Annotated in this window: 44 protein-coding genes (2 of these 44 running past the window's edge); 26 read left to right on the top strand and 18 right to left on the bottom strand. The window is 72.5% G+C overall.

What is annotated here, in order from left to right; genetic code table 11:
* From S1361_RS04610 to S1361_RS04595, 4 genes are all read left to right on the top strand, one after another.
* A protein-coding gene (locus S1361_RS04610; protein WP_208030562.1) for a PAS domain-containing protein crosses the window boundary here: on the top strand, nt 1-1,060 show its 3' portion. It extends 227 nt beyond the left edge of the window; the window shows 1,060 of its 1,287 coding nt (coding positions 228-1,287); its start codon lies beyond the left edge, outside the window; its stop codon occupies nt 1,058-1,060.
* 135 nt (nt 1,061-1,195) lie between these two features.
* Nucleotides 1,196-2,674: a hypothetical protein gene (locus tag S1361_RS04605; RefSeq protein WP_208030561.1), complete on the top strand. Its 1,479-nt coding sequence runs from the start codon at nt 1,196-1,198 to the stop codon at nt 2,672-2,674.
* 109 nt (nt 2,675-2,783) lie between these two features.
* Complete coding sequence (locus S1361_RS04600; protein WP_208030560.1) at nt 2,784-4,040, top strand: AAA family ATPase; 1,257 nt, start codon at nt 2,784-2,786, stop codon at nt 4,038-4,040.
* Between the two features lie 137 nt (nt 4,041-4,177).
* The gene (locus S1361_RS04595) at nt 4,178-5,422 is read left to right on the top strand and encodes a DUF2201 family putative metallopeptidase (RefSeq protein WP_208036454.1); all 1,245 of its coding nucleotides are present in this window, start codon (nt 4,178-4,180) and stop codon (nt 5,420-5,422) included.
* Nucleotides 5,423-5,455: 33 nt separating this feature from the next.
* Here the strand turns inward: S1361_RS04595 and S1361_RS04590 are convergent, their stop codons facing one another.
* Together S1361_RS04590 and S1361_RS04585 are read right to left on the bottom strand one after the other, a co-directional pair.
* On the bottom strand, nt 5,456-6,025 hold the full coding sequence (locus S1361_RS04590; protein ID WP_208030559.1) for a GNAT family N-acetyltransferase: 570 nt from the start codon (nt 6,023-6,025) through the stop codon (nt 5,456-5,458).
* Nucleotides 6,026-6,098: 73 nt separating this feature from the next.
* On the bottom strand, nt 6,099-6,374 hold the full coding sequence (locus S1361_RS04585; protein ID WP_208030558.1) for an alpha-amylase: 276 nt from the start codon (nt 6,372-6,374) through the stop codon (nt 6,099-6,101).
* A gap of 465 nt (nt 6,375-6,839) precedes the next feature.
* Between S1361_RS04585 and S1361_RS04580 the strand changes: the two genes are divergently transcribed.
* The 4 genes from S1361_RS04580 to S1361_RS04565 all read left to right on the top strand — a co-directional run bounded on the left by S1361_RS04580 (nt 6,840) and on the right by S1361_RS04565 (nt 12,602).
* The gene (locus tag S1361_RS04580; protein ID WP_208030557.1) at nt 6,840-7,001 is read left to right on the top strand and encodes a hypothetical protein; all 162 of its coding nucleotides are present in this window, start codon (nt 6,840-6,842) and stop codon (nt 6,999-7,001) included.
* A 73-nt stretch (nt 7,002-7,074) separates the two neighbouring features.
* Nucleotides 7,075-7,500 carry a DUF3592 domain-containing protein gene (locus S1361_RS04575; RefSeq protein WP_208030556.1) on the top strand — a complete coding sequence of 142 codons (426 nt, stop codon included), beginning with the start codon at nt 7,075-7,077 and terminating at the stop codon, nt 7,498-7,500.
* Nucleotides 7,501-7,805: 305 nt separating this feature from the next.
* Entirely contained in the window at nt 7,806-10,178 is a 2,373-nt protein-coding gene (locus S1361_RS04570; protein ID WP_279577601.1) for a tetratricopeptide repeat protein, read from the top strand.
* Between the two features lie 261 nt (nt 10,179-10,439).
* Nucleotides 10,440-12,602, top strand: a complete 2,163-nt coding sequence (locus S1361_RS04565) for an ATP-binding SpoIIE family protein phosphatase (RefSeq protein WP_208030555.1) — start codon at nt 10,440-10,442, stop codon at nt 12,600-12,602.
* A gap of 24 nt (nt 12,603-12,626) precedes the next feature.
* On the opposite strand, the gene S1361_RS04560 is transcribed toward S1361_RS04565, so the two are convergent.
* On the bottom strand, nt 12,627-13,814 hold the full coding sequence (locus S1361_RS04560) for a beta-ketoacyl-[acyl-carrier-protein] synthase family protein (protein ID WP_208030554.1): 1,188 nt from the start codon (nt 13,812-13,814) through the stop codon (nt 12,627-12,629).
* Between the two features lie 425 nt (nt 13,815-14,239).
* Between S1361_RS04560 and S1361_RS04555 the strand changes: the two genes are divergently transcribed.
* Nucleotides 14,240-15,307: a hypothetical protein gene (locus S1361_RS04555; protein WP_425086585.1), complete on the top strand. Its 1,068-nt coding sequence runs from the start codon at nt 14,240-14,242 to the stop codon at nt 15,305-15,307.
* A gap of 107 nt (nt 15,308-15,414) precedes the next feature.
* Here the strand turns inward: S1361_RS04555 and S1361_RS04550 are convergent, their stop codons facing one another.
* From S1361_RS04550 to S1361_RS04540, 3 genes are all read right to left on the bottom strand, one after another.
* Complete coding sequence (locus S1361_RS04550; protein WP_243769078.1) at nt 15,415-17,688, bottom strand: ATP-binding protein; 2,274 nt, start codon at nt 17,686-17,688, stop codon at nt 15,415-15,417.
* Between the two features lie 424 nt (nt 17,689-18,112).
* Entirely contained in the window at nt 18,113-18,922 is an 810-nt protein-coding gene (locus S1361_RS04545; protein ID WP_208030552.1) for an intradiol ring-cleavage dioxygenase, read from the bottom strand.
* Between the two features lie 104 nt (nt 18,923-19,026).
* On the bottom strand, nt 19,027-21,843 hold the full coding sequence (locus S1361_RS04540) for a SpoIIE family protein phosphatase (RefSeq protein WP_208030551.1): 2,817 nt from the start codon (nt 21,841-21,843) through the stop codon (nt 19,027-19,029).
* Between the two features lie 108 nt (nt 21,844-21,951).
* Here S1361_RS04540 and S1361_RS04535 point away from each other — a divergent pair, with 108 nt between their 5' ends.
* Both S1361_RS04535 and S1361_RS04530 read left to right on the top strand, forming a co-directional pair.
* Entirely contained in the window at nt 21,952-23,070 is a 1,119-nt protein-coding gene (locus tag S1361_RS04535) for a PP2C family protein-serine/threonine phosphatase (protein ID WP_208030550.1), read from the top strand.
* 77 nt (nt 23,071-23,147) lie between these two features.
* On the top strand, nt 23,148-23,807 hold the full coding sequence (locus S1361_RS04530) for a TetR/AcrR family transcriptional regulator (protein ID WP_208030549.1): 660 nt from the start codon (nt 23,148-23,150) through the stop codon (nt 23,805-23,807).
* 130 nt (nt 23,808-23,937) lie between these two features.
* Here S1361_RS04530 and S1361_RS04525 read toward each other — a convergent pair whose 3' ends face one another.
* Nucleotides 23,938-25,596 carry a carboxylesterase/lipase family protein gene (locus tag S1361_RS04525; RefSeq protein ID WP_208030548.1) on the bottom strand — a complete coding sequence of 553 codons (1,659 nt, stop codon included), beginning with the start codon at nt 25,594-25,596 and terminating at the stop codon, nt 23,938-23,940.
* Complete coding sequence (locus S1361_RS04520) at nt 25,596-26,891, bottom strand: choice-of-anchor Q domain-containing protein (protein ID WP_208030547.1); 1,296 nt, start codon at nt 26,889-26,891, stop codon at nt 25,596-25,598. The genes S1361_RS04525 and S1361_RS04520 overlap by 1 nt, the downstream gene beginning before the upstream one ends.
* 521 nt (nt 26,892-27,412) lie before the next feature.
* On the opposite strand from S1361_RS04520, the gene S1361_RS04515 reads away from it, so the two are divergent.
* A complete protein-coding gene (locus S1361_RS04515; protein WP_341829283.1) occupies nt 27,413-27,787 on the top strand; it encodes a CU044_2847 family protein in 375 nt (124 codons plus the stop codon).
* Nucleotides 27,784-32,178 carry a S1 family peptidase gene (locus S1361_RS04510; protein WP_208030546.1) on the top strand — a complete coding sequence of 1,465 codons (4,395 nt, stop codon included), beginning with the start codon at nt 27,784-27,786 and terminating at the stop codon, nt 32,176-32,178. Before S1361_RS04515 ends, S1361_RS04510 begins: the two co-directional genes overlap by 4 nt.
* Here S1361_RS04510 and S1361_RS04505 read toward each other — a convergent pair.
* Nucleotides 32,175-34,556 (bottom strand): SpoIIE family protein phosphatase, encoded by a 2,382-nt coding sequence (locus tag S1361_RS04505; protein WP_208030545.1) that lies wholly within the window; start codon nt 34,554-34,556, stop codon nt 32,175-32,177. The genes S1361_RS04510 and S1361_RS04505 overlap by 4 nt on opposite strands.
* A gap of 140 nt (nt 34,557-34,696) precedes the next feature.
* Between S1361_RS04505 and S1361_RS04500 the strand changes: the two genes are divergently transcribed.
* Both S1361_RS04500 and S1361_RS04495 read left to right on the top strand, forming a co-directional pair.
* The gene (locus tag S1361_RS04500) at nt 34,697-35,272 is read left to right on the top strand and encodes a PadR family transcriptional regulator (RefSeq protein WP_208030544.1); all 576 of its coding nucleotides are present in this window, start codon (nt 34,697-34,699) and stop codon (nt 35,270-35,272) included.
* Nucleotides 35,273-35,362: 90 nt separating this feature from the next.
* On the top strand, nt 35,363-37,087 hold the full coding sequence (locus S1361_RS04495; protein WP_208030543.1) for an acyl-CoA dehydrogenase family protein: 1,725 nt from the start codon (nt 35,363-35,365) through the stop codon (nt 37,085-37,087).
* Nucleotides 37,088-38,078: 991 nt separating this feature from the next.
* On the opposite strand, the gene S1361_RS04490 is transcribed toward S1361_RS04495, so the two are convergent.
* Both S1361_RS04490 and S1361_RS04485 read right to left on the bottom strand, forming a co-directional pair.
* A complete protein-coding gene (locus S1361_RS04490; protein ID WP_208030542.1) occupies nt 38,079-38,744 on the bottom strand; it encodes a TetR/AcrR family transcriptional regulator in 666 nt (221 codons plus the stop codon).
* A complete protein-coding gene (locus S1361_RS04485; RefSeq protein ID WP_208030541.1) occupies nt 38,741-40,036 on the bottom strand; it encodes a PucR family transcriptional regulator in 1,296 nt (431 codons plus the stop codon). Before S1361_RS04485 ends, S1361_RS04490 begins: the two co-directional genes overlap by 4 nt.
* Nucleotides 40,037-40,225: 189 nt before the next feature.
* Between S1361_RS04485 and S1361_RS04480 the strand changes: the two genes are divergently transcribed.
* Genes S1361_RS04480 through S1361_RS04460 form a run of 5 tightly spaced genes read left to right on the top strand, consistent with a single transcriptional unit; the run spans nt 40,226 to nt 45,423 of the window.
* On the top strand, nt 40,226-40,984 hold the full coding sequence (locus S1361_RS04480; protein ID WP_208030540.1) for an ABC transporter ATP-binding protein: 759 nt from the start codon (nt 40,226-40,228) through the stop codon (nt 40,982-40,984).
* Nucleotides 40,981-41,787 (top strand): ABC transporter ATP-binding protein, encoded by an 807-nt coding sequence (locus S1361_RS04475; RefSeq protein WP_243769075.1) that lies wholly within the window; start codon nt 40,981-40,983, stop codon nt 41,785-41,787. The genes S1361_RS04480 and S1361_RS04475 overlap by 4 nt, the downstream gene beginning before the upstream one ends.
* 5 nt (nt 41,788-41,792) lie before the next feature.
* Entirely contained in the window at nt 41,793-42,674 is an 882-nt protein-coding gene (locus S1361_RS04470; protein WP_243769074.1) for a branched-chain amino acid ABC transporter permease, read from the top strand.
* Nucleotides 42,671-44,140: a branched-chain amino acid ABC transporter permease gene (locus S1361_RS38955; RefSeq protein WP_243769073.1), complete on the top strand. Its 1,470-nt coding sequence runs from the start codon at nt 42,671-42,673 to the stop codon at nt 44,138-44,140. Before S1361_RS04470 ends, S1361_RS38955 begins: the two co-directional genes overlap by 4 nt.
* Before the next feature lie 5 nt (nt 44,141-44,145).
* On the top strand, nt 44,146-45,423 hold the full coding sequence (locus S1361_RS04460) for an ABC transporter substrate-binding protein (protein WP_208030539.1): 1,278 nt from the start codon (nt 44,146-44,148) through the stop codon (nt 45,421-45,423).
* An 83-nt stretch (nt 45,424-45,506) separates the two neighbouring features.
* On the opposite strand, the gene S1361_RS04455 is transcribed toward S1361_RS04460, so the two are convergent.
* Both S1361_RS04455 and S1361_RS04450 read right to left on the bottom strand, forming a co-directional pair.
* A complete protein-coding gene (locus S1361_RS04455; protein ID WP_243769072.1) occupies nt 45,507-46,322 on the bottom strand; it encodes an SDR family NAD(P)-dependent oxidoreductase in 816 nt (271 codons plus the stop codon).
* A complete protein-coding gene (locus S1361_RS04450; RefSeq protein ID WP_208030537.1) occupies nt 46,309-46,935 on the bottom strand; it encodes a carboxymuconolactone decarboxylase family protein in 627 nt (208 codons plus the stop codon). The genes S1361_RS04455 and S1361_RS04450 overlap by 14 nt, the downstream gene beginning before the upstream one ends.
* A gap of 222 nt (nt 46,936-47,157) precedes the next feature.
* Here S1361_RS04450 and S1361_RS04445 point away from each other — a divergent pair, with 222 nt between their 5' ends.
* Nucleotides 47,158-48,339: a PucR family transcriptional regulator gene (locus S1361_RS04445; protein WP_208030536.1), complete on the top strand. Its 1,182-nt coding sequence runs from the start codon at nt 47,158-47,160 to the stop codon at nt 48,337-48,339.
* A gap of 47 nt (nt 48,340-48,386) precedes the next feature.
* On the top strand, nt 48,387-50,804 hold the full coding sequence (locus S1361_RS04440) for a SpoIIE family protein phosphatase (RefSeq protein ID WP_208030535.1): 2,418 nt from the start codon (nt 48,387-48,389) through the stop codon (nt 50,802-50,804).
* An 88-nt stretch (nt 50,805-50,892) separates the two neighbouring features.
* Here S1361_RS04440 and S1361_RS04435 read toward each other — a convergent pair whose 3' ends face one another.
* Both S1361_RS04435 and S1361_RS04430 read right to left on the bottom strand, forming a co-directional pair.
* Complete coding sequence (locus S1361_RS04435) at nt 50,893-52,509, bottom strand: sodium/solute symporter (RefSeq protein ID WP_208030534.1); 1,617 nt, start codon at nt 52,507-52,509, stop codon at nt 50,893-50,895.
* The gene (locus tag S1361_RS04430) at nt 52,506-52,949 is read right to left on the bottom strand and encodes a DUF485 domain-containing protein (protein WP_208030533.1); all 444 of its coding nucleotides are present in this window, start codon (nt 52,947-52,949) and stop codon (nt 52,506-52,508) included. Before S1361_RS04430 ends, S1361_RS04435 begins: the two co-directional genes overlap by 4 nt.
* A gap of 197 nt (nt 52,950-53,146) precedes the next feature.
* On the opposite strand from S1361_RS04430, the gene S1361_RS04425 reads away from it, so the two are divergent.
* The 4 genes from S1361_RS04425 (at nt 53,147) to S1361_RS04410 (ending at nt 56,091) form a co-directional block, all read left to right on the top strand.
* A complete protein-coding gene (locus tag S1361_RS04425; RefSeq protein ID WP_208030532.1) occupies nt 53,147-54,154 on the top strand; it encodes an NADP-dependent oxidoreductase in 1,008 nt (335 codons plus the stop codon).
* A complete protein-coding gene (locus S1361_RS04420) occupies nt 54,151-54,960 on the top strand; it encodes an SDR family NAD(P)-dependent oxidoreductase (protein WP_208030531.1) in 810 nt (269 codons plus the stop codon). Before S1361_RS04425 ends, S1361_RS04420 begins: the two co-directional genes overlap by 4 nt.
* A gap of 100 nt (nt 54,961-55,060) precedes the next feature.
* On the top strand, nt 55,061-55,642 hold the full coding sequence (locus S1361_RS04415) for an ATP-binding protein (protein WP_208030530.1): 582 nt from the start codon (nt 55,061-55,063) through the stop codon (nt 55,640-55,642).
* The gene (locus tag S1361_RS04410) at nt 55,639-56,091 is read left to right on the top strand and encodes a Fur family transcriptional regulator (protein ID WP_279577600.1); all 453 of its coding nucleotides are present in this window, start codon (nt 55,639-55,641) and stop codon (nt 56,089-56,091) included. Before S1361_RS04415 ends, S1361_RS04410 begins: the two co-directional genes overlap by 4 nt.
* A gap of 93 nt (nt 56,092-56,184) precedes the next feature.
* On the opposite strand, the gene S1361_RS04405 is transcribed toward S1361_RS04410, so the two are convergent.
* The 3 genes from S1361_RS04405 to S1361_RS04395 all read right to left on the bottom strand — a co-directional run.
* Entirely contained in the window at nt 56,185-56,655 is a 471-nt protein-coding gene (locus tag S1361_RS04405; protein WP_208030529.1) for a DUF3291 domain-containing protein, read from the bottom strand.
* A gap of 32 nt (nt 56,656-56,687) precedes the next feature.
* Nucleotides 56,688-57,290, bottom strand: coding sequence for a helix-turn-helix transcriptional regulator (locus S1361_RS04400; protein WP_425087972.1), 603 nt, complete (start codon nt 57,288-57,290; stop codon nt 56,688-56,690).
* 141 nt (nt 57,291-57,431) lie between these two features.
* Nucleotides 57,432-57,671: the end of a sugar ABC transporter permease gene (locus tag S1361_RS04395; protein ID WP_208030527.1), read on the bottom strand. Its footprint extends 1,032 nt past the window's final position; 240 of the gene's 1,272 nt are visible here — the last part of the coding sequence; its start codon lies off the right edge, out of view — the gene reads right to left on this strand; it ends in the stop codon at nt 57,432-57,434.

Raw genomic sequence — 57,671 nt, 5'->3', positions numbered from 1 at the left:
GCCGGTCCGCCACGCCGGTGGCGGCCGGCACGGCAGCAGGGGAGTGGCCGTCGAGGTGAGCGGCCGGCCGCAGGAGAACCCGTACGCCGCGTTCGCCGAGCTCGCCCCGGCCGCGGCCTTCGTGCGCGACGCCACCGGCCACTACCTGTGGGCCAACCACGCGTACGCCCACCTGTACGGCACCACGCGCGACGCCGTCGTCGGCCGCCACCTCGCCGACGTCGACGCACCCGGCGACGTCACCCGTTTCCTCGCCCTGGACCAGGAGGTCCTCGCCGGCGGCAGGCCCGTACGGCACACCCTCGCCTACCGGCGCCCCGACGGCTCCTGCGGACAGGCCGCGGGGTACCGCTTCCCCGTCCGCTGGGCAGGACAGCGCTGTGCGGCCGGCATCTACGTCGACGTCACCGACTCCACCCGGGCCCTGGACCAACGGCGCCGGGCCGAGGAGGACTTGCGGACCCTGCGCGACCACAGCGGCCTTCTCTGCGTCCGCCTGTCGGTGGACGGACTGGTCGGGGAGGCCGGCACCGCCGTGGCGGAGCTCCTGCGCATCCGCCTCTCCGAGCTCGTCGGGCTGCCCGCCGACAGCCTCCTCGCGAGGACACCGGAACGCGGCGCCCTGCACCGGATCTGGGACGACCTCATAGGCGGCCGGCGCAGAAGCGCCCGTGCCGCCGCGGTACTCGTCGACGGGGACAGCGGACTGCGCCGCGTGTGTGTCCAGCTGAGCGCGGTGCCGGGTGTCTCGGAACGCGTGTCCGGGGTGTGGGCCGTCATGACACACGTCGGGTTGCGCCACGAGGCGCAGCCGCCGCTGACGGCCACCCAGGTGCGCATCCTCGCCCTGCTGGCCGCCGGGCACAGCAACGCCGACATCGCGGGAACGCTGCACCTGTCACGGCAGACGGTCGACTACCACCTGAGCCGCCTGCGCGACCTCCTCGGCGCCGCCAACCGCCCCGCCCTGGTCGCCCGCGCCTACGTGCTCGGCATCCTCTCCGCGCAGGCCTGGCCGCCCCGGTCCGCCACGGCGGCACATCCGCTCAGCCCGGTCTGAGCCGGCGGACGACCCCTGCCGCGAGGGTGAGGGAAAAGAGCGAGGACACTCCCGCGGAGGTGTGGTTATGATGCGCGGGATGAAGAACTTCTCCTCGTACGGATTGGGGGAATCGTTCGTGCAAGGTGAGTGCTGATGGCACATCACTTCGCGAACGACGTCCCGTCCCGTCTGCTGATGTGGCAGCGCGTGCGCGAGTACGCCGTGCCACCGTCCATGATCGAAACCGCGGCGGCACGGCGCGCGTCCGGTGACTGGTCGGGGGCCTGCGCCGCCGCCCGCGTCGACATCGATCTCGATCTGCGCGCCGTCCGCAACCGCCACGGCACCGAGGTCGCCGCCCGCCTGCGCGCAGACCTGCGCCGGCTGGCGCCCGATCTGCTCCGCTGGCACATGCCCCGCGGCGCTCCCGACGGGCGGCTCCGGCCCGGCCTCACCCTCTCCCTGGCCCGTTACGGCAGCTCGGGCGCCACCCCGGTGCAACTGGTGGTGCGCACACCGCCGACGTGGGCCGACGCCGGTCAGCGGATGTCCATGGCGCTGTGGGAGGGGTTCGCAACCGGCGCCCCGCGGCACCATCCGCATCCGCATCCCGACCGGCGTTTCCGGCTCGACCTGCACCGGCACCTCTGGGACGCCGGGCGCAGCGGCGACCTCGCGCGGCGATGCGGAGCGGACGCGACACCGCCGACGACACCGCCCGGCCGGCCCCACCCGACCGGTGGTACCCGCCCGCCGGAGGTTCCGGACCGGTCCGCCGGCTCCGGCGCTTCGTGGGCGGTGGCGCGGTGGGCCGCCGAGGCGGAGTTGCTGTTCCGGGCCGAGGCGCGCCCTCGCGGGGCCTTCACCGTGCGGCTCGGCGCGCGCAGCCGCGCCGTCCTCGAACTCGTCGCCCCCGACGACAGCCATGCCCCGACGTTCCGGCCACTGCGGGAAGCGCTGCCACCGCAGCAGGTCGCGGCGCTTCCGGTGCTCCCCGAGGCCGCGGCTCGGGTCCTTCCGGATCTGGAGCTGCTGCGGGCCGGGCTCGTCGCGGCCGACCGGCTGCATCCGCTCGTCGCCGCGGCACTGGCGGATTCGGGCCCGGCACCAGCGGCCGTACCCGTCCCCGGGCCCGGCGATCCGCACCGGGTCGAGTGCCGGGGCGAGGTCCACCGGATCGCGCTGCGGGACGGGGTGCTCACAGCGGTCGATCACGCGCCGTCCGAACTGCGGCGCGAGGAGCTGCTGGTGGCGCTCGGCGGGCCGGCGCTGCCCTGCCTGCGGGCGATCGACGCGGTCCACCGCGACCCGGAGGCACTGCCCGCCGTCCGGGAGCGGCTGCGCCACGGTGACACCGCCGGGGCGCTGGCCGTGGTGGAAGGGCTGCTCGGCCCCGGCGCCGCCCTGCCCGACGGGCCGCTCCGCGAGGAACTGGAGTCGGCCGCGGCCCGCCGTGTCGACCACGGCCTCTACCGCTCGGGGCTGGTCACCGTTCACCCCGCCGCCGAGGCCGCTCAGGGCGTGGCACACGCGGACGCGAGCCGTCGTCCCCGGCTCGATCGCCGTGTCCCTCACGACCTGCGCCGCAAGCTGATCAGCCGGGCCCGGCCGCGCACCGGCCTGATGCGCTGACCAGCCGGCCTCTTCCCAAGTCCCCTGAGCCACCGGTCCGTTCGGCGCCGCACACCCGCATGCCGTCCGGGCGGGCCGTCCCGTTCCCTCAACCCTCCAGGTGATACCCATGACCTCCAGCACCCTCCTGCACGCCCCCGCGACGGACAGCCAACTCGCCCTGTCGGACGACCTGTTGAAGCTGCTGCGGACGACCACCACCGAGCCCCGCCCCGACGAGCAGCTCGAAGCGCTCACCCTGGCCGTCGCGGCGGACCTGCCCGTGCTGCTCTGGGGGGAACCGGGCATCGGCAAGACCGCGGCCCTGACCCAGCTCGCCTCCTCCCTCGACCTGCCGCTGACGACCGTGATCGCCAGCGTCCACGAGCCGTCCGACTTCTCCGGGCTGCCCATCGTCGGCGACGACCCGGCGGTGCAAGGAGTGCCGATGGCACCGCCGCAGTGGGCCGTGGAACTGGTACGGGCCGGAAGGGGCCTGCTCTTCCTGGACGAACTCTCCACCGCCACCCCGGCCGTCCAGGCCGCGCTGCTCCGGGTCGTCCTGGAGCGGAAGGTCGGTGCGCTGCAACTGCCGCCCGGCGTGCGGATCGTGGCCGCCGCCAACCCGCGTGCCTCGGCGGCGGACGGCTGGGAGCTGAGCCCGCCGCTGGCGAACCGGTTCGTGCATCTGTACTGGGTGCACGACCGGGACGTGGTGGTGCGCGGACTGGGCGGGGTCTGGCCCCGGGCGGAACTGCCCCGCCTGGAGCCGGAACGGCTGCCGGAGGCGGTGGCGTACGCCCGGCGCGCCGTCTGCGGCTTCCTCCAGGCCCGGCCGACCCTGATCCACCGGCTGCCGAGCACCGAGACGCGGCGCGGCGGCGCCTGGCCGTCGCCCCGCAGCTGGGAGGCCGCGCTGACCCTGCTGGCCTTCGGCACGGCGGCCGCCGTCTCCCGGGAAGTGCTCGCGCTGCTGGTTCGGGGTGCGGTGGGGGACGGGCCGGGGCTCGAACTCCTCGCGCACCTGGACCGGATGGACCTGCCGGACCCCGAGTCACTGCTGGCCGATCCCCCCTCCGCCGAGCTGCCGGAGCGCGGCGATCTGCGGCAGGCCGCGCTGGAGGCGGTGGTGGCCGCCGTGGGCGCACGACCGGAGCGGCAGCGGTGGGAGGCGGCTTGGAAGGTGCTGGCCCGGGCACTGGAGAGCGGCGCCCCGGACCTGCTGGTCGCCCCGGCGAGCACGCTCGCCGCGCTGCGGCGCGACGACTGGGAGGTGCCGGAGACGGTGGAGCGGCTGGCCGGGGTGGTGGAACTCGCCCGCCGCGCGGACCGGTCGGTGGGCCGGGCCACGGCAGGTGCCGGGCGCGCGGCGGGGACGCGCCGATGACGGGGGCCGAGAGGCGCCCGGTCCCGCTGCCGCGCCCGATGGCCCGGCCCGCGCCGCCACGCCCGGTGCGCGCTGCCGTACCCGGGCCGCCGGCCGGCACCGGTGACCCGTACGACCGGCCCGGACTGCCCCTGGACATGGAGAAGTTGCTGGCCGCCCGGCTGCACGCGGTGAAGGTACGGCCCTACCTGGCCGCCGCCCTCTTCGCGCTGCACGTCGTGGAGGACCGCTCGGTGCCGACGATGGCGGTGGACGCACACTGGCGCTGCTACGTCTCGCCCGGTTTCGTGGCGCGCACCCCCGTGGAAGAGCTGGCGGGCGTCTGGGTGCACGAGGTCTCCCACCTGCTCCGGGACCACCACGCACGCGGCGAGCGGTACGCACGGGAGCACGAGGAGCACGGGCCGGGCCAACGGACCGGGGCGGGGAGCCCGGCGGCCGAGGGCCGGGAGAGGCTGCGACGCAACATCGCCGCCGACTTCGAGATCAACGACGACATCTACGGTGACGGCCTGCCCCGGCCCGCCGGAGCGGTGCTGCCGTCGCTGCTGCGGTTGCCCGACGGCCTGTTGATGGAGGAGTACCTGCGGAGGGCTTCGATGACCGGGCTGGCCGCCGACCTGGCCTGGCTGGACTGCGGCAGCGGCGCCGACGGGCAGGCCCGGCCCTGGGAGCTGGGTCCCGAGGGCGCCCACGGGCTGAGCAGGCAGCAGCGGGACGCGGTCCGCTTCCGGGTCGCCGAGGGCATCAAAGGACGGCCGGGCGACGCACCGGAGGGTTGGCGCCGATGGGCGGACGAGGCCTTCCATCCACCGCAGCCGTGGCGGCAGTTGCTGGGGGCGGCCGTCCGTGCGGCGGCGGCCGCGCCGGGAGTGGGCGAGAACCACAGCTACCGGCGCCCCTCCCGGCGCTCGGCCGGCATCCCCGGAGTCCTGCTGCCGAGCCTGCGCCGTACGCCGCCCCGCGTCTGCGTCGTGATCGACACCTCCGGGTCGGTGAGCGACGCCGAACTGGGCAGCGCGCTGCTGGAGGTGGCGGCGATCTCGCGGGCGGTGGGCGGGCGGCGCGACCTGGTCTCGGTGATCTCCTGCGACGCGGCGGCCGGGGTCGCCGTCCCCCTCTGCCGGGCCGAGAACATCGAACTGCTCGGCGGTGGGGGAACAGATCTGCGCTCCGGCTTCGCCCGCGCGCTCCGCTCCCGGCCCCGCCCGGACGTGATCGTCGCCCTCACCGACGGCCAGACGCCGTGGCCCTCGGCGCAGCCGCCCTGCCGCACCGTCGTCGGACTCTTCCCCCGCCCCGCGCACGCCGTGGACGAGGACGATCCCGACTACGTCCCCGACGCCCCACCCCCCTGGGCACGCGTCGTCACCATCGGCTGAACCTGTGGCGGCCGGGCGGCCGGCCGCCCGGGTTCAGCTCTTCCACTCGCGTGCGAGGATCGCGTAGCCGTACTCGCTGCCCCAGCGATCACCGTCGAGGTCGTTGTCGACCAGATGCGCTTCACGCCGCATGCCGAGGCGCTCGCACACGCGGACCGAGGCGGTGTTGAGGACATCGAGCCGGGCGAAGACCCGGTGGACGCCCAACTGACCGAAGGCCACCCCGACGAGGGCGCGCGCCGCTTCGGTGGCGTAACCGCGTCCGGCGTGACGCGGGTCGAAGACCCAGCCGATCTCCGCCTGCCGGGCGCGGGCACTCGTGAGGGTGAGGACCACCTCGCCGATGACGACGCGTGGTTCCTCCGCCCGGCACACCGCCAGCAGCAGCACGTCGCCGTCCGCCTGCCACGGCGTCCCGCCCGCCCGCGCGGCGATGGACTCGGCGCAGTCCTCGCGCGTGAGCGGCGGCCGGTACAGGAAACGCGCCACCTCCGGAAGGGACTGGTACGCATACCGGTCCTCGACGTCGTCAGGAGTGAAGAGCCGCAGGACCAACCGCTCGGTGGCGACTGGTGCCTGGAGGCTCTGCGAGACAGCGGTCATCGGACCTCCCCGTGTGCTGCCAGTGAGTCACGCGCCAGCGTAATCGGCCCCTGCCGCCCGTTGCCCGGGACTTTCAGGAGACCTCGCAGGCGGCGAGGTGGTCGGGGTGACCGTGCTGACCGAGGTACCCCTCGCCGACCGTGCGGGTGACACCCGGCGGCAGGCTGTAGCACAGGCCGGTGGCACCGTCCCGGTAGACGACCCTCACCCCCACCGTGGAGGCGCAGTCGTTGGCGGCGTCGGTGTACCGCCAGCTCTCGTGCATGGTGACGCAGGCGGGTGCCGGCTCAGGATCCTCGGACCCCGCGAAGGCCGGCTCCGCAAGGGCGACGGAAAGGATCGAAGACATGGCGAACCCCGTTGTCCGTACGAACCACTTCGTCCAACTCTGCACGATTCAACTCCCTGACTTGCCGACAGAAGACGTACACGAAAACGGAAGAGCCGGTCTTGACGGCCCCTCATTCGTTCAGGTATCGAAGGAATCAGAGGGCGTGATCGGACGCAACACGCCTGTGTCCGCTTCGGACACGGTGGTGGTTGCACGGTGCGGGCGGTTGCGCCCTGCGGCGAGGCGGCACGGGCCGTGTCCGCGGCCCGGGTGAGGCTTCAACCATTTCAGCGCCGCCCGGCCCGCCCGCCCCGTTTCCCCAGGCAGCGCGCCCCGGCGCCGGCCGGGGCTGCCGGAGGCCTGCAAGCGGTGTGGCGGCGCGACGGCCCGTCCTCGGCCGAAAGCGGCTGGACCGTCCGTCACCGGGTAGACGAACCTCCCGGGGCCCGGCACGAGCAGGGCACCCCTGGTGAAAGGAGTGTCATGTCAGGAGTTGTCGAACGACTCAAGCAGTTCGCGCGCAGTCCGCAGGGTCGGCGCACGATCGAACAAGTACGCCGCACCGCGGCCGATCCCCGCCGCCGGGCCCAGGCCCAGCGACTCCTCGGCAAGCTGCGCGCCCGCCGGTCGGGCTCGGGAATGTGACCACGCCGGCTCGACGGGACCGCCACCGCCGCCGGAGTGCAACCGACATCCCGGCGTGCGCGTCGCATGACACATGGAACGTGCCTGGCTCTTCTCCCTCATCCCCCTGACCATCGGCGTGGTCTCCCTCGCGTTCGGTGTGTACGGCCTCCGCCGTGCGGCGATCCTCCGCAGCACAGGCGTCGATGCCGAGGCCCGGATCGTCCGGCACGAGGTCAGGCGGGACGACGAGGGGGGCACGTTCTACCATCCGGTCGCGGCCTGGACGGCCCACGACGGAACCGCGCAGGAGCACTCGTCCAGGTTCGGCCGCGGGGCCGTGGGAAACACCTTGGCGGTCGGGGCGCGCGTCACGGTCCGATACGACCCGCGCGCCCCGCACCGGTTTGCGATCGAGGGCTGGGACATGAGGGTGGTCGACCTGCTGTTCACGGTGCTGGGGGCGGTGCTGGCGGCAGGCACGGTGACGGTCCTGCTCGTCCGGCTGCTCACCCTCTGAGGCGCCGTCGTACGGGGCCGGCGCGGTCGTGTGCGGCGGCCACACCCCCGGTGACCGCACGCCGGCAGCCGCCCTCCCGCGCTCCACCGCCACCCCCTGGACGCGAGGACGACCGGCCGGATGCGGCCGCGGGGACGGATACCGGGATCCGGACGGGGACACCGCCGCCTCCGAGGCCTGTGTCCACCGGATGAACGGGAGCATGCCCGCGCTCGCGCGGTGCGGGTGGTGCCGCGCACGGGACCGGCGCCGACAGCCCCCCGAGGCCGTACCGTTGACGCACGCGAGGTGCACGGTGGGGGGACATGAGAGCGGCGTTGCTTGCGGCCCTGGCCGACGGCGCGGGCGGGGAGGCCGGGCGCCGGGCCGTCGAGGAGCTGGCCCGGGCTCTGGGGCGGGACACCGGGGCGTCCGCCGCGGAGCTGGCGGAGGCGGCGGGGGATCCGGCGCGGCCGGATGCCGTACGGCGGTGGGGGGACCGGCTGGCCGAGCTGCTGGCCGCCGATCCTGAGGCCGCCGGTGCCGTCGCGCGGGCCATGGAACGGTACGCGCCGGGCAGCACGGCGGCCTGGTACCGCGGCGATCACACCGACTTCCGGGGCGGGGTCTTCCTGCGGGAGGTCGTCGGCGTACAGGTCGTGATCCGGCAGGGCGCCGCCGCGCCCGAGGCGCTGGCCGGGCTGCCGCCGCGGCCGGGCGGATTCACCGGGCGCACGGAGGAGACCAAGGCCCTGCTGGCGGCGCTGGATCCGGCGGCCGCCGGCCCGTCCGCGGTACTGGTGGCCGCCGTCTCCGGCCTCGGCGGCATCGGCAAGACCGCGCTGGCCGTGCAGACCGCGCATCTGGCGTGCGGGCGGGGCTGGTTCCCGGGCGGGGTCCTCTTCATCGACCTGCACGGGTACGACCCCGAGCCGGTCACCGCCGACCGCGCCCTTCAGGCCCTGCTGCGGGCCCTCGGCGTGCGGCCGGAGGACGTTCCGGCCACGGCGGACGAGCGGGCGGTGCTGTACCGGTCGGTGCTGGCCGAGCGGGCGCGGGAGCGCGGGCCGGTGCTGATCCTCGCGGACAACGCCTCGTCACCGGATCAGGTACGGCCCCTGATGCCGGGTGATGCCCGGCATCACGTCCTGGTCACCTCGCGCGACCGGCTGCCCCAACTCGGGGCCCGGCTCGTGTCGTTGGACGAGCTGTCGGCGCAGGAGGCGTACGGGCTCCTCGACCTGGCGGTGCGGATCGCCGACCCGGACGACCCCCGGATCGCCGACGACCCCGCCGCCGCCGAGCGGTTGGCAGTCCTCTGTGGCCATCTGCCGCTGGCCCTCCAGATCGCGGCGGCGCTGCTGGCGGAAGACCCCGGCATGCCGGTGACCGAACTCGTCGCCGAACTCGCGGAGTCCCACGACCGTCTCGACCACCTCGACGACGGCGAGCGCAGCGTGCGCGCCGCGTTCGCGATGTCGTACCGCCGGCTGCCGGCCGAGCAGGCGCGGTTGCTGCGGCTGCTCGCCCTTGCGCCGGGGCCGGAGGCGAGTGACGAGGTCGTCGCCGCGCTGGTGGGCGCGGAGGCGCCACCGGTGCGGGACCTGAAGGCGCTGGCGCGGGCGCACCTGGTCGAGCGGGGGAGTGGGCGTGGCCGGTGGCGGCTGCACGACCTGGTGCGCGCGTTCGGCGTGAGCGTGGTGGCCGAGGGCGCGGACCTCGGGGAGGAGGCGGTGTCCGCGCGCGTACGGGTGCTGGAGTACTACTTCCGGTGGGCGGACGAGGCCGACAACTGGTTGACGTCCGGTTCCGGCGGGCCGGAGGCGCAGTGCTTCGCGGACCGGTCGCAGGCGTTGGCATGGTTCGACAGGGAGCGGACCGGGCTCGTGTCGGCGGCCCACTGGGCACGCGAGGAGCCCTTCGCGGGCACGGCGCTGCGGCTCGCCACGTGCCTGGACGAGTACCTCTCCTTCCGCTGGCAGTTCGACGACCTGATCACTGTCGCCCGGCTCGCCCGAGAGGACGCCGACCGTTCGGGAAACGTGCTGGACCAGCTGCTGACGCTGGGCCTGTTCGGAAGCTCACTGCGGTCCGCGGGCCGCACCGAGGAGGCGATCGAGGTGCTCAGCCTCACCCGTGACTTGTTCCAGACCATCGAGGACCCGGAACACGAGGCCAACGCGTGGGACTCCCTCGGGCTCGCTCTTCGGAGCGCCGAGCGGTACGAGGAGGCGGTGGACGCCCACACCCGCGCCCGCGAACTCTACCGAGCCACCGACGACTCCTACGGCGAGGGCCTGGCGTGGAACAACCTGGGCAGTGCGCTGCAGGGGGTGGGCCGCCTCGACGAAGCGATCGCGGCGCACCGCCACGCCCTCGACCTGTTGCTGGGCACACCCGACCGCCAGGCAGTGGGCATGACCTGGCACAACCTGGGCATCGCCCTGGAGTACGACGGCCGTTGGGCGGAGGCCGTCGACGCCTACGGCCAGGCGCTGCACGTCTGCTGGGAATCGGAGGACTGGTACGGCGGGGGTGAGACCTTGAAGTGCCTGGCCCTCGCCCACGAGGACGCTCGACGACCTGCCGAGGCTTGCACGCACTGGCTCCGTGCCGCCGACGCCTTCACCCGCGCCGACGCCCCCACCGAAGCCGCCCAGGCCCTGGCTCGGGCGGACGCACTCGGCGCCGCCCGGTGACCCCCGTCGGCTCCGGCCGCGTGGCGGCGGCTGTCGCGGCGGGCGTCGGGAGCACCGGCCGCACCGACGGCCTCCGGCCCGGCGAGGTGGACCACGCCGGAAGCCCGCGACTCGGAGCCCGCCCTACAGGTCGTCACGTCCTCTCACCCTCCGTGTGCGCCGGATTCGGCTGATGTGGGCGAAGCGTCCCCCGCTGTTATTCAATGAGGTGTGGTCCGAGTACGGCCCCGGCGCTGCGCCGGGGATTGCTGAGAGAGCCGCATGGACACCACCCCCTCCTCCTCGTCCTCCTCGGCGTTCGACCTGGTCAGCAGCGCCCTGGGACGGTACATCCCGCGCGGCGGAGCGGCCGCGGACGCCGGATCCGCCGACGCGGAGGGCGACCGCGGCACGCGCCCGCGCGGATCCGGGGATCCCGCGGCCGGCCAGCAGGAGCAGATTCTCGGCGCACTCAACCTGGACCGGGACCTGATCATCACCCGCTGCAACGTGGACGCCCCCGTATTCGCGGGTCTGGGCGCCAGGACCGGGCGGCCGTTCGTCGATCTCCTGCCGCCCGGGGACGTACCGACGGTCACCCGGCGACTGCGGCAGGTCCTGGAGACCGGTGAGGCGCACGTCGCCCGGATCCAGCGCCTGCGGCGCGGCGACGGGTCGGAGCTGGTGGTGTCGATGAGCATCCTGCCCGCCGCGGAACCCGAGGAGGGCCTGACCGTCTCCGTGATCGCGATGGCCAGGAGGCTGCACCTCTACGCGGCCGAGACCGCCATCGGCACCTCGCTGGACATCGGCGAGACCGCGCAGTCGCTGGCCGAGTCCCTGCTGGCCTGGGGAGACGTGGCCGCCGTCGACCTCGACTTCGCCGTGTGGACGGGCGAGGGGGTCACCGGGCAGAAGAAGGGGCGCATCAGGCTGCGGCGGGCGGCCCTGGTGCCGGACCGGGCGTGGCCCGAGGGCTACGTGACCCCGGGCCACGACCTTCCCGGCGACGCGAGTCGCCTGCTGGCGCAGGCGGTCCTGCGGGACGACGCCCCGCAGACCATCGTCATACCCGACCGGGAGGCGGTCGAGCGGGTTCTGGGCAGTCCCCGGGTGGCGCGCGCCCTGGTGCCCGGCGACCGGTCGGCGGGTGTGGCGTGCATACCGCTGGTCCTGAACGGCACCCCGCCCGTCGTCCTGGGCGTGGCGGAGGTCTGGCGGCGGGCGGACTGCCCCTTCCGCGACAGCGAGCTGTTCGACCTGCAGGAACTGGTGGCCAGGACCGCCCACCACGTCGACCTGGCTCGTCAGCACCAGCGCGAGCACACCCAGGTACTGGCCCTGCAGCGCCGGCTCCTGCCCCGGACCGGCGGCGACACCATCGAGATCGCCAGCGTCTACCAGCCGGCCACCCCCGACAGCGCGGGCGTCGGCGGCGACTGGGTGAACAGCTTCCCGCTGCCGGACGGCCGTACCGCGCTGGTGGTCGGTGACGTCGTCGGGCACGGCCTGGGAGCCGCGGCAACCATGGGCCAGCTGAGCATGGAGGCCCGCGCGCTGCTGTCCGCGGGACTCGCGCCCGACGAGGTACTGGAGCACCTGGACGAGACCGTGTCGCTGCTGGACGACGCGGAGTCCGGGCTGACGGCCGGCTACAGCGCCCTCGGCTCGACCTGCTGCATCGCCCTCTACGACCCGGTCGGCCACCACGTGACACTGTCCAGCGCCGGCCACCTGCCCCCGGTCCTGGTCTCCCCTGACGGGCACGCGGGCCCGCTGGAGGTCCGCCCCCACCCGGGACTGGGCGCCGAGTTCGCACTGCGCGAACCGTTCGACGTGCACACCTTCGACGCGCCCCCGGGTTCCCTGCTGGCCCTCTACACCGACGGCCTGGTGGAGGATCCGGCCGTGTCGATCGACGAGGGCATCGGCAGGCTGGCGGACGCCGTGTCCACGGTGCATCCCTGGGACACCCTGCAGCAGGCCGCACGGCACGTCACCGCCGCGCTGTCACCCGCGCGCCAGCGCGACGACGTGACCCTGCTGCTCGCCCGGATGATCGGCTACCGCAAGGGGGACACCGCGACCTGGCGGCTGCCCGCCCGCGACGACGCCCCCGCCCGTGCCCGCACGCGGGTCCGCGCGCTGCTGCGGCGATGGCGCACCGGGGACGACACCCGGGACGCCGTGCTGCTGCTCGTCAGCGAGCTGGTCACGAACGCGGTGAGCTTCGCCACCGGCCCCATCACCGTGCGGCTGATCAGGTCCGGTCACGGCCTGCTGTGCGAGGTGGGCGACACCGGCAACGGCAGGCCGCGGCTGCGGCGGGTCGGCGTGTTCGACGACAGCGGTCGCGGCCTGCACGTCGTGCACCGGCTCACCCACCGGTGGGGGGTGCGGTGGACGGACGACGGCAAGGTGGTCTGGGCCGAGGTCGCGAGGTGACCCGGCCACGCGCCGGGAACGCGGCTACAGCCACTCCCCTTCCAGGGCGGTGGCGCTGAGGCCCGGCGCCGCGGCGTACAGAACGGCGCGATCGCCCGGCTTCCGCCGCCCGGAGTCGTGCGCCCGCCGCAGGATGTCGAACACGGCGGCGCCTCCGCGGTTGCCGCTGGTGTAACTGTCCCGGCTGTGGTCCAGCAGGCCCGACGGCCACGTGTCGGGCATGGTCTGCTCCATGTACTCCAGCACCCGGGTCCCCCCGGGGTGCGCGAGCAGCACGTCGGGGTGCCAGGCGTCGGGGGAGTCCTGGTGACGGGTGCGCAGCCACTCCCACATCGCGGTGACCGTCTGCTGTACGGCGCGCGGTCCGCGCCGGTCCATCACGAAGTGGGTGCCGTCCGCCCGCGTCTCCAGGCGGTGCAGGTCCTGGGTGCCGGGCAGGGTGTGGTGCCAGGCGGCGTCCAGCCGGAGTACCGACTCGCGCCTCGGGCGGCCCGTGACCACCGCGGCCACGGCGGTGTCCGCGAACAGCAACCGGACGATCAGGGACTCGAGGGTGTCGTCCGCGGGCTGGTAGGTGGTGCTCAGCGCCTCCGCGATGACGACCAGGACCACTCGGTCCGGGTCCGCGGCCACGAGGTCCGCCGCCAGCGCGAGGGAGCGGGTGCCCGCGACACAGGCCCACTGCGTGGCCGGCAGCAGCATCACGTCGCTGCGGAGCGGCAGCTTGTTGGCGAGGGCTATGTCCAGACCCGGCAGCGCCGGGGTGGTGGAGTGACTGGTGATCAGGCAGTCGACGTCCGCGGTGTCCAGCCCGGCGATCTGCAGGGCCCCGCGCGCCGCGTGTTCACCGTAGGACTGTACGGCCTCCCAGGCCGGCGCGGTGCGCTCCTGGACGGTCTGCGGCGTGGGTATGGTCTCCAGCGCGGCGATCACGCGGTCCACGTCCTGCGGGGTGAACCCCTCGCCGGCCAGCGCCTTTTGGGCCGGCTCGCGGCCGACGACCCGCAGGCCGCCGCCGTTGCCGGGCGCGACGGCGGTCTCCAGCGGCAGCATCCACCCGCGGGTCTCGATGCCCGTGCTGGCCGCGATGCTGTCGATCCGCGGCGCCCACGCGGCGTGCGGGTGGCTGTCGCGCACCTCCGCCACGATCTGGCTGGTCTTCACGGCGTGCTTGCCGTGTATCACGGCAGGAGGACACAGGTAAGCGGCCATAAGGCGGCACCTTCTCAGGGGAGAAACAGGGGAAATGTCTTGGGTGCTGTGTGATGGGTCACTTTGGGGTGTAGTGCCCAAGAGGATTCCGGCACGTACCACTTCGGGCGTCGGCATCCGTTTCGAGCATGGACGCTAAATGGACATTTCCGCTGTGATGCAGACAACTTAGGCAGGCTGGGAATGCGTGACACGGCACACACCGCTGCATCGAGAACCCGTGAAGCCGCTCCGCGGGCTCCGCCTGACTCACCGCCAGCCGGGAGGCCCCCCGGTCACTTGGGGGCCTTCGCTTCGGCCGGCCGATTCGTGTCCCGGCATTGTGGGACCAGAGGGCAACCTCGTGGGCGGGTCGTGAGTCTCATGATCGATCACACCGTGATCGGGATCCCCGAGGAGACATCATCAACGCCATACGCAAGACCGTGACCGCCACCGCCGTCGTCACCGCCGTCCTCGCGGGCTCCGCCGCCTGCGGAACGGTGGAGCAGCTCTCCGCCGGCAAGAAGCTCGACCGCGCCTTCGAGAAGCTGGGCGAGAAGAAGACGCTCTCCTTCCAGCTCGACCTGGACACCGACGTCGCGTCCCTGAAGGCGCTGGACGCCGAGTCCGACCCCGCGCCCGGCGAGGAGATACCGGATGAGGCGGCCGAGCTGATGAGCGGTGCGACGATCACTTTCACCGTGCAGTCGAAGAAGCCGATCGACGAGTCCGGGGAGAAGGACTTCGTGGGCATGGCGATGAAGATCGGCAGCCCGGACGGTGACCTTGCCGAGTACCGGGTGATCGGCGACTACGTCTACCTCCGTGCCGACGGCGACGCCCTGGGCAAGATGACGGGCAGCCCCGTACCCGCCGCCGAAGACCTGCCTCCCGAGGCCGGGGCGATCAAGGACGTACTCGAGGGCAAGTGGGTCCGGTTCAGCCTCAAGGAGATGGAGAAGTCGGCTGCCGAGGGCGAGGGTGCCCGGGGCGGTTCCGCGCGCGACCGGTCCCTCGACGCCAGGACGCAGAAGAAGCTCGTGCAGTCCCTCCGTGAGGTCGTCGCGCGTGAGGTGCGGTTCAAGACGGCTGGCGGCGGGGACGGCACCGAGCACGTCACCGCCACGGCACCCTTCCGTACGCTGGTCACCGAGCTGTTCCGGGAGATCCGTCCGCTGGCGAAGGACCTGCCGCCGGGCATGGGGCTGCCGACGGACAAGGACCTGAAGGACGCCCCCGACGCAAAGGTGACGGCGGACTTCACGCTCAAGAACGGTGAGCTGTCCGAGGTGGATGTGGACCTCGCCGCCCTCGCCGGGAAGGCCAAGGTCAGGAAACTGGGGCTGACACTGCGGATGCGCGAGGGCACCAGGCCCACCGCTCCGGCCGGTGCCACCGAGCTGAACATGAAGGACCTCATGGGGGGCTTCTTCGCCGGCCCGGCGATGAGTGACGCCGAGTTCGACGACATCGACCTCGCCGGGCAGGACTCCCCACAGGACGAGTTCTGACCGCACCGAGCGCGTCGGGGGCAGGGGGCGCATCCGCACGGTCGGCTACCGCGGATGCGCACCCCTGCAGACCCGAAAGGCGTCAAGTTCCGGGGCACGGGGCCGCGTCACCCGGAGGTGCGCTGCCCGGCCTCGGTCCGTGCGGCCACCCATAAGGCGATCTGTATGCGTGACCGCATGCCCAGCTTGTCGCGCACCTTATCCAGGTGCGTGGCGACCGTACGGGCCGAAAGACCGAGCCGCTCCCCGATCTGCCGGTTCGTCAGTCCGTCGGCGACCAGCTCGGCCACCATGAACTCCCTTCCGGTCAGCGTGCGCCGGTCGTCGCCGATCCCCACATCGTCCCTCGTCGTTCGGGGGTCGTCGCTCCGTGTCCGTAGCGCGTACGCGACGAGCCCGTCCCCGCGCAGCCGGCGACCACCGCTGACGGCCGCCTCCCGAGCGGCTGCCGGCAGCCCCGTCCTGGCCCGGGCCACCGCTTGCTCCACCCGGCTGCGCCAGGGAGCCTCGGACACGGTGTCGAGCCGGCGGCGGGCCTGCGCGCTCGCCTCGTACAGCAGCACGGCCCGCCGCATGTCACCGCTTTCGGCGGCCACGAGAGCCAGGCCCTCCACCGGGTAGAGCGCGTGAAAACCCGCTTCGGGGACGATCCGGAGCACCTCGGCGAACAGCGCTTCGGCACTGTCCAGACGGCCGAGAGCCAACCGTACGGCGCCCGCCGTGTGCAGAGCGGCCGCGAGACGGCTCCAGGGGGCGCGCTCCCTGAGCACGGGCAGGCAACGGGACATGAGGATGTCGGCTTCCCGTTCCCCGCCCGCCTGGAGCAGCGCCCACGCCAGGTGGTGGGTGCACCAGGCGGTGTCCTCGGGTTTGCCCAGCGCGGCGACGACATCCAGGCACTCGCGCAGGTCCTCGACGGCCGCGGCGCATTCCCCCTGGCACAGCCGCGCCGCGGCCCGCGCGTCCAAGGCGTTGGCGAGTCCGGCGGGGTGACGGCGCGTGCGTTCCATGGCCACCGCCCGCTCGCCGAGGCGCACCGCCTGTACCGGGTCGGCCCGCTGGCAGGCCACCCGCGCGGCGAGTGCCGGTAACGCCCCGCCGAGCGCGTGCCCGTCCGTTTCCCGCAGCAGGCCCGTCAGCAGCGCGTGCGCGGCTGACGGCTGCTCCTGCTCGTAGTGCACGCGCGCCAGTTCCAGCACCAGCCGTGGGTGCGAGGCGTCGTCGCGGGCGCTGGTGCCGGCCAGCGCCGCGGCGAGGTTGTCGCGTTCCACGGCCAGCGGGCTGCCGACCTGGTCGGGGAACACCTCGTCACCGGCCCGGTCCGCCAGCCCGGTCAGCCACCCGAGGACCCGGCGCCGGGTGAGGTGCAGTTCGCCGGATGCGAGCAGGCGCTCCAGGGCGTAGGCGCGAAGGGTGCTCAGCTGTCTGAACCGTGTCGTCTCCGCGTCCCCCGGGAGACGGACGATCAGGGACTTGGCCTCAAGGGCGCACAGGATGCCGAGGATCCGTTCCGGCGCGATCCCGTCACCGGCGCACACCGCGCGCGCCGCGGCCGTGTCGAACCCGCCGACGAGGACCGCGAGACGCCGGAAGACGGCCTGCTCGGCCGGTTCGAGCAGCCGGTGGCTCCAGTCGATGGCGGAGGCCAGCTCGCTGTGGCGTCCGGGCCCGGTCCTGTGCCCGCCGGTGAGGAGGGACAGCTGGGACATCTGGTCGTCCAGCCCCGCCAGGATGTCGGTCAGTGGAAGGGTCCCGGCGCGGCGGGCCGCCAGCTCTACGGCCAGCGTGAGGCCGTCCAGCCTGCGGCAGATCTCGGCGACCGTCCGGCTGTTTCCGCGATGGAGGGTGAATCCGGGTGAGCAGCTCGAAGCACGTTCGACGAACAGCCGGACGGCGTCCGCCCGCAGAAGGGCCACCGGGTCGTCCCCGGCGCCGGCCGGCGGCAACGACAGCTCGCCGACGCGGAGCACGGTCTCTCCGGGCACCCGCAGGGCCTCGCGGCTGGTGGCCAGGATCCGCAGCCGAGGGCAGTGCCTGAGCAGGGTGGCGATCAGCCGGGCGCACGGTTCGGCCAGGTGTTCGCAGTTGTCCAGGATCAGCAGCCGACGGGCGTCGCCGATCGCGTCGACCAGGACGTCGACGGCGGAGCGACCCGCCTGTTCCGCGACGGCCAGCGCGGCGGCGACGGACCGCGCGAGCGCGGCGCCGTCGTGCAGCGCGTCGAGTTCCACCAGGTCGACCCGGCGGTGGCGGCCGGGCAGACCCCTGGCGAACTCCAGCGCCAACCGCGTCTTGCCGACGCCGCCGGCGCCGGTCAGGGTGAGCAGCCGTGACGTCCTCAGCAGGGTGCGCAGCCGCGACAGCTCCGCGCGTCGGCCCACGAACGAGTCGAGGGCCCGGGGCAGCCCGCCGGACGGGGAGGCGGCGCTCTGCGCGGGCGGTGAGGTGGCCGTCTGCCCACGGGCGGAGTCCCGGCGGGCCGAGCGTTGCCTGAACGCCCTTTGCCGGCATGCGCCGGAGCAGTAGCGAGCCGGCCGACCGCGGCCGGGCCGACCGGTCAGAGGCGCACCGCACGACTCGCATGTCATGCTCCGGTCATCCCCGATTTCCATGCGCCCATTCCGGTTCTCCGCACGCCGCAACGCAGCAACGCCGCACGCAGCAACGCCCCACTCCGCACGCAGCAACGCCGCACTCCGCACGCCGGCACGCGACGCCGCGCGGCGGGTATGACGACCGTCCGGGCCGCGCGGCGGTGGTAGCCGGCATCGTTGCGGCGCGCCGGCTACCGATCGGGCGGCGGCGTCAGGGCACGGCGTCGGGGTCGATGCCGAGTACGACGGTGCCGGTCACTCCCTTGCCGAGGTCGCTGCCGGTCTGCGTGAGGGTCAGCAGGGTGGAGGATCCGCCGTTGCGGTAGATGCCGTCCCTGGCGTTGAGCGTGCGCGTGGCCGTGTTGTTCCGGTAGGGCGTCAGCGCGGCGACCCTGCTGTTGTACGTTTCCGGGAAGTAGAGCTGGCCGGTGTGGGAGACGTGGCCGCCCTGGTACCGGCCGTTGGCGACCGTGCCGCCGACGTGCGTCTTGACGTGGATGTGGAGGGCCCGGCCGACGTACCAGCCGGGGTAGATGGTGGTGAATTCGGCGACCCCGGTGGAGTCGGTCAGCTGCACGCCGCGCAGGAACGTCGTGTCCGGCGTGGAACCGCCGGCCACGTATCCGGAGTACACGCCGAGGGCGTCGCAGTGCCAGATGTCGACCGCCGTGCCGGGCAGCGCGGCGCAGGTGGCGGTGTCGATCACCTTGACGCGCAGGGTGAGGGGTACGCCGGCCTTGCCCTCGGTGATGTTCTTGCGGACCGTCTCCAGGTCCAGGTAGTAAGGTCCCTCGGTCTGCTCGGGGGTGAGAACGCAGTCGGCGGCCTCCCGGGCCGGGGCCTTGGCGGCGTGGTTCCGTTCCGGCGCCGCGGTCGCCTGCGCGGACGTGAGCCCGAGGGCGGCCGCTCCGAGCGCCGCACCGCCCAGGGCGGCCATGACGGTCCTGCGGCTCGCGCCGACCGGGCCGTCGGCCGGCTCCGGGTCGTGCCGGCGCTCTTGGGAATGGGGGGTGTCAGTCATACCGTCAGAATGGCGCTGCGGACGGTCCGTGGCATCGATCGGATGACCGGTGAATCCGGCGCGCGTTACGAAACTCGAAGACCGGATCGGGCGGGTGTTTCGGCTCACACGGCCGGACCCTCCAACTGGTCGAGGTCGAACTGGTCGAGCAGGAAGTCGACCGGTGCGAGGGGCGAGGCGGCCGCAGTGCCGTCGTGGAGGACCTGTTCCGCCCAGATGACCTTGCCGCGGGCGGTGTACCGCGTTCCCCACCGCTGGGCGAACTGTGCCACCAGGAACAGCCCCCGCCCGCCCTCGTCCGTGGTCGCCGCCCGCCGCAGCCGCGGCGAGGTGCCGCTGCCGTCCGACACCTCGCAGATCAGACAGCGTCCGTGCAACAGCCGCACAGTCACCGGCGGCGAGCCGTACCGGATCGCGTTCGTGACCAGTTCGCTGACGATCAGTTCCGTGGCGAACCCGGACTCCTCCAGCCCCCACTCCCGCAACGTCTGCCTGCACCGCGCCCGCACCGAGGGAACCAGCGCGGGGTCCGGCGGTACGTCCCACTCGGCCACGCGCGAGCGCGGGAACGCTCGGGTGCGTGCCGTCAGCAGCGCGATGTCGTCGGAGGAGTGTGACGGCTTCAGCGCGTCGATCACCGCCTGACACGTCTCGTCCGGGGTGCGGCTGCCGGACCCGGCCAAGGCACGGCGGAGCCTCCCCAACCCGACGTCGATGTCCTGGGTGCGGTCCTCCACCAGGCCGTCGGTGTACAGCACCAGTTGCGAACCCTCCGGGAGGGGCAGCTCGGTCGTCTCGAACGGGTAGCCGCCCAGACCGAGGGGCGCCGAGGCGGGCACCCCGGCACAGGCGACCGTCCCGTCCGGGTGCACCACCACCGGTTCCGGGTGCCCCGCCCGGGCCATGGTGCAGGCCGCCGCCACCGGGTCGTAGACCGCGTAGAGGCAGGTCGCTCCGGTCACGCCCTCGCCCTCGTGGTCCTCGGGGGCATCACCCGTGCGCTCCTCGTTGTCCATACGGACGACCAGGTCGTCCAGGTTCCCGAGCACCTCGTCCACGGGCAGGTCCAGGACGGCGAAGTTGTGCACAGCGGTACGCAGCCGGCCCATCGTCGCCGCCGCGTGCAGGCCCCGCCCGACCACGTCGCCCATCACCAGGGCCACGCGAGCCCCCGGCAGCGGGATGACGTCGAACCAGTCCCCGCCCACCCCCGCCTCCGCGGGCAGGTACCGCCAGGCCACTTCCAGCGCGTCCTGCTCCGGCTGCCCCCGCGGCAGCAGACTGCGCTGCAGCGTCACCGCCATCGCGTGCTCCCGGGCGAACCTGCGAGCGTTGTCGATGGTCACCGCCGCCCGTGCGGCGAGTTCCTCCGCGAAGGCGAGATCCTCCGGTACGAACGGCGGGGAGTCCGCCGTCCGGTAGAAGTTCACCACGCCCAGCGCCACGTTCCGTGCCCGCAGCGGCACGGTCACCAGCGACCGCAGCCCGCCCTCCAGGGCCTTCCGGGCGCGCTCCGGATCCTGCTCCCGCCAGCCCCGGGCATGCCGCAGGTCCGTCTCCAGCACGCCCCGCCCCTCCTGCAGCGTCCGCATCTGCGGGCTCCGGACAGAGAACGTGATCAACTCGCCCAGCGGATACACCGGCATCATCCGCTGGGCGCCGGCGATCGCCGCCCGGCGCAGATGCCGCCAGCCCTCCGCCGTCGGCTCCCACCCGCGCAGCACCGCGTCGAGCAGGTCCACCGTCACGAGGTCGGCGAACTGCGGTGCCGCCACCTCGGCCAGCTCCTGGGCCGTCTGCCCCACGTCCAGCGTCGTACCGATTCCCACCCCGGCCTCGTACAGCAGCTCCAGCCGCTCCCGTGCGACCTCGGCCCGTCCCGAGACCGCCGCCAGTTCCGTGGTGTCCCGCAGGGTCACCACGCTGCCTCCCCGGCCGGCCTGCGGGTACGTCGGCCGCTTGTTCACCGCCAGCAACCGGTTCCCCGCGCGGTACACCTCATCGGTGATCGCCTCCGGCGACGCAAGCAGGCCCATGACCGGCTCCGGCAGGCCCAGCTCCCGAACCGGGCGCCCCTGCGCGTCCTCCGGCAGCCCGAGCAGCCGCGCCGCCTCGTCGTTCGCGAGCAGCAGTCGTCCGTCGGCACCGGTGATCAGCACCCCTTCCCGCACCGCGTGCAGGACCGCGTCGTGGTGCTCGTACAGCTGCGCCAGCTCCACCGGGGACATGCCGTGCGTGTGCTGCCGCAGCCGCCGGGACACCAGTGTCGTTCCCGTCATGGCCAGCACCAGGGCGGCCCCGCCGCTGCCCAGGATGATCGGCAGCTGAGGCAGCCACAGTGCCGCCACGTTCTTGACCGTGAGCCCGGCGGAGACCAGGCCGACCACCTTGCCGCGCGAGTCGGTCACCGGGACGACGGCCTGCACGTCCGTCCCCCTGCCCGCGGGCAGGGGAGGTCCGCCGGCCTGCTCGATGACGGTACGGCCTTTCAGTGCCGGTTCGAAGGTGCCGACGAACTTCTTCCCGATCTCCCCCGGGTAGGGGTACGTGTAACGGATCCCCTTCGTGCTCAGGACGACGACGAAATCCAGGCCCGCGCGCTTGCGCGCCGCCTCGGCCCGTGGCTGGAGCACCGCCGAGGGGTCCCGGCCCTGCAGAGCCTCGGCCGTGCCAGGGGCGCTCGCGAAGGACTGGGCCGCGATGACCGACGCCCGTCGCCCTTGCTGCAGCGCGTCACGGGCCCCCTGGAGCATCATGCCCACCACCGCGGCCACGACCAGCAGGACCACGATGACGACCTGGAGAAGGAACACCTGACCGGCCGCACTGCGTACGTCCAGCAGGGAAGCGCGACGTGCACGCGGGCGACCCACCGGCGGATGACGTTCCGGGCTGCGAGGGCGCCCGGAAAATACCTCCATACACCCTTGATAACACCACTGTCACACACCTGATAACAGCACTGCGGGGAACCCGAGCGGGCGGCTCGTACATGAACGAAGACCGTTTTATCTCGATAAGATACTTTTGTGATCAGGACAGGACGGCCTCGGCGTCACCGCCCGCCCCCAGGTGGCCGACGCGAGACAGTGGTGCTGTCCCCCGTGATCCTCACCGTCGTCATCTCCGCCCTGGCCTTCGCCACCCCCAGGGAGATCGCCTTCAGCAGACTCCTGCCCGCGGCACCCGCCCTCGCCGCCGCGATGTGGCCCGTGGTCCCGACGATCCTGCTGGGGGCGTTCTGTCTGCTGGTCATGATCGGGCTCAGCCTCGTCTACACCGATCTGGGAACGCCCTACACGGCGGCTGCGATCGTCGCGGTCACCCTGGCGGCCGCCTACACCAGCCGTCTCCGGCTCCAGCGGGAGGAGACGCTCTTCCAGATCCGGCTCGTCGCCGACGCCGCCCAGCAGGTGCTGCTGCGCCCGCTGCCGCGCCGGGTCCAGGACGTCGAGATCGAGTCGCTGTATCTGGCGGCCCAGGAGCAGGCCCGGATCGGAGGCGACTTCTACGAGGTGGCCGACACGCCGTACGGGGTCCGGCTGCTCATCGGTGACGTGCGCGGCAAGGGGCTGTCGGCGGTGGGGGCGGCCGCGGCGGTGATCAACTGCTTCAGGGAGAACGCGTACGACCAGCCCGACCTGAAGGGCATCATCCATCGCCTGGAGACAAGCATGGGCCGCTACAGCGTCGCGATACTCGACCCGGACCAGCCCGAGCACTTCGCCACCGCTCTGATCGCCGAGATCCCGAACGGTGGTGGCCAGGTGAGGATCCTCAACTGCGGGCACCCCCCGCCCCTGCTGATGCGGAGCGGGGAGATCCGCGTCCTGGAGCCCACCGCCCCCTCGCCGCCTCTCAACCTCTCCTCGCTGCTCGGCGACGAGTACAACGTCGACACCGTCGCCCTCGCCTCGGGCGACCAGATGCTGCTGTACACCGACGGTGTGACGGAGACCCGGGACCGCTCCGGAACGTTCTTCCCGCTTCCGGAGTGGATGCGGCAACTCGGCCGGCCGGCACCCCGTGAGCTGCTGGACCGGCTCCACCGGGACCTGCTCCACTACAGCGGCGGACGGCTCGACGACGACATCGCGGCCGTCGCCGTACGCTGCGGGCACCCGGGGGCTCCCCGGGGCTCCGCGTAGGCGGCCGGTAGCCGTGTCGCGGCCGAGAAGCGAGGTGAGGCTGAGCGCAGACCGGCTTCTCGCCTAGAGTCGGCTGTATGGCGGAGGCACCGGCCCAGGACCGCGGCGCGCGGTCCCGTGACGCGATTCTCGACAGCGCCGGCGAACTGATGTCGCGGTACGGCTACGCCGCCACGTCCATTTCCATGATCTCTGCCGAGTGCGGTCTGCCGGCCAGCTCCATCTACTGGCACTTCGGCAGCAAGGACGGGATCTACGTCGCGGTGCTGGAGCGCGCCAGGACCGCGCTGCTGACGGCCCTGCCCCCGGCCGAGGTGCCCGGCGCCGACGTCGCGGAGCGCCTGGACGCCTTCCTCGCGGAGGTACAGCGTGCCTTCCACCGCCAGCCGCACGGTCTGAAACTGCTGCTGGGGCTCGGCATGGTGCAGCAGGACGCCAGCGCGGCGGCCGTGGCCGAGGTGCACCACTACCGCGACGCGCTGGTGGCCTGGACCCGGGATGCGCTGAGCGCCGTCTTCCGGCTGCACGACCGGCCACAGGTCGCCGACGAACTGGCCCGCTTCACCCTCAGGATGGCGAGCGGCACCGTCGTCGCGCGCTGGTTCGACCCGAGCGCCGTCATGGACACCGGGGCGTTGCACGTGGCCTTGCTGGCGCTCGCGGCTCACCACGACGTTCTGGTGCACGGAACCTCGGGTGAGGGCTCCCGGTCGCGTGACGTCACGGACAGGGAATGACGACTTGGTGTGCGCCGCCCCGGGAACGGTCCGGACCGGGGGTGGTACGGGACCCCCCCGGCCCCCAGGTCCGTTCGGGCAGACCCGTGTCCCAGGGCGAGCGCTCGCTGCGGCCGCGGATGCGCCGGTGTCACGGCACGGTGGTGCGGGAGGCGGGGGAAGGGGACCAGAACGCGCAGTGGTGGTCGGCCGCGAAGCCGGTGGTGGGTGCGACCCGGTCGGGCGCCAGCACCTGGACGCGGTCCCCCGGGGCCGTGTGGCGAGGCCAGGCGGGTGTACGCGAGCCGTTGGGGTCGCCGGTGGCCGCGAACCGTGCCCAGTAGGCGGTCATCGTGGCGGACAGCCGCCGCTGGGCGGGCGTCAGGCGCAGGGAGTCCATGGGAAAGAGGTAGGCCAGTTCGGAGGCGTGGAACGCACCCTGCGGTGTGTGCGGCGCCGGGATGAACGGTGGCGCCTGGGGGTCGTGGAACTCGTAGGCGTAGACAGGTGCCCGGGTGGCGTACAGCCGGCTGTCGGCCCGTGCCGGGCACGCGAACCGCTGGTCGGTGTTGACGGCCGAATAGGCCAGGTTCGGGGACGGATACGCCGAGGCCGGATAGGTGTGCAGGACCGCCGCCGCGCGGTCGCCGTGTTGGAGCCCGATCAGGGCGGCGTACGAGGCGGGGGTCAGGGGGCCGCCGCCGAGCAGATCCACGTACAGCGCGGTGAAGTACCGGTATTCGTCGTGGGTGTTGCCGTTCAGCGTGGGCACGGCGTTCACCCGCCCCTCGGCCCATGCCCGGCGGGGAGCACGTGGGAGGATGTGGGGCCCGGTGTTGGGGCCCCACAAGGAGGCTGCCCCGCTGCCGGTGGCGCGAAGGAGTTCGGCGGTGGGCAGGGCGCGCAGGCAGGTCGCCGCGGTCCTCGGGTCCGCGCAGCCGACCGAGGCCGCGAAGTCGCTGCCCCTCTGCTCGGCCGCGCCGAGCGTGAGCGGTGTCAGACCGCCGCCGGAGGCGCAGCTCCCGCTCTGCTGGATCGCCCGCTGGAACAGTCCCTCGGCGGTCGGGGAGGCGATGTGGGCACAGGTGTCCACCGATCCGGCGGACTGGCCGCCGAGGGTGACTCGGCCGTGGTCGCCGCCGAAGGCACCGATGTTCGCCCGGACCCAGCGCAGCGCGGCCTGCTGATCCATCAGGCCGTAGTCGCCGGAGGCGTGGTCCTCGCTCTCCGACGACAGGGCGGGGTGGGCGAGGAACCCCAGTGACCCCAGGCGGTAGTTGACGGTCACCACGACCACGCCACGCGCGGTCAGCGCCGAGCCGTCGTAGTCGCTGCCGGCGCCGTAGGCGTTGCCACCGCCGTGCAGCCACACCAGTACGGGCAGGGACCGGCCGCCGGTGCGGGCGGGTGTCCACACGTTGAGGTACAGGCAGTCCTCCGTCGTGCTGCCGGTGCGGTTCGACTCGCCGGGCAGGACGGGACCGCCGTCGGGCAGCAGCCTCAGCGGCAGTTGGGGGCAGGGGCGGGCCGGTGCGGTGGCGTCCCGCACGCCGGGCCATCGGTCGGCGGGCCGTGGGGGACGCCAGCGCAGCTTGCCGGTCGGCGGGGCGGCGAAGGGGATTCCCTGGAAGACCCTGACGCCGTCGCCGTGCGCCGCACCGCGTACCCAGCCGCGGTCGGTGCGCACGACCAGGGGGTCGTGAGCGGCATCGGCCCGGGCCATGCGCGGGGCGGCGAGGGACGGCAGCAGCAGGGCCAGAACCGCGATCAGGGCGCGGAGCAGGGTGGTGCGCAGGTTCGGTGAACTCATCACCACTCCTGATCCCGGTGCGAGTGGAGCGGTCGTGTCGTGTGCTCGTAGGCGCCGATGTCGCAGGCGGCGCCCTGGGGGCGGGCGACACCGCGCTGATCGGTGGCCGGGCAGCCGGCAGCCGCGTCCAGGGCGGGGCTTCCCGGCAGCAGGGCGGCGGTGTCCGTGGGGCCGCCGTTGTCGGCGAGCGGGCCGATCAGCGGCGTACGGCTGGGCAGGTCGCCCGCGGCGGTGAGCCGGCAGCTTCCGTCGCCGTCGATGTTGTGACCCTCCGACGCGATGGTGGCGAAGGCCTTCTTGCAGTCGGCGGCCTTGCCGTCGACGGTGTTGCCGGCGACGAGGGAGTTGCGCAGCGTCAGTCGTCCCAGGGGCAGGTCGACGACATCGGGGATCGGGAAGGGCAAGCTGTCGAGGTAGGCGGGGGCGATGTTGATTCCGCCTCCGCCGTCACTTGAACTGTTGCCGGATATAGTGGAGTTGAGGATCTCCACGGGTCCACGGCCGCGGATGTCGATCCCGCCGCCGTAGCCGGCGAGGCTGCCGGGGCGGTCGCCCGGGTTCGTCACGCGGTTGTCGGCGACCGTCGAGTTGGTCACGGTGCCGCTGTCGTCGAACCTGATGCCCCCGGCTTCTCCCGCGACGTTCCCGCTGACGGTGCTGTCGATCAGATCCAGGTGCGAGCCGGGGATGTTGAAGATGCCACCGCCGTAGCCCGCGGAGTTCCCGGTCACGGCCACCCGTCGCAGCGTCATGTGATGTCCGTTGGCGATACCGCCGCCCCCGGTGTCGGTGATGGGCAGTTCGCGCTCCACGGCCGTTCCTCCGGTGATCGTCAGATCGGACAGCCGGGAGTCCGCCTGCATGCGGAAGGCGCGGTCCAGGTGGTTGGCGTCGATGACGGTGGTCCGCGCGCCGGCGCCACGGATCGTGGTGGGTGCGTCGACGTTCAGGTCACCCGTGGCCGGGTCGGGGTGATCTCCGATGATCTTGCGGGGATCGGGCGGGATGGTCAGCCGGTAGTGGCCCGCAGGCAGGGTGATGGTGCTGCCTTGGCGGGCGTTGGCGGCCATCACCGCGGCGCGCAGGCTGCAAGCGCCCGACGCGGTGCGGCACAGGCCGTCCGACGGGTCGGCGTCGACCGCGTCGGAGGTGGTGTCCACGATGAACTCCGTGGGTCCGGCAGCTGCGGGCACGGCGGCACCGGCGGCACTGGCGGTGAGGGCCATGGGCGTGGCGAGGGCGACGGGCGTGGCGAGGGCGACGGCGAGTGCCGCCGGGCTGGTTCGCAGGTTCATCAGGGAACTCCTCGGCGAGGAAGAGGTACTCGGCTGATGCGACGACCTTGCTGCTGGGGCAGATGCGGATCGCGTGACGAACGCGGCCGGGTGGGCCGGAGCAGGGGAGCCGGCGGTACGGGGAGGGTGTGTGTCCCGTCCGCTCTGTAAGGAGCGTTCCATTCGGGGAGTTCGGTGTCTACTGACGGGTAGTGGAATGACCGGATAGAGGCGATCCATCGCGCCGCCGCGGCGAACCAGCCCCCGACCCGCTGCCGCAGGCCACCGGGCCGGGCGGTGTCCCCGTGACCGGACACCGCCCGACGCGGCCTTCCAGCCAGACCGTCCCGTCGGGCAATTCCGCCTTCAGGAGGGGCTCGACGTGGAGCAGTGGGCGTTGATGCGGATCTCGTCGCTCGGGACGCCGGTCCCGCGTTCGACGGTGCCGCTACGCCGTAACTGCTGTGCCGTGACGCGGTGTTGGGGAAGGATGTCAGGGGCTCCCCGGAGCTGGAGGAGCCGGTACGGGTGAGGGGGAATCGGTGATCTATCTCGTGGAGTTGCCGGTCGGCACGGCGGGTGGACGTCCGGAGGTGGTGAAGGTCCAGGTGGAGCAGAAGGGCGACGGCCTGGTCCAGGTCGCCAGGCCGGGGCAGGTCGTCGCGCGGGCCACTCGCTCGCTGGGCGACATGCTGGCCGCGGTGAGACCGGTCGCCCAGAACTTCGTCGACGGCTTCCAGGACATGGTGAGCCGACCGGACGAGATCGGCATCGAGTTCGGCCTGTCCCTGTCGGCGGAGGCCGATGTGGTGATCTCCAGTACGACCGCGCAGGCCAACTTCAAGGTCTCACTCGTCTGGCACCCGCCCCCCGCCGATGCGGCCGCTGCCCCGGGCGAAGCCGGGACCGCGCCGTGACGGCAGACGCGCCGGGGCGGCCGTCACCCGACGGGCCGGACCCGGTGGCCGGCCCCTCCGACCCCGGTGCCCCGCCGCCCGGTTCGCCGGCACCTGCACCTCCGGTATCCGCTTCCTCCCCGGACGCGGGCCCGACCGCCCTGGAGGCGGCGGTGCTCCAGATCCGGGACCGGCGGGGCGATCCGGTGGGCCTGGGTTTCCTGGTCGCCGAAGACCTCGCGCTGACCTGCGCCCATGTGGTGGATGCCGCGCTCGACCCGTCCCCGGCCGCCGAGCCCGCGGCCGGCGCCCGCATCGAGGTGGCGTTCCCCCTGCTGCGGGCGCCGGCAGCAAGCACCGTGGACGGCGCGGACAGCGGAGAGAACCACACCACCGCGCGTGTGGAGCACCGGGTTCCCCCAGGGCCCTCCGGCGCCGGGGACGTGGCGGTGCTGCGCCTGAGCGCTGCGGTGCCCGACAGCCGGCCCCTCCGGCTGATCGAGGAGCCGGACGTGTGGGAGCATCCCGCCAGGGTGTTCGGTTTCCCCGCAGGCCGCCCCGGGGGCGTCTGGCACTCGGCCGTACTGCGGGCGCGGCAGGCGAATGGATGGGTGCAGGCCGATCTGGCGGCGGGCGGCTACCGCGTGTCGCGCGGGTTCAGCGGCAGCCCGGTGTGGGACGAGGAACTCGAGGGTGTCGTCGGCATGATGGCCCTGGCCGAGGAGGGCGAACCGCCGGCGAGCTACCTGATCCCCACGGCCGGCCTGCTGGACGCCTGGCCCGGCCTGCGGGAGCTGGCCCTGACGCCGTCGCCGTTCCGCCGGCTGTCACCGTTCGCGGAGGCCGACGCGGCGGTCTTCCACGGCCGCCGGGCGGAGTCGGAGGCGGTGGCCCGGATGGTCGCCGGCGAGCGCTGGACCGCGATCGTGGGTCCTTCCGGCTCCGGCAAGTCCTCTCTGGCCCAGGCCGGCGTCGTACCGAGGATGCGGCCGGACGGTACCGCGGTGGCCGTGCTGCGGCCGTCCTCGGGCAGCAGCCCGTCGGCCGGTCTCGCCGCGGAGCTGCTGGCGCTGCTGGAACCGGGGCTGCCCGAGACGGACCGGATCGACCGCCTGCCGAAGATCACCCGAGCACTGGCCAGGCGGCGCGGCCTGGCCGACATCCTGCCCCCGCTGCTGAAGCGGCAGGACAGCCGACGGCTCCTCGTGGTGATCGACCAGTTCGAAGAGCTGCTCGCGCACGAGGCGGACGCCGTCGACGAGCTGGCCGGCATCCTGTTCGACGAGGAGCTGCCGGACACGGTCCGGGTGCTGACCACCCTGCGGGCCGACTTCCTGGGCGCCGCCCTCGCGCACCCGCGCCTCGGCCACTGCTTCGACGGACGACGGGTGTACGGGCTCGGCCCCATGCACATCGACCAGCTCCGCGAGGTCGTCACGCTGCCGGTGGACGCCGTCCCCGGGGTGCGTTACGAGCCGCACCTGGTCGACCGGATCCTCGCCGACACCGGCACAGCTCCCGGTGCACTGCCCCTGCTCGGTTTCGCCCTCGACCAGCTGTGGCGGGAGCAGCAGCGGCATACGCCCGGCCGGCTCACCCACGCGGCGTACGAGAAGATCGGCGGTGTCACCGGCGCGCTGCACGATCACCTCGTCGGGGTCTGGAACGACTGCATCCCGCAGTCCGACGAGGCCGCGGCGCGGCGGCTGTTCACCCGGCTCGTCCGCGTGCCGCTGGAATCGGCCGCCGTCACCCGCCGGGTGGCCACGCGGGCGGAACTGGGTGAGGACGAATGGCGGGTGGCGCAGCGGCTCGCCTCCGCGCGGGCCCGCCTCCTGGTCATCGGGCGGGATTCCGAAGGCGACGAGACCGTCGAACTGATCCACGAAGCGCTCATCACCAGCTGGAGCAAGCTGGAGGGCTGGGCGGCCGAGGACCGCTCCTTTCTTGTCTGGCGGGAGACCCTGCACCACGACCGGCGCCGCTGGGAGGCGGGCGGACGCGCTGTCGACCTGCTGCCGACCGTCGCTGCCCTGGCAGGTTCCCGGGAGTGGTTGGAGAGGCGCGGGAGCGAACTCTCCGCGGCCGAGCGTGAGTACCTGGAACTCGGCCGCGCTCACCACCGTTCGCGGGCACGCAGGCGCCGGGCGCTTCGGTCGGGCCTCGGCCTGCTGGTCGTCCTGGCTCTGCTGTTCGGCAGCTTGTTCGCGTATGCGCGGCAGGAGAGCCAGGAGCGTGAGGCCCTCGCCAACTCCCGTTCACTCGCGCAGTTCTCGCAGGACCAGGCGGCCTTCGATCCGGTGCTGTCGGTGAAGCTGGCACTCGCGGCGTACCGGACCTCGCCCACGCAGGAGGCGCGCAGCCAGCTGTTGCGGCAGTACCTGGCGTACTCCGGGTCCGCCCGGCTGCTCTCCGGTCTGTTGGGGACGATCGAGCAGTTCCAGACGAGCCGGGACGGCAACGTGGTCTTCGCCAGATCCCGGATGGGCAGAGCGATCCTGTTCGTGCATGCCCTCGATGGCACGGTGCGCAGCGAACAGTTCTCCGTCAAAGCGGTCGTCTACGCCATGGTGTCGGCCGACGGCAGCCGGGTCGCGTTCGTCTGCGACGACGGGACGGCCGGCTGGTTCGAAGTGCACCCGGACGCGGACCGGATCATCGGCCGGGTGCACCGACTTCCCAGGCTGTCGGACCTGATCGAGTACACCTTCGAGAAGAGGAGTGGGTTCGCGATGTCCGCGGACGGACGGCTCGTCGTCGTCCGGTCGCGGAAGGACCTGATGTGGTGGGACCTGGACAAAGGCACCGTCGGCGGACGGGTGCGCGCACCCGCGGACTTCGGTGGCAGGCTGTGGATCGGCGCCGACGACCGGAGCCTGCTGGTGGAGGAGTCCCCCCTCGGGCAGGAGCACTCCACGAGCCTGGTCGCCGTCGACATGGCCACCGGGAGGAGCCGCACCGTGGTGCGCGATGTCGACGAGGTCCTCGTCTCCGGCGACCGGAAGGCGGTCGTCGCCTGCCGCGGCGGCGACTCCGGTGCGTCGTTCAGCCTGCGGCGGATCTCCGACGGCGCCCGGCAGGGACGGCCCTATCACGCAGGCGACGACACCTTCTGCGGCAGCCTCCTGAGCCAGGGCGTCGACGTGACCGGGCGTCGCTTCGTCACGAAGGACGGTAATGGCCTGTCGCTGGTGGACCTCTCCCAGGGCAAGGTGATCAGCGAGGCCACCCAGCTCCCCGGGATCACGGCGACCGCGTGGGACCTCGTGTCGTCCCGCGGCAAACTGTTCCTCGCCGGACACAGCGACTCGCTGATCAACTACGTGGAACTGTCCACCGTTCCCAATGTCCTGAAGGTGAGCGAACAAAAACTCACCGAGGACGGCAGCAAGACCGTCAGCGTCGTGGACGACGGCGCGAGCCTCCAGCTCCACTCGGTCCTGCCCCGTGACGCCGACGACCCGCTGATCGCCGAGGTGAGCCGCCCGCGGCCGTACTGGCTGCCCAAGGAATACCGTCTTGTGCTCGGCCCGGACCGAAAACTCCTGGCCGACTGGGACGCCGAGGACGCCATCTCCGTCCGGGAGGTGTCCACGCTGCGGCGAACGGCCCGGATCACCGTTCCCAAGCCGCCCTCCGCCGCTGATCTGCAGTACTTCTTCGACCGGGACGGACATCTCGTGACCGTCTCGAAAACGCGGATTCAGCAGTGGGACGCCCGCACGGGGAGACAACTCGCTCAGTACGACATCAAGGGCATCCTCGCCAGGAGCCGCAGCGGGAGCACTCCGCGACAGACGCACGTCGCCAGCTACCCGGCGGACAATCAGGTGGCCGTGCTCGTCTGGGGCGACCCCAGCGTGCGCGTCATCGATCTCACGACGGGACGCACGACGGCGACGGTGAAGGTTCCCAAGGACGCTGTCGCGACGCAGTTCGACCGCAGCGGACGGTACTTCGGTGTGCTCCGCAGCGGGGGAATCGTCGAACTGTGGCGGCGCGACCCCCTGCGGAAGGAGCTGGGGCCCTTGCGCAGCCTGGCCGAGAACCCCGAGAAACCGTACGTGGCGGGATTCCTCGACGGGGAGGGCCGCTTCGCCGTGGCCGCCAACAGCTCCGTACGGATCTACCAGCTCGGCGGTCGCGTCTCCAGTGACTCCTACGACTTCGGCCGCCTGCCCTCCAGCGGCCTGCTGGTCGACGGCTCATACGTCTTCCGGGACATGACCCCAGACGGCAAGAACGTGATCTACCAGAACTCGGACAACACCGGCGGTCCCGTGCGGCTCGACCCCGACCAGTGGCGGCACGTGCTGTGCGGTGTCATCGGCGACCGGCAGTTCACCACCGACGAGAAGGCCGGCCTGCCGGTGCGCGTGCCGGTCCAACCGGTCTGTCCGAGGCGCTCCTAGGGCAGCGCCAGCTCGGCCCAGATGGTCTTTCCGGAGGCGGTGTACCGCGTGCCCCAGCGCTGGGACATCTGGGCGACGAGGAACAGGCCGCGGCCTCCCTCGTCGTCCCGGCGCGCTCGCCGCAGGTGGGGCGCGGTGTGCGCGTTGTCGGAGACCTCGCACAGCAGGCAGCGGTCCCTGATCAGCCTCAGCATGACCGGCCCCGTGGCGTACCGGATACTGTTGGTGACGAGCTCGCTCACCACGAGCGCCGCCGGGAACGACAGCTCGGACAGGCCCCAGGCGTCCAACTGGCGCTCGGTGTCCGTGCGGGCGTGCGCCACCATGGCCGGGTCGGGCGGCAGCTCCAGGTCCGCCACATGGTCGGCGCCGAGCCGCCGGGTGCGGATCAGCAGCAGCGTGGCGTCGTCCGCCTGCGGGCCCGGCGGCCGGGCCGACAACGCGCGGTCGCACAGTTCCTCCAGCGGGCAGCGCTGCCAGGTGAGCACCTGGGCCAGGCGGTCGATTCCCCGGTCGATGTCGGTGCTCCGGTCCTCCACCACGCCGTCGGTGAAGAACGCCACCACACTGCCGCCGGACAGACTCAGCTCGACGTTCTCGTACGGCAGTCCGCCCAGCCCCAGAGGCGGCCCCGGCGCCAACGCGGACAGGGCCACCGAGCCGCTCGCATCGGCCACGATCGGCGGAGGATGGCCCGCGCTCGCCCAGACGCACCGGCCGCTGACCGGGTCGTAGATCGCGTACAGGCAGGACACCCCGAGCGTCTCGTCGCCCAGCCCCTCCTCGGCATCGGGTTCCGAGTCCTGCGCGACCAGGCCGTCCAGCCGGGTGAGCAGCTCGGCCGGGTCCAGGTCCAGCAGGGCCAGGGTCCGTACGGTGGCGCGCAGCCGGCCCATGGTCGCGGCCGCGTGCATGCCGTGGCCCACCACGTCGCCGACGGTCAGGCCCACGCGCGCACCGGACAGCGGGATCAGGTCGAACCAGTCGCCGCCCACGCCCACGCGACTGTCGGCCGGCAGGTAGCGGTAGGCCACGTCGACCGCGCTCTGCTCGGGCAGGTGCTGCGGCAGCAGGCTGCGCTGCAGCACCAGGGCGGCCGCGTGCTGGCTGGTGTAACGGCGGGCGTTGTCGATGCCGACGGCGGCCCGCTCGGCAAGTTCCACGGCCAGCGTCTGCTCCTCGGGGCCGAAGCGGTCGGGGTTGCTGCTGCGCCGGAAGGTGACAAGGCCCAGGACCGCGTTGCGGGTGAGCAGCGGGACGAAGAGGGAGGAGTGCGCGGAGTCCGCTCCGGTACCGTCCGGTCTCCCGGGCGGGGAGGTCTCGACGACGGGGCGGCTGGTGGCCAGGCTCTGCGCCTGCGGCGACCATGGCGGGTAGGACACGGGGCTGGTCCGGAACTCCTCCGGTGTCCGGCCGTGCATCCGCAGCAGACTGTGCCCCGGCGCCGAGCCCGTGGGCGGCTGCCGCCCCTCGATGACCGCCGGCGGCAGGTCCACCAGCACCTCGTCGGCCAGCTGCGGCACCGCCACGTCCGCGAGCTCCGCGGCCGTGCGGCGCACGTCCAGCGAGGCACCGATGCGTTTTCCCGCCCGGACGAGCAGTGACAGCCGTTCCTGGGCGCGGTAGCGGTCGGTGATGTCCAGCGACTCCTCGAACAGCCCCAGCAGTTCGCCTCGGGCGTCCACCAGCCGGTGGTACGAGCAGGACCAGACGTGCTCGCGCACCGGGTCGGCGGGGGCACGCCCGCGGTAGTGCATGCCCATGATCGGTTCCCCCGTCGTCAGCACGTGCTCCATGATCTGGTCTTCGTCCGGGGGGTGGTGGCGGGAGAGGAACTCGCCCTCGGGGAAGAGGTCCGAGGCCGGCCGGCCGATGTACTGGGCGATCCCGGCCAGCTCCAGATCGGTGGAGACGTTCGCCCAGACGACGCGCATGTCGGTGTCGAAGATCGTCAGGCCCACGTCGGACTCGGTCGCCATTCCCTGGAGCAGCGCCAGCTGCGCCTCCCAGCCGCGCAGCGTCTCCAGGTCGGCGGCGACCACGATGGTCGCGGCGCCGTCCCGGTGCGCGAGCGGGCTGAACGTCACGGCCGCGCGCAGGGTGCGTCCGTCCCTGCAGCACAGGTCCAGCACCGTGCTGCGGGGCTGGTGCGCCCTGCTCAGCTTGCAGAGGGTGGACAGCCGCTGCCCGGGGGCCGCTGCCAGCAGCCCGGCAGCCGGCTGCCCGAGCACGTCCTCGGGTGAGTGTCCGAGCAGACGCTGGGCCGAGGATCCCCACCCGGCTATCCGGCCTTCGGCGTCCAGTACCGCGGCGGCGGCCTTGGAGAGGTCCAGTGGACTGTGGAAGTCGACATGGGCGGAATTCGGAAAACGATCCATGGCACCGCTTCCCTCCGTGCCCCCTCAGGATCCCGTGCCGAGTGACGGACGACAACCGCACCCGGACCGCGGGGTGAGCCGTGTCGCATCGGCTCGGAACAGTCTTGCTATGCAACGAGTTGCATAGCATGATCGGCGTCATGGCGCTCGAACACGCGATCCTGGTGTCGCTCCTGGAGAAGCCAGGGTCCGGCTACGAGCTGGCCCGGCGCTTCGACCGGTCCATCGGCTACTTCTGGACCGCCACCCACCAGCAGATCTACCGCGTGCTCAAGCGCATGGAGCAAGACGGCTGGGTCGATGTCCGGGACGTCCCGCAGCAGGGCCGGCCGGACAAGAAGGAGTACTCCGTCGCCGACCTCGGCCGGGCCGCGCTGACCTCGTGGCTGCACGATCCGATCGAACCGGAGAGCGTCCGCCACGATCTGGCCGTGAAGATCCGGGGCGCCGCCTTCGACGACGACCCGGCCGCCCTGACCCGCGAGGTGGAGCGGCACCGGCAGGCGCACCGGGACCGGCTGGCGCACTACCTCGCGGGTCAGGCGCGCGACTTCCCGGAGTCCGAGCCGGGCGAGGCCGCCCCCCGGGCACCGCTCGACGCGGAGCGCGAGCTCCAGCACGTCGTCCTGCGCGGCGGCATCGCGTACGAGCGGATGATGATCGACTGGCTGGACGACGTGCTGGCCACCCTGGCCCGGTTCGGTCCGGGCCGCTGATCACCGCCGCCGATCTGCGCCGCCGGCCCGCCTCGCCCGGCCGCCGGACCTCCCGACCCCCCGTCCACCAGCCGAAAGGTGTCATCTCCCATGGCTGACCAGCTGCTGTTCAACCCGCGCACCTACGACCCCGCGCACTTCGACCCCGAGACGCGCCGCTTGCTGCGTGCCACCGTCGACTGGTTCGAGGAGCGTGGGAAGGGCCGGCTGATCGAGGACTACCGGAACCGCGCGTGGCTCGGCGACTTCCTCGCCTTCGCGGCGAAGGAGAACCTGTTCGCCACCTTCCTGACGCCGTCGTCCGCCGCGGGGGAGGGGGAACCGGACAAGCGGTGGGACACCGCCCGGATCGCCGCGCTCAACGAGATCCTGGGCTTCTACGGCCTCGACTACTGGTACGCCTGGCAGGTCACCATCCTCGGTCTCGGCCCGGTCTGGCAGAGCGGCAACGCGGCCGCCCGAGCCCGCGCCGCCGAACTCCTCGCCCAGGGTGAGGTGTTCGCCTTCGGCCTGTCCGAGAAGGCCCACGGCGCCGACATATACTCCACCGACATGCTGCTGGAGCCCGACGGCGACGGCGGCTTCCGCGCCACCGGCTCCAAGTACTACATCGGCAACGGAAACGCGGCCGGACTGGTCTCCGTCTTCGGCCGCCGCACCGACGTCGAGGGCCCCGACGGCTACGTGTTCTTCGCCGCCGACAGCCGTCACCCGGCCTATCACCTCGTCAAGAACGTCGTCGACTCCTCGAAGTTCGTCAGCGAGTTCCGTCTGGAGGACTACCCCGTGGCGGCCGAGGACGTCCTGCACACCGGACGCGCCGCCTTCGACGCCGCTCTCAACACGGTCAACGTGGGCAAGTTCAACCTGTGCACCGCCTCGATCGGCATCTGCGAGCACGCGATGTACGAGGCCGTCACCCACGCCCACAACCGCATCCTCTACGGCCGCCCCGTCACCAGCTTCCCGCACGTGCGGCGGGAGCTCACCGACGCCTACGTCAGGCTCGTCGGGATGAAGCTGTTCAGCGACCGCGCCGTCGACTACTTCCGTTCCGCCGGCCCCGACGACCGCCGCTACCTGCTCTTCAACCCGATGACGAAGATGAAGGTGACCACGGAGGGCGAGAAGGTCATCGACCTGATGTGGGACGTCATCGCGGCCAAGGGCTTCGAGAAGGACAACTACTTCGGCCAGGCGGCCGTGGAGATCCGCGGCCTGCCGAAGCTCGAAGGCACGGTCCACGTCAACCTGGCGCTGATCCTGAAGTTCATGCGCAGCCACCTCCTCGACCCGGTCGAGTACCCGGACGTGCCCACCCGCCTCGACGCGGCCGACGACGGCTTCCTGTTCCGGCAGGGGCCGGCCCGCGGCCTCGGCTCGGTGCGCTTCCACGACTGGCGGCCCGCCTTCGACGCGTACGCGCACCTGCCCAACGTGCGCCGCTTCCGCGAACAGGCCGACGCCCTCTGCGCGTTCGTCGCCACGGCCGCACCCGACGAGGAGCAGAGCCGCGATCTCGACCTCCTCCTCGCGGTCGGTCAGCTCTTCGCCCTCGTCGTGCACGGGCAGCTCGTCCTGGAGCAGGTCGCCCTGACCGGACTCGACGAGGACGTGCTCGACGAACTCTTCGCCGTCCTCGTACGGGACTTCTCCGCGCACGCCGTCGAACTGCACGGCAAGGACTCGGCGACCGCGCAGCAGCAGGAGTGGGCGCTGGGTTCGGTCCGGCGGCCGGTCGTCGACGCGGCCCGCACGGAGCGGGTCTGGCAGCGGGTCGAGGCGCTGTCCGGCGCGTACGAGATGGCGCCGTAACCAGGCCGTACGCATCACCGGGGGGCCGGCCCGCGCGGGCCGGCCCCCCGGTCGGCCAGGGTCTCAGCCGGTGTGTAACCCACGCCTCGAAGGCAGGGTTAGCTACCCCACATGTCGGCCGATGATTGAGCACTCGTTCGATGCGCCCCGTTGACCTCGGTAGCCGCTGACTGCCGCCCGGCCTGGGCCTCCCCTCGGTCAGCTCGAGAACTGAGAACGGTCGCTCCATGGACTACTGCATTCCGTGCAACCGCACCCTCAACGGCGCCGTCACCTGCCCCGAGTGCGGGGCGTACGACTCCGGCGTGGCACAGCCGAGCGGGCGGAGAGACGGTGCTCCGGCCGTCGACGCGGTGATGCCGGAAGTCCGCTTCGACGGGGTGCCGGACTCCTTCGAGTCGTCCGTCCCCGGGCCACCGACTCCCTCGCCGGACCTGCCGGAAGACCGGTACGACCGTCCGTCGCGGCTGCGGAAGTACGCCGTCCGGTCTCTCGCCGCAGCCGCCTTCACCGTCCTCGGAGGCCTGGCCACCGCGTCGGTGCTTCACCAGTCGACAGCCCCACGAGCAGCTTCGCCCCCGGAGCCGTCCTTCGTGGAGCCCGAGATCAGCGTCACCGACTCACCGGCTTCACCGGAGCGAGAGCCCACGCATCCCGCGCGCAAAGGCGGCCGGGACCGGAACGGCGACGGCAACCGGCGTCCTGCGCCCCCGCCACCTCGCAGCACGCCACCGGTCTCCCGGCCTTCCACCGCCACGACCAGTGCGCCGCCACCGGTGAAGGAGAAGCCCACCCCCCGGCCCTCCAGCAGCCGCCGGCCCAGCCCGCCCGCGCGAACGGCACCCCCCTCCACCCGGCCCTCCGCCAGTCCTTCGGCCAGCACCAGCGCCTCTCCCACCAGGAGCGGCTCACCCAGCGCGTCGGCTTCCCCCGGCCGCTGACCCCCGAGCGGAGGCCCGGCCGGGAGCTGCCGAGTCCCGGGCCGGTGACCTCAGCGGGGTGGTGTGGACAGGTGGAGGAGGATGCCGCAGACCTCGTCCACGATCTCCCGGGCCTCCGTCTCGTCCCCGCAGTCGGCCAGCTCGCGCGCCGCCCCTCCGATGACGGTGGTCAGCACGCTCACCCGGACCCGGCCGGCGCGTCGCCGCTCGTCCACCTGCAGCAGCCGCGCGTTGCGCCGTACCCACGCGCGGTCCCACTGGCGGCGCAACGCGTCGAAGCCCGAGGGGCCGTCGTCCTCGGCGAGGAGTCCGCCGAGCCGCCGGTTGTCCCAGGCACCCTCCAGGTACGCCCTGGCCCCCGCCGCGAAGAGGGCGACGGGGTCGTCCACACCACGGCCGCGCTCGGAGGTCAGCGTCGCCTCGGTCCGTCGTTCCTGGCCCTCGCGGAACTCCTCCCAGAGGGCGAGGTAAAGCCCTCGCTTCCCGCCGTAGTGCTGGAAGAGGCTGCCCACCGGAATGCCGGAGCGTGCCGCGATCTCGGTGAGGCCGGCGTCGGTGTAACCGCGCTCGGTGAACACCTCCAACGCGGCGTCCAGCAGCGCACGCCGGACCGTTTGCCGCTGCCCGGGATCTCCGGCCGGCCGGGCCGTGCCCTCCTGCCCGCCCGGCAGTCCACGTGCCGTCTCCGTCCCGGCGGACTCCACGATGCCGCTCACTGGCAATCCTCACCTTCCGCGGCGCCGTCGCGGATGGCGAGGGCGACCAGTAGTTCCAGGAGGTCGGCGATCCGGCGCGGATTGCGGCCGGTGCGTTCCTCGATCCGGCGCAACCGGTAGTGCGCCGTGTTGTGATGCACCCGCAGCCGGTCGGCGGCCAGCCGCAGATTGAGGTCCGCCGCCGCGAAGGCCCGTATGGTGTCCGCCAGCGTGTCGCCACGCCTGCGGTCCTCCTCCAGCAGCACACGTACCCGGGGATCGACCAGCTGGCGGGCGAGGTCGTCGGCGCGCAGCGCCAGGTAGTCGAACGGGGACAGCCGCGGCAGGGCCGCCACCCCGCCCCCGCTCGGCACCAGATCCAGGGCGGCCCGCGCCTCCTCGTACGCGCGCGGCAGTTCGGAGGCGCCCCGGGCGACCGTGCTGATGCCCATGGAGAGCATGGTTCCCTGCCGCGCGAGCCGCTCCTGCACGGCCTCGAAGTGGACGCATATGTCCTCCGCGTCCATGCCGGCCCGGACCACGGGCACGGCCACCACCTCGCCGTGACGCACGACGACCAGGGTCCGGCCGGCCCAGGGCCCGGCGACGCTGATCGACGCGCTGGCGGCGTACCCGTGCTCGGCCGTCGTGAGGTCCCCCGTGCGTGTGTCGCCGACGCACACCGCCACGACCGCCATCATCGACGAGCGCGGTCCGATGCCGTACGCCTGCGCCGCGGCGAACAGCGGGCCGCGCGTCGGGGCCACACCGGCCAGGAGCTGGTCCAGCAGATCCCGGCGCTCCCGGTCCGCGTCCGCCACCACGTGCTGCTGGAACTCGACGTACGCCTGTGCGGCGTGGGTGCTGGCGTAGTCGACGTACCGCATCAGCGGGGTGACGAGGGACAGCGCGGCCTGCTGGGCCTCGACGGACGTGCCCGCACAGTCCAGCAGCGCGGCCCACATCACCTGCCGGCCGACCCGGAAGGCACTGATCCAGTCCTCCAGGGCGAACCCCGCGCGCGCCCGGCGCATGGCTGCCGCCCGGCTGAAGACGAGGTCTTCGGCAGCGATGTCGCGGTCGCCGGCCAGCGCCGCCAGCTGCATCCGGTAGTGCTCCAGCACCTGGTCCCGTACGTCGTCGAAGAACCGTTCGTCCTGCAGCGCGTACGACGGGATCTCCGCACGCATCACCGCGACCGCGGTTTCCGCCACCTCCTCGACCCGGTCGTGGACGGCGCACAGGATCCGCTGCCGCTCCCGGCGGAGCGGTTCGGAGAGCGGGGGAGTGTCCAGGGCGGGACCGAGAGGCATGGCGCCGATCGTCGCCGCCCGGATCGTGCTCCGTCAACAGGCTCGGCGTGAGACATCCAGCGGTACCTGTGCGCGGCGCACAGTCCGGTGACCGGGAAGTTGGGTGCTCACACCCAATGTGCGCCTGGAACGCCCCCACCTACTGTGACGCTCGCTCAACCCCCCAGCACATCGGAAGGGGCGTCACTCATGCTCGCGGTCGACGGTATCACCGTGCGCTTCGGCGGCATCACCGCACTGGACGGTGTCGCATTCACCGTCGAGCCCGGCACCGCCGTGGGGCTCATCGGGCCGAACGGAGCCGGCAAGACCACCTTGTTCAACTGCCTGACCAGGCGCTGCACCCCCGACCGGGGAGAGGTGCGGTTCGACGACGAGGACCTCCTCGTCCTGCCTCCGCACGCCGTGGCCGGGCGCGGCATCGCCCGGACCTTCCAGAACCTCGGCCTGTTCCCGCAGCTCACGGTCCGGGAGAACGTCATGGTCGGCGCCCACGGCCGGGGGCGCACCGGACACCTCGCCGCGGCGCTCCGGCTGCCCCGCGTCCGGCGGGAGGAGAGGGAACTACGTGACCAGGCGGACGACTTGCTACGGCGGCTCGGCCTGGCGGACATCGCCGACCACCCCGCCTCCGGGCTGCCGTTCGGCACGCTCAAACGCGTCGAACTCGCCCGGGCGCTCGCGGTCCGCCCCCGGCTGCTGCTGCTCGACGAACCCGTCAACGGGCTCAGCCACGGCGAGGTCGACCAATTCGCGGATCTGGTCCGCTCGGTGCGCGCGGAATTCGACCTCACGCTCGTGGTGGTCGAACACCACATGGGGTTCGTGATGGGCCTGTGCGACAAGATCGTGTGTCTCGACTTCGGGCGCAAGATCGCCGAAGGATCGCCCGAGGAGATCCAGCGCGACCCGGCCGTCGTCGAGGCGTACCTGGGGGTGGCGGCGTGAGCGAGCCCACCACCGACCGCACCGAGGCAGCGGCGAGTACGCAGCCGGACTTCCTGACGGTGTCCGACCTGCACGCGGGATACGGCCAGGCCCGCGTGCTGCAGGGCCTCGACTTCTCCGTCGCCCGCGGTGAGGTGTGCGCGATCCTCGGACCCAACGGGGCGGGCAAGACCACGACGCTGCGGGCGCTGTGCGGCATGGTCCGCGGCCGCGGCTCGATCACCCTGAACGGTACGCAGCTGCTGGGCCGCTCGCCCGAGCAGGCCGCCCGGGCCGGCGTGGCGCACGTGCCCGAGGGCCGCGGCACCTTCAACGAGCTGACCGTCGAGGAGAACCTGCGCATCGGCGCCCACGTGCGCACCGGCCTCGGCCGGCGGGGGCGTGCCGCGCGCGCGGCCGTGGCGGCCGATCTGGAACGGATCTACGGCCACTTCCCCAAGCTGCGTCAGCGCTCGCGTCAGGCCGCCGGCAGCCTCAGCGGCGGCGAGCAGCAGATGCTCGCCATCGGGAGGGCGCTGATGCTGCGGCCTTCCCTGCTGCTCCTGGACGAGCCGTCCCTGGGACTCGCCCCGCTGGTCACCCGAGAGCTGTTCGAGATCGTCCGTGCCGTCAACGAGGAGGAACGCACCACCGTGATCGTCGTCGAGCAGAACGCCCAGCTCGCGTTGGACATCGCGCACCGGGCGCACGTACTGGAGGCCGGCCGCCTGGTGCTGTCCGGTCCGGCCCGGCAGATCCGCGAGGACGGGCAGGTCGCCGAGGTGTACCTCGGCGTCTCCGTCGGCTCCCGCAGGGCCGGGTGAGCGCCGTGACCGAATTCCTGCAGCAAGTGGTGGAAGGACTGGGCTCCGGCGCGGTGTACGCGAGCCTGGCGCTGGCCCTGGTGCTGATCCACCGGTTCACCGGGATCGTCAACTTCGCGCAGGGCGAGCTGGCCATGCTCTCCACGTACGTCGCCTGGCAGCTGGTGGCGTCCGGGATGCCGTTCTGGCTGGCGTTGCCGGTCACCCTCGCGGTGTCCTTCGCCGGCGGCATGCTGGTGGAGCGGATCGTCATCCGTCCCGTGCACGGCGCACCCGAGCTGACGGTGGTCATCGTCACGGTCGGCCTCTTCATCTTCGTCAACGCGCTGGCCGGACTGATCTGGTCGTTCACGGTGAAGGACTTCCCACAGCCGTTCCCCGACGGCGGGCTCGACCTGGCCGGTGTGCGCGTGGACTGGTCGACGCTCGGGATCCTCGGTGTGGTGGCCGTCGTGATGGGCCTGCTGTATCTGCTGTTCCAGCACACCTCCGTCGGCCTGGTGATGCGGGCGGTCGCCTGCAACCGCACCTCCGCCCGGCTGTCGGGTATCCGGGCGGGCCGGGTGCTGATGCTCGGCTGGGGGCTGGCCGCGACGGTCGGCGCGGTGTCGGGCGTTCTCGTCGCCCCGGTGCTGTTCCTGGAGCCCAACATGATGGGCGGGGTGCTGATCTACGCCTTCGCCGCGGCCACCCTCGGTGGCTTCGACAGTCCCGTCGGTGCGGTCGTCGGCGGCCTGTCCGTGGGCGTCGCCGAGACGCTGACCGGGGCGTACGTCGACGCGATCGGTCCCGATCTGAAGGTGGGCGTACCTCTGGTGATCATTCTGGCGGTGCTGCTGGTACGGCCCCAGGGCCTGTTCGGGCGGGCGGCGGTGGAACGCGCATGAGCACGATCACGACCGTACTCGGCACGGACCGCGCACGGCGCCTGCGGGCCGCGCTCACCGTGCTGCTCGCGGCGGCCGCCGCCGTCGGCGCACCCTTCTACTTCGCCCCCTTCCAGGTCTTCCAGCTGACCATGGTGCTCCTGTACGCCGTGGCGCTGGCCGGGCTGAACCTGCTGGTCGGCTTCGGCGGGCAGATCTCGCTCGGGCACGGCGCGTTCTTCGCGGCGGGGGCCTACACGGCGGCGGTCATGCTCGACCGGTACGACACCGGCCACCTGGCCACGCTGCCGGCCGCGGCCGCCGGATGCTTCCTGCTCGGCCTCGGCTTCGGCGTCCCCGCCCTGCGGCTGCGCGGGCTGTATCTCGCCCTGGTCACCCTCTCGTTCGCGGTGTTCCTGCCGCCGCTGCTCAAGCGGCTCGAACCGGTGACGGGCGGCTCCATGGGATTGACCGTGGACAAGCTGCGGCCGCCCGCCTGGAGCGGGCTGGCCGAGGACCAGTGGATGTACTTCGTCGTCCTCGCCGTCACCGCGGTGGCTCTGCTGCTCGCCCGCAACCTGCTGCGGTCCCGGGTCGGCCGGGCGCTGCTCGCCGTGCGGGACAACGAGAGTGCCGCCGAGGTCATGGGTGTGCGGCTGGCGCTGCACAAGACCCTCGCCTTCGCGTGGAGCGCCATGTTCGCGGGTGTCGCCGGGTGTCTGTACACCTGGGTGATCGGCTTCGTCTCGCCCGACTCCTTCGGCTTCGTCCTGTCCATCACCCTGCTGGCCGGCCTGGTCGTCGGCGGGCTCGCCTCGCTGTACGGACCCCTGCTGGGCGCGGCGTTCGTGATGTACGTGCCGAGTGTCTCCCAGGACCTGAGCGAGGCCGCACCGGGAGTGGTGTTCGGCCTGCTGATCATCACGGTGATGTTCGTGGCCCCGACCGGACTGGCCGGCCTGCCGGGCCGTGTCCTGGGCGCGGTCACCCGTCGCCTGCCCCGCGCCGCCGCCCCCGACGGCACACCCGAGAAGGAATCCGCACCCGAAGCGGACCGGCAGTCCGCGGCCGCATCCGGACCCGAAGCGGACCGGCAGTCCGCGGCTGCATCCGGACCGGAGGTGGACCGGGAGTCCGCGGCTGCATCCGGACCGGAGGTGGACCGGGAGTCCGCGGCTGCATCCGGACCGGAGGCGGACCGGGAGTCCGCGGCTGCATCCGGACCGGAGGTGGACCGGGAGTCCGCGGCTGCATCCGGACCCGACGCGGACCCGCAGTCCCCGGCCGCACCCGCGTCTGAAGCGGACCCGCAGTCCCCGGCCGCACCCGCGTCCGAAGCGGCCCCGCAGTCCCCGGCCGCATCCACACCCGACGCGAACCCGCAGTCCCCGGCCGCATCCGAGCCCTCCGCATCCCTCAGCCCTGCGGAACCCGCAGTTGCCGACGCCGAACCCGTGGGCGCACCGCCCCGCACGGAAAAGGAATGATCCACATGCGCAAGACGACCCTGCTGCGGGTGGCCGCGGCCACGATCGCCGCCCTGCTGACCGCGACCGCCTGCAACAGCCGGCGAGGAGAGGACGCCCAGGACACCGCCGCCGGCGGCGCCTGTAAGGGCCAGCAGACCACCGGCATCACCGACAAGACCATCAAGCTGGGCGGGATCTACCCGCTGTCGGGGCCCGCCTCGGCGTACGGCACGATCAGCAAGGGCGTGGCCGCCTACTTCAAGTACGTCAACGACAAGGGCGGCATAGACGGCCGCAAGGTCGAGTTCGTCGTCCGCGACGACGGCTACCAGCCGCCCAAGGCGGTCGAGGAGGCCCGCAGACTGGTCGAGCGGGAGAAGGTCTTCGCCGTGTTCCAGACCCTGGGCACCCCGTCGACGGCGGCCGTATGGGACTACCTCAACCAGCAGAAGGTGCCGCAGCCCTTCGTCGCCACGGGAGCCTCCGTCTGGGGCACGGACGACAAGCACCCCTGGACCATCGGGTGGCAGCCCAACTACGTCGCCGAGGCCCGGGTGTACGCCAAGTACCTCAAGGACAGGATGCCGAAGGCCGAGGTTGCGGTCCTCTACCAGAACGACGACTTCGGCAAGGACCTGCTCGGCGGGTTCAGGACGGCCCTCGCCGGCAGCGGCGTCAAGGTGGTCGCCACCGAGAGCTACGAGGTGACCGACCCCTCCGTGTCGGCGCAGATGGCGAGCCTCGCCCGCTCCAAGGCGGACGTGCTGCTCGACATCACCACACCCAAGTTCGGCAGTCAGGCCCTCGCCGCCGACGCCAAGAACACCAAGTGGAACCCGCTGCACATCGTGAACAACGTGGCCTCCTCCGCCGCCGTGCTCCGGCCCGTCGGGTTCGAGAACGTCCAGGGCGTGGTCTCGGCGACCTACTTCAAGGACCCCGCCGACCCGCAGTGGGCGGACGACCCCGAGGTCAAGACGTACAAGAAGGCCCTGCACGCGTACGCCCCCGACGCGGACCCGGCCAACCAGTTCAACGCCTACGGCTGGGCCGTCGCCTCCAGCCTGTACCAGGCCCTGGACGCGATGAAGTGCCCGACCAGGGAGGGACTGCGGGATGCGGTGCGCGATCTGAAGGACGTGAAGGTGGGCATGCTGCTGCCCGGTGTCACCCTGTCCACGGCCCCGGGTGATGCCTTCCCGATCGAGACGATGCAGCTGATGCGGTTCAAGGGCGAGCGGTGGCAGCTGTTCGGCAAGCCGGTGGACACCCGCAAGGAGTTCGGCCCGCTGACCAAGTGAGCCGGCGGGGGCGGGCCCCGGGGCGGGGGCCCCCCGCCCCGGGGGCCGCCCCCGCCCCGTCGACCGACGAGCGGCCCACATGCTCAGACGGCGTTCAGCCCGCCGTCCACCACCAGGCTCTGCCCGGTGATGTAGGAGGCGCGGCCGGAGAGCAGGAAGGTGACGGCTTCGGCCACCTCCCAGGCGGTGCCCTGGCGGCCGAGCGGAATGCGGCTGAACGAGGTCGTGCGGGACGCCCGCCGGGCCGAGGCCGCACGGCCCATCGGGGTGTCGATCAGGCCCGGGACGACCAGGTTGGCGCGGATACCGCGCGCCCCACCCTCCTTGGCGACATGCCGGGTGAGACCGAACAGGCCCGCCTTCGAACTGTCGTACGCGGGCGAATCGGTGGCCGCACGCAACCCGGCCACGGAACCGACGAAGACGATCGACCCTCCGTCGGCGATCACGGGCAGACCGTACTTCGCGGCGAGGAAGGGGGCGCCCAGGTTGAGCGACAGCACATCCTCCCACTGCTGCGGTGAGGTGCCCGCCAGACCCGTGCCGAGACCGATGCCGACGTTGACCACGAGCGCGTCCAGCGTGCCGAGTTCGCGGAGGGCCTCGGCGACCATGGCCGAGGACTGGGCGGGATCCGTGGCGTCACCGACCAGGGGGAGGCCACGGCCACCTTCCTCGGCTACAAGAGCGGCGGTGGTCGCCGCCGCGGAGGCGGAGATGTCGGCACAGGCGACGGAGGCGCCCTCGCGGGCTGCCAGCACGGCCACCGCCCGCCCGTTGCCCACCGGTGCCTCCGGGTCGTCGCCGGGACGGGTGCCCGCTCCGATGACCAGTACGTTCCGGCCGGTCAGGAGGCCGGCCGGGTGGGTCGCGGTGTGCCGCGGCTCAGGCATCGCCATGGGCTGTCCCGGTGGGGGCGGGCAGGGTCTCCGCATCGAAGCCGGGTTCGAGCGGGGTGCCGGCGGAGTTCAGGAAGAAGGCGACCATGTGGTACTGACCGACCAGCATGGTGATCTCGATCAGCTGTGCCTCGTCGTGGTCGGCGGCGAGTGCCGACCAGGTGGCCGCGGACAGGCGTGCGTCCCGGTGCAGCTCGTCGGCGGCGCGCAGCAGACGGGCGTCGGCCGGCGTCCAGCCCTGGGCGTCCGGGCCCGTACCGACCCGCCGGATCTCCTCGTCGGTGACCCCGGCCGCCCTGGCCAGCGGTACGTGCCGCCCCCATTCGTACGCTGCCCCGGTGTTGCAGGCGGTGCGCAGGATCAGCAGTTCCCGGGTGCGGCCCGGAAGCCGGCCGTCGCGCAGCAGATAGGTGCCGAACGGCAGGAAGTGCCGGAAGAGGCCGGGGTGTCGCACCAGGGTGGTGAAGACGTTGGCCGGACGGCCGTCGGCGTCCCGGGGAAGCGGCGCGAGCAGCTCCCGGGCGGACGGGTCCCAGCCGTCCTCGGACAGCGGCGCGAGGCGCGGGCCGGTGCCGGCGGCGCAGGGGGGACGGTGATGGTGCTCGTCGGTCATGTGGGTCTCCGTACGGGTCGTCAGGAGGGCGCAGCAGCAGGACGCTTCCGGGCACGGTCGGCCGGAACCCCGTCGCGTGCGCGTCGGCGCACGCTCCTGTTGCTGCCGTGCCACTGTGCTTTCGGTGGCGGGGGGTTGTCGACGGCTCCCTGGCCAAGGCCGCAGGTCGGCATATTGTTCATGTGTACAACCGCCGGTGCCGAAGGGGCGGAGGTGAGATCGATGCCCGGACAGGCGGGTGCCGCGGCGCCCCTGGAACGGGTCATCGCCGCGATGGCCGCGCAGCAGGGGCACGTGGGCGGGGGGTTGTACGCGGATCTGGTGGACCACCTCCCGTCCTACCGCGCGGTCCCGCGGGAACTCCTCGACCGGGTCTGGCAGGAGCACTTCCAGCGGGCTCTCGCGGTGGTGCGGGAGGGGAAGGTGCCCGCGCCGGAGGACTTCCGCGAAGCCGGTGTGGCCCGGGACCGGGTCGCCCGGGGCGTGCCGCTGGGCGACGGGCTCCGCGCCTTCCGCCGGGCGCTGGGCGCGATACGGGATCTGTTCATCGCCGAGGCGACCGAACACGGGCTGGACCCGGGCCTCATCGTCGACCGCACCAAGTGCCTGTGGGAGCTGGCGGACGTCGCGAGCCTGCAGATCGCCGCCGTCCACCGGCAGGCGGAGGTCGCCTCCGCCCTGTTCGACGCCCGCCGCCGGGCCGACTTCCTGCGCGGACTGCTCTACGGCACGCTGAGCGCCGCGGAGATCCACAGCGGTGCGGCGATCTACGGACTGGACGCGTCACGGCCGTACCGGGCCATCAGAGCCGTCCCGTACGGCGACGCGGACCCGGACGCGCTGGACCGCTCCCTGGCGTCCCGCGGCCACGGCCGGGGCGCGCTGTTCACCGTGCTGGAGGAGGCTGTCGTCGGGGTCGTCGAGGCCAGGCCGGAGACCGGTGACCTGGATGTGACGGCCGGGCTCGGCCCGCCGACGGACCTGGCCGCGGTGCACCGCTCCTTCCGCGCCGCCGGCAGGCTGCTGCAAGCCGCCCGTGCCTACCGTCTGCGCGGCGTGTACGACCTGAGCGACCTGACCTGGCGGGTCGCGGTCGTCGCGGAACCGGAACTCGGCGAGCTGCTGCTCGACCGCTACCTGCGCCCACTGGAGGCGGAGGGGGAGTTCGGCGCGCTCGTCGAGGAGTCGGTGCGGGCGTATCTGGAGGGGGGACGACGCATCCGCGAAGTCGCCCGCAGGGCGCACGTCCACGTCAACACCGTCCGCTACCGGCTGCGCCGATTCGAGGAGCTCACCGGCACCAGCCTGGACGCTCCGGGCACCGTGGTGGAGGTGAGCTGGGCCCTGGCGGCACGCGCGCTGAGGACACCTCCACCGGGCCGGGCTCCCACCGGGTTTCAATAGGCGACCGGTGGCCTCGTACAAGGTGGTGTCCAGCGGTGGAGAAGCGGATGACGGAGCTCAGCGAAGGCAACGACGATCCGTTCGCGCTGCACTTCGCCGCCCTGGCGGTGCTCGACGACCGGGGAGTGGTGGTCGGCTGGAACCAGCGGGCGCAGGAACTGCTCGGCCATCCGGACGCCGCCGTGCTCGGTCGTCGGGCATTCGAGGTCCTTGTCGATCCTCGCGATCGGCCGGCTGCCAGGGAGGCCGTGGCGAAGTGCAGACGAGCCGGCGGCTGGGCGGGCCTGCTCCCCTTGCGCCACCGCGACGGGCGGCTCGTGGGCATGGGGCTGAGGGCCCATGCGCTCTCACGCGACGACCGGGTCCGTGAGTGGATCGTCGCCGGCGCACCCGCGGCCGACGTCCTGGAGTGGCAAAGAGACCGCGCGATTGTCCAAGGCCTGTACCGCCGGTGCCCGATCGGCCTGGTCGTCCACGGCCCCGACCTCACCATTCTCCGGGTCAACCGGGCCATCGAACGCTTCACCGGTGTCCCCGCGGCGGACTTCCTAGGGCTGCCCACCGGTCGTCTCCTCGTTCCCGACGACGCGCGCGAGGCCGTGGACCGTGTGCGCCAGGTGATGGCTACCGGAAGGCCGATGGTCTACTCCGAGCAGTTCGTCCGCCTGGAGTGGGATCCGGCACGAGAGCGGGTCGCGATGGTCTCGTCCTTTCCACTGGAGGACCCCTCCGGTCGGATCCTGGGCGTGGCCGAGATGATCGAGGACATCACCGAACGCCATCGGGCCCAGCGCCGGCTCGCGCTCCTCGACCAGGCCGGCAGCCGTATCGGAACCACCCTCGATGTGGCGGAGACCGCCCGGGAACTCGCGGAGGTGATGGTGCACCTCGCCGACCACGTGTCGGTGGACCTGCTCCAGCCGGTGACGCGCGGTGAGGAACCGACGCGCACCCTGGCCGGGCCCATGGTCCGGCTGGGGGCCTGTAGCGTCGGTGCCCAGCAACCCGGTCCGCCCCACCCCCACGGCGAACCCGTGGAGTTCGCGTCCGAATCACCCCAGGCCAGGTGCCTGGCCGAGGGGCGGCCCGTCCTGGAGCCGGTTCTCCCGCCCGACCGGTTCTCGGCGGGAGGCCGTCAGGCGGCCCACACGCCGGACCTGGGCGTCCACTCGCTGATCGTGGTGCCTCTCGTCGCACGTGGCCTGGTGCTGGGCGTGATGACCCTGTGGCGTTCGCGTCGCCCCGATCCCTTCGAGGCGGACGACCTCACCCTCGCCCAGGAACTCGCCGCGCGCGCCGCCGTCGCCATCGACAACGCCCGGCGCTTCACCCAGCAGCAGCAGACCGCGTTCACCCTGCAGAGCAGCCTGCTGCCCCGGGCCGTACCGGACCAGTCGGCCGTCGAGGTGGCCCTGAGGTACCTTCCGGCCAGCGCGGCCCCGGGCCTGGGCGGCGACTGGTTCGACGTCATTCCTCTGTCCGGGGCCCGGGTCGCCCTCGTCGTCGGGGACGTGGTGGGACGCGGAATCCACGCTGCCGCCACCATGGGCCGACTGCGCACCGCCGTGCACACGCTCGCCAGCCTCGACCTGGAACCGGACGAGGTCCTCTCCCGCCTGGACGACTTGGTCAACCTGCTGGGGGCCGAAGAGGAAGCAGCCGGCGAACGGCCGGTGGGCGAGCGGGTCGTCGGCGCGACCTGCCTGTACGCCGTGTACGACCCGGTCTCCGGGCGCTGTTCCGTGGCCCGCGCCGGTCACCCGCTGCCGGTGGTGACCGCTCCGGACGGACTGGTGGCTCCGCTCGACCTGCCCGCCGGCCCACCTCTCGGACTGGGCGGTCTGCCGTTCGAGGCCCGGGAGATCGACCTGGCCGAGGGGAGCCTGCTGTGCCTGTACACCAACGGACTCATCGGCGAACGCCACATCGACGCCGACACCGCCCTGACCAAGCTGTGTGCGGCGCTCACCCGCCCTGCGGACGCACTGGAACGAACTTGCCAGGCGGTGGTCGACTCGCTCGTGCCCGCGCGCCCCAGTGACGACGTCGCGCTGCTGATCGCCCGCACCCGCACGCTGCCACCGGACGACGTCGCTTCCTGGCAGCTGCCGCTGGAGCCTGCCAGCGCGGCCCGGGCCCGGGCGTTGACCTCGGCAAAGCTGGCCGAATGGGGTCTGGAGCACCTCGCGTTCACGACGGAGTTGATCGCCAGCGAACTGGTCACCAATGTCTACCGGTACGCCGACGGCCCCGCGACCCTGCGGCTGATCCGGGAACGGACCCTGGTGTGCGAGGTCAGCGACACCAGCCACACCGCGCCGCACCTGCGCCGCGCTCGCACCACCGACGAGGGCGGGCGCGGCCTGTTCCTGGTGGCCCAGATGGCCGAACGCTGGGGTACCCGCTACACCCGCGAGGGCAAGACCGTCTGGACCGAACAGCCACTGACCGGCCCACTCACCTGACCGTCCGGCAGTGCGCCGGGACGGGGGCCGGTGGCGGACCACAGGGGCGGCGCCATGGCCGCTCCCGTAGCCCGCCCCGCCGCCGGGCTCACTCGGCCGCGGCGAGCAGTCGTGCCTCGCTCTCCTCGTACAGCCGCCGGTTCTCGCGGCTCTCGGCGGCGCGGCGCCGGTGGTCCAGGCGGCTGCCCAGCCAGCCCGCCAGATAGCCGAACGGGATGGAGACCAGACCGGTGGACTGCAGCGGGAACCAGCCGAAGTCCGCGTGCGGGAAGACGGCGGAGGGCGTGCCCGAAACCGCCTTGGAGAAGGCCATCAGCACCAGGGCGCAGGCCGTGCCCCCGTAGAGGCTGGCGAGCAGGCCGGTGCGCGTGAATCCGCGCCAGAACAGCGAGTAGGTCAGCGCGGGGGCGACGGCCGATGCCCCGATGCAGATCGCCAGCGTGGTCAGCACACCGACGTCCCAGTTCTGGACCAGGACGGAGAGCAGTACGGCGACGGTCCCCACCGCCACGCTCGTCCACGCCGCCACCGTCATCTCCGTACGCGGTTCCGCCCGTTCCCGTCGCAGCGCGTGGGCGAACAGGTCGTGGGCGAGCGACGAGGCCGCGGCGAGGGTCATCCCCGCGACCGAGGACAGCAGGGTGATGAATATCGTGCCCGCCACGGCCGCGTAGAGAACCGTCGTGCTCGCGGAGCCGGCGCCGCCGCCGAGCGCACGGGACAGCATGAGCATCGACGTCCGGCCGTGCGGATCGGCCGCGGTGATGTACTGCGATCCCACCAGGGCCGCCGCGCCCGTACCCATGACGATCACGAGCAGGCAGAACGTGGTGACCGTACCGACCGCCCACGACATGGAGCGGCGCACGGCGGGCACGTCGCGTGAGGAGTACAGCCGCATCGTGATGTGCGGCAGGCAGGCCGCGCCGAGGATCACGGTGATCTGCAGGCTGGCGAAGTCCAGCCGCTGACTTGCCGAGGTGCCCAGCTGGAGCCCCTGGCTGAGGAATGCCGGGCCCGTTCCACTGCCGCGTTCGGCGGCCCGGAGCACCTCGCCGGGGCTCCAGTCGAAGCGGTTGAGGACCAGAGCGGCGACGGTGACGCTGGTGCCGAGCAGGAGCACGATCTTGATCATCTGGACGAGCGCGGTGCCCCGCATGCCGCCGATCGCCGCATAGATGATCATGAGGCTGCCGACGAGGACGATGCACACCGTCCGGGCGCCGGCCTCGTGCGACATGCCCAGGATGAAGGTGAGCAGCGAACCGGCCCCCGAGAGCTGGACGACCAGGAAGGGAAGGGTCGCCGAGAGCGTCACGACGCAGGAGGCGATGCGGACGGCCCGCCCGGGCATGGTGCGGGCCAGGACGTCGCCCATGGTGAAGCTGCCGGCGTTGCGCAGCGGCTCGGCCAGCAGGAACATCAGCAGCACCAGCGACAGGGCGGTGCTCACCGCCAGGACGTAACCGTCGTAGCCGGCGAGCGCGATGATGCCGGTGGTGCTCAGCACCGTGGCCGCGGAGATGTAGTCGCCCGCGATCGCCAGGCCGTTCTTGAGCGGGGTGAGGGAACGGTACCCGGTGTAGAAGTTCGTCAGGTCGTCGCGGTCCGGCCCCGCCATCACGCACATCAGCAGCGTGAGGGTCACCAGGGTGCTGAACAGGACCAGGACGAGTGCCTGGGTCCCCGAGCCGTAGTCGTTCATCCCGCCACTCCCGCATCCCGGACCGTCCGGACCGCGCGCTCTCGCACGGCCCGAGCCAGCGGGTCCACGGAGCGCTGCGCGCTGCGCCCGTACCAGAAGACGGCCGCGAAGGTGACGAGGAGCTGGAGGACCCCCAGGCTCATGCCCAGGCTCAGCTCCCCGGCGATCTCGGAACCCATCAGGTCCGGCGCACAGCAGGACAGCACCACGTACACCACGAACGAGCCGAGCGCGGTGAGCGTCGAGACCCGGCGCAGCACCCGGTAGGCCGAGCGCAGGTCGGCGAGGTCGGCGCCGGGCGGCTGGGCGTGCGGTGGATGCTGAGCGGCCTGCCCGTACGCGTCGTAGGGGCCGTACGCGGGGACGTCGTACTGCCAGGGATCCCGCGGAGTCCGTCCCGGCGGTGCTGGTGGCGGGTACCGGTCGTCGGGGTGTGTCATCGCATGGGCCTTCCGTGCGGCTCGGGTCCGTGGGAGGTGGGGGTGAAGCGTCGGCGGCGCACGATACCGACTGGTTGGAATGCGTGATAAGCCTGCTGAGGTCACGGAACGCGCCGAGGGCATGTGGGGAATGTCACGTGCACCGGCGTACCTACTGGTCGGTATGGTCTCGGGAGGCCGTACCGACAGGAGGCGTGATGTCCACGACCAACCGCCAGATCCGCCTGGCAGCCCGCCCCGTGGGCGACGTGAAGCCAGAAGACTGGGAGCACCGCTCCGAAGCGATCGAGGAACCCGGCCCGGGCCGGTTCGCGGGGCGGACGCGCGTCATCTCCCTGGATCCGGCCATGCGGGGCTGGCTGGACGACCGTCCTTCCTACCTGCCGCCCGTGGGCCTCGGAGAGGTGATGCGGGCCGGATCGGTCGTCGAGGTCACCGCATCGAACCACCCCGACTTCCAGCCCGGCGATCACGTGGTCGGCACCTTCGGCGTCCAGGAGTACGTGGTCTCCGACGGCCGGGGCGCGATGAAGATCGACACCTCCCTCGCCCCGCCCTCGACGTATCTCGGAGCGCTGGGCATGCCGGGCATGACCGCCTACTTCGGCCTGCTGGACGTCGGCGCGCTGCAGGACGGCGAGACCGTCGTGGTGTCCGGCGCGGCCGGCGCGGTCGGCACCGTCGCGGGCCAGATCGCGAAGGCCAAGGGCTGCCGTGTCGTGGGCATCGCCGGCGGACCGGAGAAGTGCGCCATGCTCACCGACGAGCTGGGATTCGACGCCGCGATCGACTACCGGTCCGACGACGTCAAGAAGGCGCTGCGCGAGCACGTCCCCGACGGCATCGACGTCTACTTCGACAACGTCGGAGGGGACATCCTCGACATCGCCCTCACCCGGCTGGCGATGCACGCGCGCGTCGTGATCTGCGGCGCGATCAGCCAGTACAACAACGCCACGCCGGTCAAGGGCCCCTCCAACTACCTCTCGCTGCTGGTGCGCCGCGCCCGCATGGAGGGCTTCGTCGTCTTCGACTACGCCAAGCGCTACGCGGAGGCCGCGCAGGAGATCTCCGCCTGGATCGGTGCCGGCCGCATCAAGGTCAAGGAACACGTGGTGAGGGGCACCGTCGACGACTTCCCCGCGACCCTGCAGATGCTCTTCCGCGGCGAGAACACCGGCAAGCTCGTGCTGGAGCTGGCGTGAGTGCCGCGGAGGCCCTTCGCGGAGGGCAGACGGACGGTGCCGCGCTCGCGGGCAAGGTCGCGATCGTCACCGGTGCCGCCAGCGGACTGGGCCGGGCCTCGGCGCTGGCCCTGGCGCGGGCCGGAGCGCGCGTGGTCGTCGCCGACCTCGACGCGCAGGGCGGTCGGGAGGTGGCCGACATGGTCGACGGCCAGTTCCGCGCCTGTGACGTCTCCGACCTGGACGCCAACCGCGCGCTGGTGGAGTTCACCCAGGAGTACTACGGCGGTGTGGACATCGCGCTGCTCAACGCGGGGGTGGCGACCGGGTGCGGGGTCGGCGAGGACTTCGATCCCGCACGCTACCGCCGGGCGATGGGCGCCAACCTCGACGGCGTGGTCTTCGGTACCCACGCGGTGCTGCCCGCGTTGCGGGCGCGCGGCGGAGGGTCGATCGTGGCCACCGCTTCCCTGGCGGGCCTGGCGGCGGTGCCGCTCGATCCGCTGTACGCGGCCAACAAGCACGCGGTCGTGGGACTCGCGCGTTCCCTCGGGCCGGCTCTCGCGCCGGAGAACGTGCGCTTCAACGCGGTCTGCCCCGGCTTCGCCGAGTCGCGCATCATCGACCACCTGCGCGGTCTGCTCTCCGACCAGGGGCTGCCGGTCATCCCGGCCGAGGTCGTCGCGGACACCGTGCTGCGGATCCTCACCGGTGACGGCACCGGGGAGTGCTGGTTCGTCCAGGCCGGCCGCGAGCCGGAGCCGTTCCGCTTCCGCAACGTCCCCGGTCCGGCCAGGCCCGCCGACTCGACGGCCGCGACCCCTTGACTCCGTAATGAAAGGTGCACTTCTCCACAAACTTGACTGACTCCACAAAAGGCGTAGGTTCGGTAGGGAGAAGGCAGTCGATCCCCCGAAGGGGGCCCGCATGACCCGCACGATCTCCCGGGAGTCCCTCCCGGGCGGAGCGGTCCCCGGCCACGTCGCCCCCGGGTCGTTCGAAACGGGGCCGTGGTCCCTGCCGTGGTCGCCGACCGCGTGCGGCCTGGCGCGGACCGCGGTGCGGGACGCACTGATCCGATGGGGTCTCGACGAGCTGGTCCCGGTCGCCGAACTGCTGGTCAGCGAGCTGGTGTGCAACGCCCTGCGGCACGGCACCGGCCCGCTGACCCTCACCGTCGAGCGGGGCCCGGACGTGCGCTGTGCGGTCGGTGACGGTTCGTCGCAGCCGCCGCGCCCCCTCGACGCCGGCCCCGAGGACGAGGGCGGCCGCGGACTGGCGCTCGTGGACATGCTGGCCGCACAGTGGGGCCACGAGCGCGGCCTGCCCTCGGGCAAGACCGTGTGGTTCGAGCTCTCCACCGGGGTGGCCGAGCCGGGCCCGGAACGCGGCGAGTCCGCGGACGGGCGGCACGCGGTGTGGGGCGGGAACGTCGTGGACCGCCTGCTCCCGCGGAAGGCTGAAGGGAAGAGCCAGGGGACCACCGCGGGGAAGGGCGAGGCCGCGTGACACGGGCGGCGACCGGCGAGGAGCCGATGGCTCTGGCCGCGGCACGACTGCGCGCGGCAGGCCTGCGGGTGACCGTCCAGCGCATGGCCGTACTGGCGGCGGTCTCCGAGGCCGCCGGCCACCTCGACGCCGACGCCCTGCGCGAGCGCGCCCGGCGGGTCACGGGCGGCCTGTCCCTGCAGGCCACCTACAACGTGCTGCGTGCCCTCACGGAAGCCGGTCTGGTCCGGTGCACCCACATCCCCGGTCAGCCGGCCCGTTACGAGATCGAGCACCACGACAACCACCACCACTTCGTGTGCCTGCACTGCGCCGCCATCCGTGACGTCGAGTGCACGGTGGGTGCGGCACCCTGCCTGGAACCCCGGCTGCCGGCCGAGTACGACGTCCAGGAGGCCGCCGTGACCTTCTGGGGCGTGTGCCCCGACTGCCGTGCCGGGGCGGGGTAGTTCACACACGCCGCGAGGCCGCACCTGCTGTGCGGGTTGCTCGCGGCGACTCCGGGGCGCCCGTGCCGGAGACGCCCGGCGACCGCCCGCCCGCTAGAGCTGCGCTGCCCGGGCCGGGGCCGGGTAGGGATCGCGGAAGGTGAAGGCCTGCGGCCCGGGGCCGTGTTCGCGCAGCATCGCCACCCGCTCCATCGCCTCCGCGACGGTCGGGCGGTGGCCGGCCGGGATCCACCACATGGCCTGGTGTGCCTCGGCCGAGCGGCGGAACCATTCCCGGCGGCGGCTCAGCACCCGCAGGTGATCGCTGTGGTACGTGAAGTCCCGCAGGGCTTCTACCGATTCCCAGACCGAGCAGTTGATCAGCAGCAGCGCGTCGTTCCCGTCGGGGCGGATGCCGGTCGCGTCCGCGCCCTCGTCGTCGACCAGGCGCCAGACGAACCCGGGGCTCCGGTCGGCAAGTGCGTTGATCTCCGGCTGTTGGGCGACGAAGTCGGCCAACTCGGGGCTGTCCAGCGGGGCGACGATGCGGCCGATGTTGACCTGCGCCAAGTGATGCTCAGTCATGGAGCAAGCATGGCCCGGCCGGGCTTCTATAGTCAATCGATTTCTTTTTTAGAAAGGCTCACGCAGCAGCCGCCGGGGCACGGATCCATGGCCGGCGCCCACGGCTCGGGCACCAGGCCCTCGATGAGTGCCAGGTTCATCCCGCAGATCAGGGCGGGGAACTCCGTCGCCAGCGCATGGAAGGGGCAGTTGCGCAGCCGCAGCGTCCTGCCGTCCCAGAAGGGCTCGTAACCGCGGGCCCGCAGTGCAGCCACCACGTCGTCGGCACGGGCATCCGGCTGTGCCGCGCCCGCCGCCCGCGCCGCTGCCTGCAGTTCACGGTCCAGCCCGGCGTTCTCCACCACCTCGGCGAGCAGCCGGCCGACGGCGTCGTACGACCGCGGCGGTACGGAGACGGCATGCTCCCCCTCGGCGCGCCGGTACAGCTTGGCCGGCCGCCCCGCTCCGGGGCCGGTGCGCCCGGACAGCCGCCGGAAGGACACGGTGAGCAGCCCGGCCTCGACCAGCTTGTCCAGGTGGAAGGCGGCCAGCGACCGGGAGATCCCGGCCGCCTCCGCAGCCGCGTCGCGCCCCACCTCTTCCGGGGCGGCGGCGACATATCGGTAGAGCCGGCGGCGCACGGGGTCGCTCAGCATGCCCAGCACATCGAACGTGGAGTCTTCGTCGGTCACGAAACGACTCTATGACCAACGAGGGCTCGAAAAACACGGCCGGCCGCGTACGGCACCCGCCGCTGATGGCTGGCTGCGCAGGGCACTCGCCGCTGAGCCGGCGGGTCAAGCGCGTCCGTGGGCCTCCTGCGAGCGGCGCGACAGGGAGTCGATGACCGCCGCGGCGAACAACACCCCGCCCGTGATCACCAACTGGACGGCCGTAGGGGTGTCGGTGAGCGCCATGCCCGACGAGATCGACTGGATGACCAGCATGCCGAGCACCGCGGACCAGGTCGTGCCGCGGCCTCCGAACAGGCTGGTGCCCCCGATGACGGCCGCCGCGACGGCGTTGAGCAACAGGAC

The sequence above is a fragment of the Streptomyces cyanogenus genome (assembly GCF_017526105.1).
GTDB classification, from domain to species: domain Bacteria; phylum Actinomycetota; class Actinomycetes; order Streptomycetales; family Streptomycetaceae; genus Streptomyces; species Streptomyces cyanogenus.
The sequence above is the reverse complement of the archived record's forward strand: the minus strand, read 5'-3'. Positions and strand labels throughout refer to the sequence as shown.

Excerpts from the sequence above, each read along its gene's own strand:
- S1361_RS04480 (WP_208030540.1), top strand. The coding sequence starts at position 40,226 with ATGCTCGCGGTCGACGGTATCACCGTGCGCTTCGGCGGCATCACCGCA.
- S1361_RS04525 (WP_208030548.1), bottom strand. The coding sequence starts at position 25,596 with ATGAGTTCACCGAACCTGCGCACCACCCTGCTCCGCGCCCTGATCGCG.
- S1361_RS04495 (WP_208030543.1), top strand. The coding sequence starts at position 35,363 with ATGGCTGACCAGCTGCTGTTCAACCCGCGCACCTACGACCCCGCGCAC.
- S1361_RS04450 (WP_208030537.1), bottom strand. The coding sequence starts at position 46,935 with ATGACCGACGAGCACCATCACCGTCCCCCCTGCGCCGCCGGCACCGGC.
- S1361_RS04575 (WP_208030556.1), top strand. The coding sequence starts at position 7,075 with ATGGAACGTGCCTGGCTCTTCTCCCTCATCCCCCTGACCATCGGCGTG.
- S1361_RS04435 (WP_208030534.1), bottom strand. The coding sequence starts at position 52,509 with ATGAACGACTACGGCTCGGGGACCCAGGCACTCGTCCTGGTCCTGTTC.
- S1361_RS04400 (WP_425087972.1), bottom strand. The coding sequence starts at position 57,290 with ATGCTGAGCGACCCCGTGCGCCGCCGGCTCTACCGATATGTCGCCGCC.
- S1361_RS04565 (WP_208030555.1), top strand. The coding sequence starts at position 10,440 with ATGGACACCACCCCCTCCTCCTCGTCCTCCTCGGCGTTCGACCTGGTC.
- S1361_RS04585 (WP_208030558.1), bottom strand. The coding sequence starts at position 6,374 with ATGTCTTCGATCCTTTCCGTCGCCCTTGCGGAGCCGGCCTTCGCGGGG.
- S1361_RS04430 (WP_208030533.1), bottom strand. The coding sequence starts at position 52,949 with ATGACACACCCCGACGACCGGTACCCGCCACCAGCACCGCCGGGACGG.
- S1361_RS04445 (WP_208030536.1), top strand. The coding sequence starts at position 47,158 with ATGCCCGGACAGGCGGGTGCCGCGGCGCCCCTGGAACGGGTCATCGCC.
- S1361_RS04595 (WP_208036454.1), top strand. The coding sequence starts at position 4,178 with ATGGAGAAGTTGCTGGCCGCCCGGCTGCACGCGGTGAAGGTACGGCCC.
- S1361_RS04545 (WP_208030552.1), bottom strand. The coding sequence starts at position 18,922 with ATGACTGACACCCCCCATTCCCAAGAGCGCCGGCACGACCCGGAGCCG.
- S1361_RS04440 (WP_208030535.1), top strand. The coding sequence starts at position 48,387 with ATGACGGAGCTCAGCGAAGGCAACGACGATCCGTTCGCGCTGCACTTC.
- S1361_RS04405 (WP_208030529.1), bottom strand. The coding sequence starts at position 56,655 with ATGACTGAGCATCACTTGGCGCAGGTCAACATCGGCCGCATCGTCGCC.
- S1361_RS04580 (WP_208030557.1), top strand. The coding sequence starts at position 6,840 with ATGTCAGGAGTTGTCGAACGACTCAAGCAGTTCGCGCGCAGTCCGCAG.
- S1361_RS04520 (WP_208030547.1), bottom strand. The coding sequence starts at position 26,891 with ATGAACCTGCGAACCAGCCCGGCGGCACTCGCCGTCGCCCTCGCCACG.
- S1361_RS04455 (WP_243769072.1), bottom strand. The coding sequence starts at position 46,322 with ATGGCGATGCCTGAGCCGCGGCACACCGCGACCCACCCGGCCGGCCTC.
- S1361_RS38955 (WP_243769073.1), top strand. The coding sequence starts at position 42,671 with ATGAGCACGATCACGACCGTACTCGGCACGGACCGCGCACGGCGCCTG.
- S1361_RS04415 (WP_208030530.1), top strand. The coding sequence starts at position 55,061 with ATGACCCGCACGATCTCCCGGGAGTCCCTCCCGGGCGGAGCGGTCCCC.
- S1361_RS04560 (WP_208030554.1), bottom strand. The coding sequence starts at position 13,814 with ATGGCCGCTTACCTGTGTCCTCCTGCCGTGATACACGGCAAGCACGCC.
- S1361_RS04570 (WP_279577601.1), top strand. The coding sequence starts at position 7,806 with ATGAGAGCGGCGTTGCTTGCGGCCCTGGCCGACGGCGCGGGCGGGGAG.
- S1361_RS04425 (WP_208030532.1), top strand. The coding sequence starts at position 53,147 with ATGTCCACGACCAACCGCCAGATCCGCCTGGCAGCCCGCCCCGTGGGC.
- S1361_RS04605 (WP_208030561.1), top strand. The coding sequence starts at position 1,196 with ATGGCACATCACTTCGCGAACGACGTCCCGTCCCGTCTGCTGATGTGG.
- S1361_RS04485 (WP_208030541.1), bottom strand. The coding sequence starts at position 40,036 with ATGCCTCTCGGTCCCGCCCTGGACACTCCCCCGCTCTCCGAACCGCTC.
- S1361_RS04500 (WP_208030544.1), top strand. The coding sequence starts at position 34,697 with ATGGCGCTCGAACACGCGATCCTGGTGTCGCTCCTGGAGAAGCCAGGG.
- S1361_RS04600 (WP_208030560.1), top strand. The coding sequence starts at position 2,784 with ATGACCTCCAGCACCCTCCTGCACGCCCCCGCGACGGACAGCCAACTC.
- S1361_RS04530 (WP_208030549.1), top strand. The coding sequence starts at position 23,148 with ATGGCGGAGGCACCGGCCCAGGACCGCGGCGCGCGGTCCCGTGACGCG.
- S1361_RS04590 (WP_208030559.1), bottom strand. The coding sequence starts at position 6,025 with ATGACCGCTGTCTCGCAGAGCCTCCAGGCACCAGTCGCCACCGAGCGG.
- S1361_RS04540 (WP_208030551.1), bottom strand. The coding sequence starts at position 21,843 with ATGGAGGTATTTTCCGGGCGCCCTCGCAGCCCGGAACGTCATCCGCCG.
- S1361_RS04460 (WP_208030539.1), top strand. The coding sequence starts at position 44,146 with ATGCGCAAGACGACCCTGCTGCGGGTGGCCGCGGCCACGATCGCCGCC.
- S1361_RS04505 (WP_208030545.1), bottom strand. The coding sequence starts at position 34,556 with ATGGATCGTTTTCCGAATTCCGCCCATGTCGACTTCCACAGTCCACTG.